General features: G+C 59.4%; 63 protein-coding genes (1 of these 63 only partly in view). 25 read left to right on the top strand and 38 right to left on the bottom strand.

The features are described from left to right. Positions 1-184 precede the first annotated feature (184 nt). Both ACTYOL_RS11625 and ACTYOL_RS11620 read left to right on the top strand, forming a co-directional pair. Positions 185-502: a type II toxin-antitoxin system PrlF family antitoxin gene (locus tag ACTYOL_RS11625; protein ID WP_063544684.1), complete on the top strand. Its 318-nt coding sequence runs from the start codon at positions 185-187 to the stop codon at positions 500-502. After that, complete coding sequence (locus ACTYOL_RS11620; RefSeq protein ID WP_444757962.1) at positions 502-963, top strand: type II toxin-antitoxin system YhaV family toxin; 462 nt, start codon at positions 502-504, stop codon at positions 961-963. The genes ACTYOL_RS11625 and ACTYOL_RS11620 overlap by 1 nt, the downstream gene beginning before the upstream one ends. 195 nt (positions 964-1,158) lie before the next feature. Here the strand turns inward: ACTYOL_RS11620 and ACTYOL_RS11615 are convergent, their stop codons facing one another. The 3 genes from ACTYOL_RS11615 to ACTYOL_RS11605 form a co-directional block, all read right to left on the bottom strand. Continuing rightward, entirely contained in the window at positions 1,159-1,383 is a 225-nt protein-coding gene (locus ACTYOL_RS11615) for a hypothetical protein (protein WP_065863576.1), read from the bottom strand. A 72-nt stretch (positions 1,384-1,455) separates the two neighbouring features. Next, entirely contained in the window at positions 1,456-2,169 is a 714-nt protein-coding gene (locus ACTYOL_RS11610) for a DUF72 domain-containing protein (protein ID WP_444758148.1), read from the bottom strand. 150 nt (positions 2,170-2,319) lie between these two features. Then, positions 2,320-2,538: a hypothetical protein gene (locus ACTYOL_RS11605; protein ID WP_054893733.1), complete on the bottom strand. Its 219-nt coding sequence runs from the start codon at positions 2,536-2,538 to the stop codon at positions 2,320-2,322. A gap of 303 nt (positions 2,539-2,841) precedes the next feature. Between ACTYOL_RS11605 and ACTYOL_RS11600 the strand changes: the two genes are divergently transcribed. Further along, positions 2,842-4,170 carry an SDR family oxidoreductase gene (locus ACTYOL_RS11600; protein WP_444757961.1) on the top strand — a complete coding sequence of 443 codons (1,329 nt, stop codon included), beginning with the start codon at positions 2,842-2,844 and terminating at the stop codon, positions 4,168-4,170. 117 nt (positions 4,171-4,287) lie between these two features. Here ACTYOL_RS11600 and ACTYOL_RS11595 read toward each other — a convergent pair whose 3' ends face one another. Continuing rightward, positions 4,288-4,812: a cupin domain-containing protein gene (locus ACTYOL_RS11595; protein WP_153774681.1), complete on the bottom strand. Its 525-nt coding sequence runs from the start codon at positions 4,810-4,812 to the stop codon at positions 4,288-4,290. A 144-nt stretch (positions 4,813-4,956) separates the two neighbouring features. Between ACTYOL_RS11595 and ACTYOL_RS11590 the strand changes: the two genes are divergently transcribed. Further along, entirely contained in the window at positions 4,957-6,744 is a 1,788-nt protein-coding gene (locus tag ACTYOL_RS11590; RefSeq protein ID WP_197889587.1) for a thiamine pyrophosphate-requiring protein, read from the top strand. 57 nt (positions 6,745-6,801) lie between these two features. On the opposite strand, the gene ACTYOL_RS11585 is transcribed toward ACTYOL_RS11590, so the two are convergent. After that, on the bottom strand, positions 6,802-7,884 hold the full coding sequence (locus ACTYOL_RS11585; RefSeq protein ID WP_444757960.1) for a M28 family peptidase: 1,083 nt from the start codon (positions 7,882-7,884) through the stop codon (positions 6,802-6,804). 301 nt (positions 7,885-8,185) lie between these two features. Between ACTYOL_RS11585 and ACTYOL_RS11580 the strand changes: the two genes are divergently transcribed. Further along, a complete protein-coding gene (locus tag ACTYOL_RS11580; protein ID WP_051096970.1) occupies positions 8,186-8,395 on the top strand; it encodes a general stress protein in 210 nt (69 codons plus the stop codon). A gap of 51 nt (positions 8,396-8,446) precedes the next feature. On the opposite strand, the gene ACTYOL_RS11575 is transcribed toward ACTYOL_RS11580, so the two are convergent. Next, positions 8,447-8,605, bottom strand: coding sequence for a hypothetical protein (locus ACTYOL_RS11575; RefSeq protein WP_172964773.1), 159 nt, complete (start codon positions 8,603-8,605; stop codon positions 8,447-8,449). A 59-nt stretch (positions 8,606-8,664) separates the two neighbouring features. Beyond that, positions 8,665-8,817, bottom strand: a complete 153-nt coding sequence (locus ACTYOL_RS11570; protein WP_197889585.1) for a hypothetical protein — start codon at positions 8,815-8,817, stop codon at positions 8,665-8,667. A gap of 19 nt (positions 8,818-8,836) precedes the next feature. Between ACTYOL_RS11570 and ACTYOL_RS11565 the strand changes: the two genes are divergently transcribed. From ACTYOL_RS11565 to ACTYOL_RS11545, 5 genes are all read left to right on the top strand, one after another. Further along, positions 8,837-9,376 carry a type 1 glutamine amidotransferase domain-containing protein gene (locus ACTYOL_RS11565; RefSeq protein ID WP_444757959.1) on the top strand — a complete coding sequence of 180 codons (540 nt, stop codon included), beginning with the start codon at positions 8,837-8,839 and terminating at the stop codon, positions 9,374-9,376. A gap of 87 nt (positions 9,377-9,463) precedes the next feature. After that, positions 9,464-10,321, top strand: a complete 858-nt coding sequence (locus ACTYOL_RS11560; protein ID WP_444757958.1) for an SDR family oxidoreductase — start codon at positions 9,464-9,466, stop codon at positions 10,319-10,321. A gap of 168 nt (positions 10,322-10,489) precedes the next feature. Beyond that, a complete protein-coding gene (locus tag ACTYOL_RS11555; protein WP_151924518.1) occupies positions 10,490-10,993 on the top strand; it encodes a CinA family protein in 504 nt (167 codons plus the stop codon). Positions 10,994-11,059: 66 nt separating this feature from the next. After that, complete coding sequence (locus tag ACTYOL_RS11550) at positions 11,060-11,512, top strand: hypothetical protein (protein WP_153774686.1); 453 nt, start codon at positions 11,060-11,062, stop codon at positions 11,510-11,512. A 9-nt stretch (positions 11,513-11,521) separates the two neighbouring features. After that, entirely contained in the window at positions 11,522-11,965 is a 444-nt protein-coding gene (locus tag ACTYOL_RS11545; RefSeq protein WP_063544662.1) for a DUF421 domain-containing protein, read from the top strand. Here ACTYOL_RS11545 and ACTYOL_RS11540 read toward each other — a convergent pair. Then, positions 11,962-12,102: a hypothetical protein gene (locus tag ACTYOL_RS11540; RefSeq protein WP_444757957.1), complete on the bottom strand. Its 141-nt coding sequence runs from the start codon at positions 12,100-12,102 to the stop codon at positions 11,962-11,964. The genes ACTYOL_RS11545 and ACTYOL_RS11540 overlap by 4 nt on opposite strands. Positions 12,103-12,478: 376 nt before the next feature. Here ACTYOL_RS11540 and ACTYOL_RS11535 point away from each other — a divergent pair, with 376 nt between their 5' ends. Then, the gene (locus ACTYOL_RS11535) at positions 12,479-12,943 is read left to right on the top strand and encodes a hemerythrin domain-containing protein (RefSeq protein WP_054893723.1); all 465 of its coding nucleotides are present in this window, start codon (positions 12,479-12,481) and stop codon (positions 12,941-12,943) included. 115 nt (positions 12,944-13,058) lie between these two features. Here the strand turns inward: ACTYOL_RS11535 and ACTYOL_RS11530 are convergent, their stop codons facing one another. From ACTYOL_RS11530 to ACTYOL_RS11495, 8 genes are all read right to left on the bottom strand, one after another. After that, positions 13,059-13,454 (bottom strand): hypothetical protein, encoded by a 396-nt coding sequence (locus ACTYOL_RS11530; protein ID WP_153774687.1) that lies wholly within the window; start codon positions 13,452-13,454, stop codon positions 13,059-13,061. Further along, positions 13,451-14,041 (bottom strand): hypothetical protein, encoded by a 591-nt coding sequence (locus tag ACTYOL_RS11525; RefSeq protein ID WP_054893721.1) that lies wholly within the window; start codon positions 14,039-14,041, stop codon positions 13,451-13,453. The genes ACTYOL_RS11530 and ACTYOL_RS11525 overlap by 4 nt, the downstream gene beginning before the upstream one ends. A 337-nt stretch (positions 14,042-14,378) precedes the next feature. Continuing rightward, positions 14,379-15,602, bottom strand: coding sequence for an MFS transporter (locus tag ACTYOL_RS11520; protein ID WP_200602573.1), 1,224 nt, complete (start codon positions 15,600-15,602; stop codon positions 14,379-14,381). Positions 15,603-15,697: 95 nt separating this feature from the next. Then, the gene (locus ACTYOL_RS11515) at positions 15,698-16,555 is read right to left on the bottom strand and encodes a LysR family transcriptional regulator (RefSeq protein WP_200602574.1); all 858 of its coding nucleotides are present in this window, start codon (positions 16,553-16,555) and stop codon (positions 15,698-15,700) included. A gap of 184 nt (positions 16,556-16,739) precedes the next feature. Further along, the gene (locus ACTYOL_RS11510) at positions 16,740-16,955 is read right to left on the bottom strand and encodes an MliC family protein (RefSeq protein ID WP_444758147.1); all 216 of its coding nucleotides are present in this window, start codon (positions 16,953-16,955) and stop codon (positions 16,740-16,742) included. Between the two features lie 238 nt (positions 16,956-17,193). Then, positions 17,194-20,112: a S8 family serine peptidase gene (locus ACTYOL_RS11505; RefSeq protein WP_444757956.1), complete on the bottom strand. Its 2,919-nt coding sequence runs from the start codon at positions 20,110-20,112 to the stop codon at positions 17,194-17,196. A gap of 168 nt (positions 20,113-20,280) precedes the next feature. Beyond that, positions 20,281-20,934, bottom strand: a complete 654-nt coding sequence (locus ACTYOL_RS11500) for a glycosyltransferase family 25 protein (protein WP_200602648.1) — start codon at positions 20,932-20,934, stop codon at positions 20,281-20,283. Positions 20,935-21,183: 249 nt separating this feature from the next. Continuing rightward, entirely contained in the window at positions 21,184-22,377 is a 1,194-nt protein-coding gene (locus tag ACTYOL_RS11495) for a D-alanyl-D-alanine carboxypeptidase family protein (protein ID WP_444757955.1), read from the bottom strand. 284 nt (positions 22,378-22,661) lie between these two features. Here ACTYOL_RS11495 and ACTYOL_RS11490 point away from each other — a divergent pair, with 284 nt between their 5' ends. Both ACTYOL_RS11490 and ACTYOL_RS11485 read left to right on the top strand, forming a co-directional pair. Further along, positions 22,662-23,045 (top strand): DUF4398 domain-containing protein, encoded by a 384-nt coding sequence (locus tag ACTYOL_RS11490; RefSeq protein WP_200602578.1) that lies wholly within the window; start codon positions 22,662-22,664, stop codon positions 23,043-23,045. A gap of 39 nt (positions 23,046-23,084) precedes the next feature. Continuing rightward, positions 23,085-23,873 (top strand): OmpA family protein, encoded by a 789-nt coding sequence (locus ACTYOL_RS11485; RefSeq protein ID WP_444757954.1) that lies wholly within the window; start codon positions 23,085-23,087, stop codon positions 23,871-23,873. A 55-nt stretch (positions 23,874-23,928) separates the two neighbouring features. Here ACTYOL_RS11485 and ACTYOL_RS11480 read toward each other — a convergent pair whose 3' ends face one another. The 12 genes from ACTYOL_RS11480 to ACTYOL_RS11425 form a co-directional block, all read right to left on the bottom strand. Beyond that, on the bottom strand, positions 23,929-24,612 hold the full coding sequence (locus ACTYOL_RS11480; RefSeq protein WP_444757953.1) for a glycosyltransferase family 25 protein: 684 nt from the start codon (positions 24,610-24,612) through the stop codon (positions 23,929-23,931). A 186-nt stretch (positions 24,613-24,798) separates the two neighbouring features. Continuing rightward, the gene (locus ACTYOL_RS11475) at positions 24,799-25,752 is read right to left on the bottom strand and encodes a retropepsin-like aspartic protease (RefSeq protein WP_444757952.1); all 954 of its coding nucleotides are present in this window, start codon (positions 25,750-25,752) and stop codon (positions 24,799-24,801) included. A gap of 33 nt (positions 25,753-25,785) precedes the next feature. Beyond that, on the bottom strand, positions 25,786-27,489 hold the full coding sequence (locus tag ACTYOL_RS11470; protein WP_444757951.1) for a peptidoglycan D,D-transpeptidase FtsI family protein: 1,704 nt from the start codon (positions 27,487-27,489) through the stop codon (positions 25,786-25,788). Next, entirely contained in the window at positions 27,486-27,944 is a 459-nt protein-coding gene (locus ACTYOL_RS11465; RefSeq protein ID WP_444757950.1) for a peptidoglycan-binding domain-containing protein, read from the bottom strand. Before ACTYOL_RS11465 ends, ACTYOL_RS11470 begins: the two co-directional genes overlap by 4 nt. Beyond that, complete coding sequence (locus tag ACTYOL_RS11460; protein ID WP_444757949.1) at positions 27,941-28,429, bottom strand: OmpA family protein; 489 nt, start codon at positions 28,427-28,429, stop codon at positions 27,941-27,943. Before ACTYOL_RS11460 ends, ACTYOL_RS11465 begins: the two co-directional genes overlap by 4 nt. A 49-nt stretch (positions 28,430-28,478) precedes the next feature. Beyond that, on the bottom strand, positions 28,479-29,420 hold the full coding sequence (gene dsdC, locus ACTYOL_RS11455) for a DNA-binding transcriptional regulator DsdC (protein ID WP_200602583.1): 942 nt from the start codon (positions 29,418-29,420) through the stop codon (positions 28,479-28,481). A gap of 234 nt (positions 29,421-29,654) precedes the next feature. Beyond that, positions 29,655-30,845, bottom strand: coding sequence for an aspartyl protease family protein (locus ACTYOL_RS11450; RefSeq protein WP_444757948.1), 1,191 nt, complete (start codon positions 30,843-30,845; stop codon positions 29,655-29,657). Positions 30,846-30,872: 27 nt separating this feature from the next. Further along, a complete protein-coding gene (locus ACTYOL_RS11445; RefSeq protein WP_200602585.1) occupies positions 30,873-31,106 on the bottom strand; it encodes a hypothetical protein in 234 nt (77 codons plus the stop codon). Positions 31,107-31,225: 119 nt separating this feature from the next. Further along, positions 31,226-33,559, bottom strand: a complete 2,334-nt coding sequence (locus ACTYOL_RS11440; RefSeq protein WP_444758146.1) for an ATP-binding protein — start codon at positions 33,557-33,559, stop codon at positions 31,226-31,228. A gap of 23 nt (positions 33,560-33,582) precedes the next feature. After that, positions 33,583-34,275 carry a response regulator transcription factor gene (locus tag ACTYOL_RS11435; protein ID WP_200602587.1) on the bottom strand — a complete coding sequence of 231 codons (693 nt, stop codon included), beginning with the start codon at positions 34,273-34,275 and terminating at the stop codon, positions 33,583-33,585. A gap of 139 nt (positions 34,276-34,414) precedes the next feature. Further along, positions 34,415-35,566: a cationic peptide resistance protein CprA gene (gene cprA / locus ACTYOL_RS11430; protein WP_442797090.1), complete on the bottom strand. Its 1,152-nt coding sequence runs from the start codon at positions 35,564-35,566 to the stop codon at positions 34,415-34,417. A 77-nt stretch (positions 35,567-35,643) separates the two neighbouring features. Continuing rightward, positions 35,644-37,050 (bottom strand): YadA family autotransporter adhesin, encoded by a 1,407-nt coding sequence (locus ACTYOL_RS11425; protein WP_200602589.1) that lies wholly within the window; start codon positions 37,048-37,050, stop codon positions 35,644-35,646. 1,187 nt (positions 37,051-38,237) lie between these two features. Here ACTYOL_RS11425 and ACTYOL_RS11420 point away from each other — a divergent pair. Continuing rightward, positions 38,238-38,729 carry a DUF1543 domain-containing protein gene (locus tag ACTYOL_RS11420; RefSeq protein ID WP_444757947.1) on the top strand — a complete coding sequence of 164 codons (492 nt, stop codon included), beginning with the start codon at positions 38,238-38,240 and terminating at the stop codon, positions 38,727-38,729. Between the two features lie 28 nt (positions 38,730-38,757). Here the strand turns inward: ACTYOL_RS11420 and xth are convergent, their stop codons facing one another. Next, positions 38,758-39,555 (bottom strand): exodeoxyribonuclease III, encoded by a 798-nt coding sequence (gene xth, locus ACTYOL_RS11415; protein WP_444757946.1) that lies wholly within the window; start codon positions 39,553-39,555, stop codon positions 38,758-38,760. Continuing rightward, on the bottom strand, positions 39,552-39,794 hold the full coding sequence (locus ACTYOL_RS11410; RefSeq protein ID WP_054894654.1) for a hypothetical protein: 243 nt from the start codon (positions 39,792-39,794) through the stop codon (positions 39,552-39,554). Before ACTYOL_RS11410 ends, xth begins: the two co-directional genes overlap by 4 nt. 248 nt (positions 39,795-40,042) lie before the next feature. Here ACTYOL_RS11410 and ACTYOL_RS11405 point away from each other — a divergent pair, with 248 nt between their 5' ends. Continuing rightward, positions 40,043-41,245, top strand: a complete 1,203-nt coding sequence (locus tag ACTYOL_RS11405; protein WP_197889578.1) for a zinc-dependent alcohol dehydrogenase — start codon at positions 40,043-40,045, stop codon at positions 41,243-41,245. Between the two features lie 13 nt (positions 41,246-41,258). Beyond that, positions 41,259-41,492 (top strand): PLDc N-terminal domain-containing protein, encoded by a 234-nt coding sequence (locus ACTYOL_RS11400; protein WP_054894652.1) that lies wholly within the window; start codon positions 41,259-41,261, stop codon positions 41,490-41,492. A gap of 90 nt (positions 41,493-41,582) precedes the next feature. Here the strand turns inward: ACTYOL_RS11400 and ACTYOL_RS11395 are convergent, their stop codons facing one another. From ACTYOL_RS11395 to ACTYOL_RS11385, 3 genes are all read right to left on the bottom strand, one after another. Beyond that, a complete protein-coding gene (locus ACTYOL_RS11395; RefSeq protein ID WP_054894651.1) occupies positions 41,583-42,107 on the bottom strand; it encodes a hypothetical protein in 525 nt (174 codons plus the stop codon). Positions 42,108-42,278: 171 nt separating this feature from the next. Further along, the gene (locus tag ACTYOL_RS11390; protein WP_414155357.1) at positions 42,279-42,440 is read right to left on the bottom strand and encodes a hypothetical protein; all 162 of its coding nucleotides are present in this window, start codon (positions 42,438-42,440) and stop codon (positions 42,279-42,281) included. 78 nt (positions 42,441-42,518) lie between these two features. Beyond that, the gene (locus ACTYOL_RS11385) at positions 42,519-43,406 is read right to left on the bottom strand and encodes a MerR family transcriptional regulator (RefSeq protein ID WP_444757945.1); all 888 of its coding nucleotides are present in this window, start codon (positions 43,404-43,406) and stop codon (positions 42,519-42,521) included. 153 nt (positions 43,407-43,559) lie between these two features. Between ACTYOL_RS11385 and ACTYOL_RS11380 the strand changes: the two genes are divergently transcribed. From ACTYOL_RS11380 to ACTYOL_RS11350, 7 genes are all read left to right on the top strand, one after another. Then, positions 43,560-44,006: a PAS domain S-box protein gene (locus tag ACTYOL_RS11380; RefSeq protein ID WP_444757944.1), complete on the top strand. Its 447-nt coding sequence runs from the start codon at positions 43,560-43,562 to the stop codon at positions 44,004-44,006. A gap of 101 nt (positions 44,007-44,107) precedes the next feature. Beyond that, positions 44,108-44,530 carry a nuclear transport factor 2 family protein gene (locus ACTYOL_RS11375; protein ID WP_444757943.1) on the top strand — a complete coding sequence of 141 codons (423 nt, stop codon included), beginning with the start codon at positions 44,108-44,110 and terminating at the stop codon, positions 44,528-44,530. Continuing rightward, positions 44,527-45,282, top strand: coding sequence for an SDR family NAD(P)-dependent oxidoreductase (locus ACTYOL_RS11370; RefSeq protein ID WP_153774692.1), 756 nt, complete (start codon positions 44,527-44,529; stop codon positions 45,280-45,282). The genes ACTYOL_RS11375 and ACTYOL_RS11370 overlap by 4 nt, the downstream gene beginning before the upstream one ends. Before the next feature lie 3 nt (positions 45,283-45,285). Beyond that, a complete protein-coding gene (locus ACTYOL_RS11365; RefSeq protein ID WP_153774693.1) occupies positions 45,286-46,533 on the top strand; it encodes an NAD(P)/FAD-dependent oxidoreductase in 1,248 nt (415 codons plus the stop codon). Further along, positions 46,530-47,339, top strand: coding sequence for a DUF1365 domain-containing protein (locus tag ACTYOL_RS11360; protein ID WP_444757942.1), 810 nt, complete (start codon positions 46,530-46,532; stop codon positions 47,337-47,339). The genes ACTYOL_RS11365 and ACTYOL_RS11360 overlap by 4 nt, the downstream gene beginning before the upstream one ends. Further along, a complete protein-coding gene (locus tag ACTYOL_RS11355) occupies positions 47,314-48,576 on the top strand; it encodes an SAM-dependent methyltransferase (protein WP_200602595.1) in 1,263 nt (420 codons plus the stop codon). The genes ACTYOL_RS11360 and ACTYOL_RS11355 overlap by 26 nt, the downstream gene beginning before the upstream one ends. Continuing rightward, complete coding sequence (locus ACTYOL_RS11350; RefSeq protein WP_153774696.1) at positions 48,576-49,064, top strand: DUF2878 domain-containing protein; 489 nt, start codon at positions 48,576-48,578, stop codon at positions 49,062-49,064. The genes ACTYOL_RS11355 and ACTYOL_RS11350 overlap by 1 nt, the downstream gene beginning before the upstream one ends. Here ACTYOL_RS11350 and ACTYOL_RS11345 read toward each other — a convergent pair. Genes ACTYOL_RS11345 through ACTYOL_RS11325 form a run of 5 tightly spaced genes read right to left on the bottom strand, consistent with a single transcriptional unit; the run spans position 49,002 to position 52,093 of the window. After that, a complete protein-coding gene (locus ACTYOL_RS11345) occupies positions 49,002-49,184 on the bottom strand; it encodes a DUF2256 domain-containing protein (RefSeq protein WP_112898067.1) in 183 nt (60 codons plus the stop codon). The two genes, ACTYOL_RS11350 and ACTYOL_RS11345, sit on opposite strands and share 63 nt — an antisense overlap. Beyond that, positions 49,181-50,707, bottom strand: a complete 1,527-nt coding sequence (locus ACTYOL_RS11340) for a cryptochrome/photolyase family protein (protein ID WP_444757941.1) — start codon at positions 50,705-50,707, stop codon at positions 49,181-49,183. The genes ACTYOL_RS11345 and ACTYOL_RS11340 overlap by 4 nt, the downstream gene beginning before the upstream one ends. A gap of 8 nt (positions 50,708-50,715) precedes the next feature. Further along, positions 50,716-51,021, bottom strand: coding sequence for a DUF6482 family protein (locus ACTYOL_RS11335; RefSeq protein ID WP_063544632.1), 306 nt, complete (start codon positions 51,019-51,021; stop codon positions 50,716-50,718). After that, positions 51,018-51,554 carry a DUF3833 domain-containing protein gene (locus ACTYOL_RS11330; RefSeq protein ID WP_323454140.1) on the bottom strand — a complete coding sequence of 179 codons (537 nt, stop codon included), beginning with the start codon at positions 51,552-51,554 and terminating at the stop codon, positions 51,018-51,020. The genes ACTYOL_RS11335 and ACTYOL_RS11330 overlap by 4 nt, the downstream gene beginning before the upstream one ends. A 2-nt stretch (positions 51,555-51,556) precedes the next feature. Next, positions 51,557-52,093, bottom strand: a complete 537-nt coding sequence (locus ACTYOL_RS11325; RefSeq protein ID WP_153774700.1) for a chalcone isomerase family protein — start codon at positions 52,091-52,093, stop codon at positions 51,557-51,559. Between the two features lie 224 nt (positions 52,094-52,317). Here ACTYOL_RS11325 and ACTYOL_RS11320 point away from each other — a divergent pair, with 224 nt between their 5' ends. Both ACTYOL_RS11320 and ACTYOL_RS11315 read left to right on the top strand, forming a co-directional pair. Then, positions 52,318-52,545: a hypothetical protein gene (locus ACTYOL_RS11320; protein WP_054894638.1), complete on the top strand. Its 228-nt coding sequence runs from the start codon at positions 52,318-52,320 to the stop codon at positions 52,543-52,545. 76 nt (positions 52,546-52,621) lie between these two features. Then, positions 52,622-54,383, top strand: the 5' portion of a protein-coding gene (locus ACTYOL_RS11315) for a CheR family methyltransferase (protein WP_444757940.1). It continues 2,366 nt past the right edge of the window; 1,762 of the gene's 4,128 nt are visible here — the first part of the coding sequence; its start codon is at positions 52,622-52,624; its stop codon lies beyond the right edge, outside the window.

Below are 54,383 nucleotides of genomic sequence, written 5' to 3'. Positions count from 1 at the left end.
CACAACCCTCAAGTCGACACCACTCGCTAGAGGTTGCTCAACCACCTGCGAAATAATGCTACCGGAAGGTAGAGCAATCCTGTTGAGCGACTGCCCCGCTTACGCTTGATGAGCAGAAGACCAAAATTTGACAAGGTAAGGATTATTCCTTACCATTCGCTCAATTAGCCTTGGGAGATCACTCATGCCTGCCATCCACGAAATCGCGACGTTGACCTCAAAGGGTCAGGTCACAGTGCCCAAGTCCGTTCGCCAGCTTCTAGGCCTCGGCACTGGAGACAAGATTGCATTCGACGTACGAGGCGGTGAGGTCGTGGTCAACCGCGTAGAAACCACCCACGAAGATCCTGCCATCAATGCGTTCCTGGGTTTGCTGGAGGCTGATATCCGAGGCGGCCGCAACCTCACCACCCTGCCGGAAGACTTGGCGCAAACCATGCTCGCCAACGCAAAGCACTCCGTAAACCTGGACGAAGATATTGATGGTGAGGTCGCGCTCTGATGCTGCGACATGGCTGGACACTGTTGTTCCATGAAGGTGTGATTTTACAGCTACGCAAATTGCAAGAAGCCGCCGCCCGGGCCGAGCAGAACGACCCGCGAGGTTTTGAAAGCAACGCTAACGTGAAGCTGTTTCGGGCATTGAGCCATCTGATCCTGGAGGCTGTGCCTGCTGACCCAGGCCGCGATGAGTTCCGCCAAGGCAACACGCTCGGCACCGCTTACCGACATTGGCGGCGGGCAAAAATCGGTAGGCGCTTTCGGCTGTTCTTTCGCTACGACTCAAGATCCAAGGTCATCGTCTATGCATGGGTCAACGACGAAAATATCCTACGGTCCGCAGGCAGCAAAACCGATCCCTACGCCGTATTCGAAAAGATGCTGGGCCGCGGCAACCCTCCTGATGACTGGGATGCGCTGACGGCTGCGACGCGTAGCGACTGGGACAAGCCCAAAGCGTAAGCGGCACGCTTTGGCATCGTCCACTCGTAACCACCGCCAAAAAGTGTGTTTCCGGGAGGCGAATGAATTCCTTACTCAGTCCGTGAACAAGCGAATAAGGGCGGCGGCGATGCGCGCAAGAACGATCAACCATTCATATTCAGCGCTGCCGAAAGGACGCGACCGGGCTTAGCGCCCGGTCACCTGGTCGGATATTCAGCGACGGGCTTTCCTGTCGACCTCGGCCAGACGCTTTTCGATCTGGCGCGTCTTTTCCTCCTGTTCCTTGATGGACGTGGGCGTAATGACCTTGTCCACCGCCTCGGTATCCTGGTCCGGGCGCTCAAGCACCGGGCCTGGCACCCGCTCGCCTTGCTGTGCTTCTTCAGAAGAGAGCGGCCGTGGGACTTTGTCGCCGTTCTTGCCATCGTCAGCTTTCATGGACTGTTCCTCGCGGTCTAATGTGTTCTCAGAAGAGCCCTAACGCAGCCAAAAAGTTTGATCCGGTTTGCATCAGCGCAGATACCGCTCAAGCGTCAGCGCGTTACCCAGTGCTGCGCTGGAGGCGGTGTTGTCGAAGATGCACCAGGTATCTGCACCTGCAGCGTGGCTGCGCTGCAGCCGCTCAGCCAGCTGTTGCAGGTACTGTTGGGAATACTCGCTGTGGTAGATCCGCGGCTCGCCGTGCAAGCGCCAGTAGACCAATCCAGGCCAGCCAGCGGGTTGTGCGTCGGCAGCAAAGCGTGAAGGGCTCGCCGCCACCTGGGCAATACGCAAGTCGATCAACATCGATTGCGCCGCTTGCCAACTGGCGTGCCTGGGCTCGACCGCGACCGGCCCGGCATAGTGTTCGCGCAGGACTTCAAAGAAACGCCGGTCGCGCCCGGCATCATGGGCGAGCGACGGCGGCAACTGAACAAGCAGGCAGCCCAGGCGGTCCCCCAATTGCCGGCATTGGCCAAGAAACGCATCAAGCGCAACCTCGCAGCCTTCCAGGCGTAGCTCGTGGGTGATGAGCCTGGGCAGCTTGACGGCGAAGCGAAAATGTTCCGGAACCGAGCAAGCCCAACGGGCATAGGTCGCAGGTAGATGCGCACGGTAGAACGAGCTGTTGATCTCCACGGCATCAAGCCGCGCGGCATAGCGCTGCAGGTGGCTGCCGGGCAGCGGGAACTCGCCGGCGTACTGGCGGGACAAGCTCCAGCCCGCGCACCCCAGATGAATCATCATGGCATTCCAAATGCACTGTGTTGCTGCAATGGAGTCGTCAAGGCAGGTCGTCGTTCAATAAGCGCAAAGCGCCGAGCAAGAGGCGCCAGAGACGAGTCGGCGCTCTGCCTGGCTTATTTCGATTATCGCTTTCATCCCGGCAACCCCTCAGGGTTGCTGGTAGTGTCCTGGCGATGTGCCGGGCTCGTGGTCATGCTCAAGACGCTGAACTTGCACATCGGTGAATGAAGAAGCCTCGTTGCGGTGCAGGCCCTGCAAGTATTCGCGCGCAGCTTCGCGGCTCAGGTCTTCCTGGTCACTACGGAACTCGCAAGTACCGGGCTGGTTGTCGAGGATGTAGCTGATCAAGTACAGGTAGCTGGGCATTTTGAAGGTCCTAGGGCAGGTGGAGTGAGAAGCGAATCTCCCAGGTTGAGCCTGACTCCGTTGCCTCCGTTCACCCCAATTGACGACTGGCGTTGCCATAACGGCTCAATGCGCCATACCGCAGGGGTCCAAGTGCTGCGCCTGTCCCTTCACCATGCTCTCAGGTTGTCGAGGGAAGCAGCTTCGAAGTGCTTGTCACGTCATCCATGCCTGCATCACACCACCACTGAACCAGTTGCTCTGAACTTTGCCAGCCTAACAGCCTTCCCCTGCATACCCCCCACGTTTTAGGGAGCTTGCACCATGATTGATCAAGCGACAGGCATGAAGCCAGGTGAACGGTACAGCGTTGAAAACCTTGAACGCGCCCATCAGTTCCCAGGCTTTTTCCAAGACGGCAAGTATTACCTCAGCCCAGAGCTTCTGACGGCTATCGGATGGCTGGAAGGCGACCGATTCATCTACGACAGTCTCGATGCTGAAGGCGAGCCCATTTTCCCTGGGCGCGTGGCCGGCACCATCAGCGACTTGACCTTGAATCTTGTGGACGGTACCTCCCTCCAGCTCTCGCGCATCGAAGCCAGTGAGACTTTCACGGCGCCGATAAGCGAGCCCATTTCACCCGCCGATGAGCCGCCCCCGTTGACTCGTTCGCCGATCAGAGGCCCGCTGCGCGGCAAGGTGGTGGTGATCACCGGAGCGTCCAGTGGCATAGGCCGCGCCGCAGCCCATGCCTTTGCCTGCAAAGGCGCGCGTCTGGTTCTGGCAGCACGAGATGAGCAGGCGTTGTTCGAAACGCTGGACGAATGCACCGATTGCGGCACCGATGCTGTCGCCATAACGACCGACATGACCCAGAGCGATCAGGTACTCGCCTTGGCGGAACGTGCTGCCGAGTTTGGTCATGGCCGAATAGACATCTGGATAAACAACGCGGGCGTGGGTGCGGTGGGCAGTTTCGAGGAGACGCCGCTCGAAGCCCATGAGCAGGTCATCCAGACCGACTTGGTGGGTTACCTTCGAGGGGCCTATGTAGCGCTCCCCTACTTCAAGAAACAGGGCAGCGGTACGCTGATAAACACCTTGTCGCTAGGGAGCTGGGTTGCACAACCCTATGCCGCAGCCTACTCAGCCAGCAAATTTGGCTTGCGCGGGCTCACTCAGGCACTCAGGGGCGAGCTCACTGAATTCCCCGACATCCACGTCTGTGACATCTACCCAGCCGTAATGGATACCCCAGGCTTGCGCGATGGCGGCAACTACACAGGCCATGCGCTCAAACCGCCAGGGCCCATCTACGATCCAGAGCTCGTGGCAAAGGCGATGGTGGCCTGCGCTATTTCACCTCACGCCAACACCACTGTCGGTGCAAGCGCCCGCCTCGCGCATTTGGCCAGCTATCTGATGCCTGGGTTACCGGCGCTATCGGGATGGCTCACGCGCTGGGGATTGAACCGTAGCCCTGGCGCAGCGAAGTCTTCAGGCAACCTCTTTGAACCGCCGATTGGTCGGCGAAGTATCGAAGGCGGATGGAGAACCCCGAAGGCCAAAACCCCTTTGCTGCTGAGTGCCGCAGTGATCGGGTTCCTCGCCGGGTTCGTCATTACCCATGCCCAACGCCGGCGCCGGTGAACGATCTCGATGAGGCATAGGTTCGGTTGGCGAGCTGATCTCGCCTGGGTTTCTCTCAAGCGGAAATCCAGGCGTTCTTTTGACAATCGGGTTGGCTCTGCAGGCGTTTGCTGCTAATCACTGCCAGAGCCTCATCAGCGCACCATGTGCGCCAGTCACCGGGTCTTGCTCAGGGTGCGGCACTCGGGCAATACGCGCCAGCGCCTGCTGGTGAGCGCCGGTTTCGGGTCGCTGGGTATCGTAATCCTCCTGCCCCTGGGGATAGGCGCCCACGACCAGGAATTCGTCGCTGGACGAGATGCAACGATGGCCTGTCCCTGCCGGCAAAACCAGAACATCACCCGCCTTGACCGTCAGCGCCTGACCCGCTGCGCCGCCCAGCATGATCCGAGCATGGCCGCAGGCAACGCCGAGCACCTCGTGTGCATTGGGGTGGAAATGGTGGTAGTCGAAAATCCCGGCACGCCACAGCGGGGTCCACTGATGAGCGGCGAACAAGGACTCGAACGCGCTGGCGTTGTCATGCGCAGGCGCAAGTTTCAGCTGGTAGAGCAACACGGGGAAACGGTTATTGGGTGTCGCGCCGTCGTCCTCGAATCGCAAGGCCTGGATGGGCTGGGCGCTACTGTCGATGGCAATCATGAGGGCATCCTGATCAGGCTGGTAATGTCCTTGAGAAGCCATACCCGTGCCGAGGTTCCTATGGACTGACCACCTACAACCTGTTGAAACTTTACCCTCCGCGGCCCAGTCCAGACCCTATTGATCACAGATAGGGAGAAGACGATGACAACGACGGTAGGCGACTTCCTGGTCGAGCGCTTGTACCAGTGGGGCGTTCGACGCATCTTCGGCTACCCGGGGGACGGCATCAATGGCGTATTTGGTGCATTGAGCCGAGCCAACGGGAAGATTGAATTCATCCAGGCCCGCCATGAAGAGATGGCCGCATTCATGGCCAGCGCTCACGCCAAGTTCACCGGTGAGCTCGGTGTGTGCATCGCCACTTCCGGACCCGGCGCCTCGCACCTGCTGACCGGCCTCTACGATGCACGAATGGATCACCAGCCGGTACTGGCCATCGTCGGCCAGCAAGCGCGTGCGGCGCTGGGCGGGCATTACCAGCAGGAGCTGGACCTGTTGTCGATGTTCAAGGATGTGGCCGGAGCCTTCGTACAGCAGGCCTCGACCCCGGAGCAAGTGCGGCACCTGCTCGACCGTGCAGTGCGTACCGCCGTCGGCGAACGCCGAGTCACCGCCATCATCCTGCCCAATGACTTACAGGACCTGCCCTATCAAGAGCCGGCAAGGGTACACGGCACGGTGCATTCGGGCATCGGCTACAGCAAGCCCAAGGTCGTGCCGTTCGACGCTGACCTGCAGCGGGCGGCCGAGGTGCTCAATGCCGGAAAAAAGGTGGCGATCCTGGTCGGTGCCGGCGCCTTGCAGGCCACCGAGCAGGTCATCGCCGTCGCCGAAAAGCTCGGTGCCGGCGTGGCCAAGGCACTGCTGGGCAAGGCCGTGCTGCCTGACGATCTGCCCTGGGTCACCGGTGCCATCGGCCTGCTCGGTACGGAACCGAGCTACCAGTTGATGAACGAGTGCGACACCTTGCTGATGATCGGCTCAGGCTTTCCCTATGCCGAGTTCCTGCCCAAGGAAGGTCAGGCCCGTGGCGTGCAGATCGACCTGCAACCGGACATGCTCAGCCTGCGCTATCCAATGGAAGTCAACCTGGTCGGCGATGCCAGCGAAACCCTGCAAGCATTGCTGCCATTGCTGCAGCACAAAAGCGAGCGGCGCTGGCGCGGCAAGGTCGAACGCTGGCGCACACAGTGGGACAAGACCCTGGAAAAGCGCGCGCAGGCCAAGGCCGACCCGATCAACCCGCAACGCGTGGTGTGCGAACTCTCCCCGCGCCTTCCGGACCACGCCATCGTCACCAGCGACTCTGGGTCGTGCGCCAACTGGTTCGCCCGCGACCTGAAGATCCGCCAAGGGATGCAGTGCTCATTATCCGGCGGCCTTGCCAGCATGGGCGCGGCGGTACCTTACGCCATCGCGGCGAAGTTCGCCCACCCTCAGCGCGCGGTGGTGGCGTTGGTGGGTGACGGTGCGATGCAGATGAACAACCTGGCCGAGCTCATCACCGTGGCCAAGTACTGGCGCCAGTGGGACAACCCGCAGTGGATCTGCGCAGTGTTCAACAACGAAGACCTCAACCAGGTGACCTGGGAACAAAGGGTCATGGAAGGTGACCCCAAATTCGAGGCCTCGCAATCGATCCCGGACGTGCCCTATCACCTGTTCGCCATTTCCATTGGCCTGCAAGGCATCTATGTGGAGCGTGAAGAAGACATTGCCAGCGCCTGGGAGCGCGCCCTGGAAGCCGACCGACCGGTGCTGATCGAGTTCAAGACCGACCCGGACGTCCCGCCGTTGCCACCCCACATCAAGCTTGAGCAAGCGAAGAAGTTCGCCAGCGCGTTGCTTCATGGCGATCCGAATCAGGGTGGTGTCATCGTCCAGACTGCCAAGCAAGTATTCAGCTCAGTACTGCCGAGTAAAAAATAGACCCTGCCGAGACCCGCGCTCAGGCGCGGGCTGCGGTTCAGCTATCCGGGGCGGCGCTCATCTTGCGGATGCGGCGTCGGATCGCTTGTCAGGATGCGGATCTATCAGATATTCGACGAGCGTGACGGCACAGGCCGAGATTCCTTCCAGCACGGCCATCTCGAAACCATGGGTATTTTCGGTCGGGATCGCGATGCAGCCAGCCTTGGCATCAATACCTGTACTCAACACCGCGCTGGCATCGGATGCAAAATCTACCAGCAATGCGGTTTGGGGAACGTACCCTGCCCGCCGAGCGGCGGTCATCAGCGCCTGCACCACGGTGCGGCTGTAGTATCCCTTCTGATCGCCGGTATTGATGATCGGGTTGGCCGTGAGCTCAGTTCCATATTCTTCAAGCACCGGCCCGACCTCGACCGCAATGGTGGTCTCTCCCGGTAACCTGGCTGCCGCGTAGAGCGCACCCGCATTGGATTCCTCTTCCAGCGTGGTCAAGACGAACCACACATCCTGGTGCAACTCCTCACGCCTTGCTCGCAGCAAACGGGCGCACTCGATCACCGCAGTGAGCGGTGCACGGTCATCAAGAAAATGGGCAGCCACACAGTCATGGACAGTGAACGGTTTGCGCCAATGCTGACTGAGCACCACGCGGGTGCCGGGGCGCACGCCAGCGTCTTGCAGCTCGCGCTTCGACATGCGCGTGACCACGTATACATCCTTCCACTGAACATTGCCTGCGAGCACATCTCGCCCATTGGAAGTCCGACCGCTGTTGTGCATCGAGCCATAGGACAGAACACCGGGCAGGTTTTGTTCATCGCCAAGGATATCCACCGGGCAGACACCGAAGCTGATCGGCTGAGCACCGCCCAGGGCCAAAACTTCCAGCGTTCCGTTCTCGCGGACGTTCTTGACGATCATTGCAATCTCATCAAGGTGTGCCATGACCCTGATGGCGTCTTCTGGATTACAGGAATGCCCCGCTCGAACGACGCCCACGACATTGCCAGCCCCGTCAATATGCGCATCGTCGCACAAAGAAGCCAATTCTCGCTGACAGATGGCCCGTACCTCATCTTCCTGGCCGCCAGGGCCGCGAGCATTCAGCAGCTCCGTCAATAACGCATGGATTTCCACCGCTCACCCTCCTCACTCCATCGCCAGTTGTTGACCCTGCCCCAGCAGCCCGCGTTCAGCCGATTGGCTGGTATTGCAGGCATTTCTTTGAGCAACCACCTTTGGTGGAAACAATGCCAGAGGACTGATGAGTAGCGCTCCAGGCTACTTGCGGCGCAGGCTCTAGAACACATGAAATAAAGCGCCTAATACTTCATGCGTTTCGTCCGGTGGATGCGAATTTTTGGGAGTGGTTGCCTCCAGGCTAGCGGTCGAAGTTGAACACAGACTTTCCTGTGTGACTGACATGAGGTGAAAGATCATGGCTAACAACCAAACCAATCGCGGGCATCAAGGCGGCACTGCACAGAACAACCCTGGCAATTTTGCCAACGACCGAGAGAAAGCGTCCGAGGCGGGGCGCAAGGGTGGCCAATCCTCGGGCGGCAACTTTGCCAACGACCGTGAACGCGCCTCGGAGGCTGGCCGCAAGGGCGGACAAAACAGCCACGGAGGCGGTCGCAACAGCTAAGGCCGCTGGCCAATGTGAAGGTGCCAGGGCGAGAACTCGCCCTGGCGCTCTTCAGAGAGATTGGCCATCGTCTTCGATGTCTTCCTCAGCCTCTGCAGCACCAGTGGCGTCAGCGTCATTCAAAGGCGGTGAAGTCGGCTTTTCTGGATCGTTGATGAACGGCACACCACTTGGGCCGTGCTCTTCAAGACCTTCGGTTTTTGGTTGCATAGCAAAGCCTCCCGGCAATATTACTCATGTGCCTGTGAGGGACGAAGGACGAGAAAAATTCAAAGGAAACGCCAGGCGGCAAAATACGACGCCACGCCAGCAATCACGCCTGCAATTTTTTTCAATTGCTGCCCATTGGTCAGCTTGACGCGATTCGGAGCATCGTCTTTGAACTTCGCGGGTGATGGAATGGCCTTCCCTTTCAGGTCCATCGTAAACGGAGAAATCACAATGAATGCGCAACTGAGCGGCAAACGCGTGGCTTTCCTGGTCACTGACGGGTTTGAACAGATAGAGCTCACCGGCCCGCGTGAAGCCCTGGAAAAAACTGGCGCCGTGGTCGACATCCTGAGTGACAAGGAGGGAACTGTACGCGGCTGGAACCATGACAAGCCGGCAGACGAGTTTGCCGTGGATGCAACGTTCGACAGTGCCCACCTGGATCTCTATGACGCCATTGTGCTGCCGGGCGGCGTGCAGAATTCCGACACCATCCGACTGATACCCGGCGCCCAGAAACTGGTGAAAAGCCACAATTCTGCAAGCAAGCCATTGGCGGTCATCTGTCATGGCGCCTGGCTGCTGGTGTCGACCGGCCTAGTCCAAGGCAAGCGGATGACCAGCTACAAGACGCTGCAGGACGATATTCGCAATGCAGGCGGTGACTGGGTTGATGAAGAGGTAGTGGTGGATGGCAACCTGATCACCAGCCGCCAGCCGGACGATATCCCGGCATTCAACGAGCAACTGATCAAGATGCTGGTCGGTTGAGCCCTCTCTCAGCACACCGAAAAAGGCAAGGCGCGCTGACACGATCAGCCTTAAAAAATTCGTGGCACAACCGCAGGAGCTTTTACCATGCGAGACTTCCCTACTCCGCCCTTTCCTTCGCAACGGCAAAGCGTCCCCGGCTCACAACGCAAGATGGAGCCCTATCCAGATTGTGGTGAGCACTCCTATACCGGCCACAATCGCCTGGAAGGCAAAATTGCGCTCATCACCGGTGCTGACAGTGGTATCGGGCGGGCAGTCGCCATCGCCTATGCACGCGAGGGTGCTGACGTCGCCATCGCTTACCTCAGCGAGCATGAAGATGCGCAGGACACTGCGCGCTGGGTCGAAGCAGCAGGTCGAAAATGTCTTCTGCTCCCTGGAGACTTGGCGCAGAAACAGCACTGCCATGACATCGTCGAGAAGACCGTCAAACAGTTCGGGCGCATAGACATCCTGGTCAACAACGCCGCCTTCCAGATGGCCCATGAGACCCTGGAGGAGATCAGCGATGACGAATGGGTGAAAACCTTCGATACCAACATCACTGCTATCTTCCGGATCTGCAAAGCAGCATTACCCTCCATGCCCAAGGGCAGCTCGATCATCAACACGAGTTCGGTCAACTCCGACGACCCATCCCCCAGTTTGCTGGCCTACGCCACGACCAAGGGCGCCATTGCCAACTTCACGGCTGGGTTGGCTCAGCTACTAGGGAAGAAAGGGATTCGAGTCAACAGCGTTGCGCCTGGCCCCATCTGGACGCCTTTGATCCCGGCGACCATGCCCGACGAGGCCGTAAAAAACTTCGGCTCCAGCTACCCTATGGGGCGGCCAGGACAGCCGGTGGAGGTCGCTCCAATCTACGTGCTGCTCGGCTCCGACGAGGCGAGCTACATCAGTGGTTCACGGTACGCTGTTACCGGCGGGAAACCGATCCTCTGACGAAAAAGAGGCTCGCCAGAAGGCGAGCCTGCTTCCTGATTTTCGGGATGGAATCAGCGTTGCGCTGCCCCTCCTCACATGCTGTTTTTGCGCCGTGGACACCGATTGCGCTGAACCAATCACCGCTTGATTGCGTCCACCGCACAACAACAAGCGAGTCGATGTCGTATGGCAAGCGAACCCGTATTGACTGCCCTCAGCTATCTCAAAGACAACAAGTTGATCCTGACGACCGCAGAGTCGTGCACGGCAGGTTGCATGGTCGCGCTTCTGGCGGCGGTGCCCGGCACCGGGGAGGTGCTGGAAAGTGGCTATGTGGTCTACTCCCCAAGCGCCAAGAAACGCTTGCTTGGCGTCAGCGACGAAACCATCGAACGCTACGGCCTGACCAGCGAGCCAGTAGCCTGGGAAATGGCGCTGGGAGCATTGAGAGACAGCGACGCCAATGTCGCGATCGCTACCACTGGCGTCGCGGGGCCCGCCCCTGAGTCTGGTGTGCCGCCGGGCACCCTGTGCTTTGCCTGGGCTTTTGCCGGGGAGCCCACAGCCGTATTTACGCGTACCCAACGTTTCTTCGGTGAGCGGTCTGAGGTCATGCGACAGGGAGCGTTGTTCGGGCTGACGCGTCTTGCTCACTATCACCAACGCTGGCTTCGCGGCGAGCGCGCCTGAGGGCAAGGAATCATGCCGGAAGACGAATGGGCGTCCAGACGCAATCCTGTTCAAGAAGACATGTCGATGCAGCAACGCGTCTGGCGCTTCGAGCGCGTTGGCTGGTATGTACTCGTCATCATCGTCCTGCTGGCCTTGGCAGGGCTGTTCGGCAACGGCCCGCTCAGCGATGCTGAGGTGGTCAGCCCGGATGGTCGTGTCAAAGTCGAGTATCAGCGCCTCAGTCGCAGTGGTACGACCGACAACCTCTACATCACTGTTCGAGGCGAGCCTGGGCAGCCGGTGGAGGTAGAGCTCGAGGGCTCTCTACTTCGCGCTGCCAGTATCGAGACGATGCAGCCGGAACCGCAACGTTCGATGTCGCACGGCCCTGCCCTGTTACTGCAACTGGGTACCCGCAAAGACGGCGTGGCCACCTTGTACCTGACGCTTCGAAGTGATCACGTAGGTACCCTGGAGGGCGTCGTCAGGGCTGGCCCCCGAAGCGCTGTCCACTTCTCCACATTCCTCTACCCATAGGAGTGCGTCATGGATTCGATCCTACGCGCAGCTGGGATGTACCTGGCCCTTATGCTGGTATTCCGCGTAGCCGGACGACGCTCTCTGGCCGACCTGACTACCTTCGACTTCGTCTTGCTGCTGATTATTGGAGAGGCGACTCAACAGGCGCTGCTGGGTGAGGATTTTTCGTTCACCAACGCCATGCTGGTGATTGCTACGCTGATCGTCCTCGACGTAGGGCTGTCGTTGGCGAAGCTCAACTCCAAGCCCTTGGCGCGGCTTCTGGATGGGCACGCTACCCTGGTCGTCGAAAACGGGCGCTTTCTGCATCACCGAATGCGCCGCGCACGCCTCACGGAAGACGACATTCTTGAGTCGGCGCGGGATAGCCAGGGTATCGAGAACATCGAGCAGGTGAAATTTGCCATCGTGGAGCGAAACGGCAAGATCTCGATCATTCCAGCCGACTAAAGCACCCATATCGCCTGGGCATGATCGATGCTGGGAACGGGCATCCTGTCGCGATGGGACATCAGCCATTCGCGCATACGCTCGGCATCGAAAATCTGCCCCTCTTCCATCATCATCAGAATGAGTGGATGGGACATCCGGTAACAACCACATCGGGAGCATCGCCGCTCCTCCCAACCGCTGATGCATTCGACGGACTCAGCCTGACCAGCGCAGATTAGACAACTCATGTAAGCCCCCTTTTGTTCTTGTTCAGTTGAGGGTGGGTGAAAGGATCTGGCGCATTCAATGTCTCTCGCATGACATATGATTTCCACGCCACGCCTAAATTCCCTCTACTTGGCAACCCATCACAAGACCTTATCCACCTGGCTGTTAATCGGGCAGCGCTGGTCATCGCTGATCTGTGCCCGGATCGCTGATGCCACCCATCGTGAACGTTGAACCCCGCCGCTTCGCCGTGACTCAACCCCAGGCAAGTTTTGTATTCTCAACCCGTGATGAGGTAACGCCATGAACGCTATCGATTTGCTGATTCAGGATCACAAGCTGGTGAAGAAGCTTCTTGAAGAACTGTCCGCCACCACAGAGCGAGCCGTGAAAAAACGTGCCGAGCTACTGCAGAGAATCGAGCAGGAATTGCAGATTCACACGGCGCTCGAGGAGGAAATCCTCTACCCGGCCATCAAGGAAGCCGGGGGCAAGGAAGAAGCGAAGATGTACTACGAGGCCAAGGAGGAGCACCGCACTGTCGACTCCCTCGTCATCCCTGACCTTCTCGGCACCGACACCGGTACCGTTGAGTTTGCCGGTCGGGTCAAGGTCATGAAAGAGCTGCTGGAGCATCACATCGAGGAAGAAGAAGGCGAGCTCTTCCCGACCGCCAAAAAACTCCTTGGCAAAGACATGCTGGAACAGCTCGGGCAAACCATGGAAACCCAGAAAAAGTTGCTCAAGGGCGAGCAGCGGGCCGCCTGATGGGGCCATTCCCTGCCAGCCTGATGAAGCTGGCAGGGAATTTCTCATCAAGCTTGTTCCAGGAAGCAGTTGAAACGGCTCAGGCAGCAGGTCTGAGCGGCCCGAGCCAGCTTGCTCAGGCGCTGGGGGTGAGCTTGATGCCACCACAGCGACCCCGAGTCAGCAGGTAGTCCACCTGCCTGGCCCGATTGACCGCCACGCGGATTTCACAGCTGGCCGAGTTGACCACATCGCCCCAATACTCGGTATGCACCAGTTGGCCGTTCTGCGGACCGGTGTAGGTACCCAGCGCTTCACGCGACACATAAGAGGTGTCGCGGCGATAGATCAGCACCACCCAGTCCTTCTCCGGTGCCAGCGCGATCTCGCTGGGTGTACCGAAGTGATCGACTGCCTGGGCCACCGGGCGGTTCTTCCAGTAACTGCGGGCCTGGGCTTCGGGCAGGGTCGGAATGGCAGAGCAGCCGCCGAGCAGCAGTGCGGTGATCATCAGCGAGAGCAGTGTTTTCATCGCACCACCTCCTTGGCAGGTGCATTCCGGGCGGGCATCTGGTCGAAGGCCTGATCGACCATCTTCAGGATGAGGTCCCTGCCATGCTCTCGGTTACGCAACTGGAACAGGCCTGGAGCGGTCGCCACCATCTGGGTGGGCAGCATCTTGCCCATCGGAATCATGAACTTGGCCTGGCGCTGGCTTGGCTGGCAAAGAAAGTCACGGCTCTGCGCCAACCACGTCTCGGGCTTCTTCTGCCACTGAGTGGAGACCTTCACCGGCCGGATATCGTTGTAGAACTTGTCGACGTTCTGCGCACCCTTGAGGCGCACACGATTTTTGGCGCAATCGACCTCGACGTCATAGGCGGTCATGGTCGGCTTGGCGCCCTCTTCGTAAAGCCTGAATACCCCAAGCGAACGGATACCGCCCGGGCGCTGGAAGATATTGGCAGGCTCGCCATCGACGACGAAGGCTTCGTTCTTGTACATGCCGCCTTGCTGGTGGATGAGCCAGTAGTCGCCGACCGAGGAAGGTTCGGCTTGTGCAGTAACTGCACCGCAGCAGAGCAATGCCGCAAGCCCGTGCTTGAGGGAAATGGTCATGACGCAACAGTCCTTGTCAGTGTTATCGCCCAGACGCAGCGCATCGGAGGAAGTAGGCATGGAAAGCTAGTTGCCTGACAGGGTTACGTCAAATCAAGTGTCGACGACTGTGAGAGGGAGCACACATGGCTGCGGCGTCAGCATGCCGCTAGCATCACCTCAAGAAGCCACGCAACCAAAGGCACAGAACCCCCACGCCCGGCTCAGCCATCCGCCCTCGGGTACGGCATGCTGCCCGTAAGTACTGCAAGCGTGACCGGGGTCTGCAACCCAATTTCCACGCGACTGGTCATATCCTTCCAGACCTTGATGGAATCCAAATATCTCGACGCTTGCTCTACTTGCCACGACATTTATTAGGCTCTATCTCAAGCTGCCCGGTGCTAGTGTGGCTTCGCCAGTGGACATGGATAAGGGCCAAGCATCCCAAGGATCCGATGATGGCTACCAATGTCGTGATACCCGTGGACAATCCGAAGAAGTCGATCAAGTAGCCGGTGACCACTGGAATTGTTCCAGCTGGAATGTACCCACCCATATTGAAAATCGCATTGGCTTCAGCCCTCCGCTCGCTGCGGACATTGTCTGCGATAAGTGTGAGGCCACCCAATTGGCCTAGCCCTTGTCCTGCTCCGGCGAAGAGGGCTGAAGCAATCAGCCAGGACACAGAGTTCATTTCCATGGCGATCCAGACGCTACTCATCGACGCAATCGTGGCCGCCCCGCTAATGATGAAGATCGTGCGATGGCCAAATCGTTTGGCTGCGAACTGGACACCTACCGCGACAATGAACATGAAGAATGCCATGCAGCCGGTAATCAACGGACTGCTCATTCCCATGAACGTGGCGATCAGCTTCGGGCCCAAGGAAAGGATGAACGAAGTAGATGTGAGGCCGGGCCCAAAGAAAGCGATGCCCAGCAGCACGATACCTACGCTCTCTTTCGGAACGGTTGGTAAGCGCAGCTTGAACGAACCAACCCCCAGCTTGCGGTTTTTTTGGCCTAAAAGAGCAAAAAACGCCAGGCAAAGAAGAGCGATCTCAATCTCAAAGACCGTGTGAATGGGAGTGGCGAAATACTGCGCGACGATGCCAGCCAGTAACGGCCCTGCACCTGCACCGGTAACCATCGCCACAGACGCCATCAACGAAGCAAAGTGCTTTCGGTGCGGTTGAGCGTGCTCAACGACGTTGGCCATACCTCCGGATACCACCAATCCAACAGATATACCGGTGAGGAAGCGAGCCGCCATGAGGGCACCAATGCTTTCCGCCTGGTGGAACAGGATAGCGCCGATGATTGCCAAGCCGATGCAGGGCAGCAGCAGAGCTTTGCGTCCGTAGTGGTCGGATAGCTGTCCTGCCACCGTCAGAGTGAACAGCAGTCCGATGATGTAGCAGGCGAAAATCACGGCCAGGGTTCCAGACGTAAAGCCTAAGGTCTGCTGCCAGATGCTGTAGAGCGGAGTAGCGGCGTTGGAGAGGATAAAAATCGCGGTGACGATCCATGCTGTTCGATACACAGCGAGTGTCCCCTGTTGGGGTGTTGTGCTGTTCATGAGCGAGGTCTCTCTGGTAACTGGTTGCGGGCCAGATTAATCAGAGGACTGATGGACGCCCATTCGCTGGAGGCGCAAACGGGGTGTGAAAAAATTCACATTGATGTGGTTTTTGCCAAGCCTTCAATGAGGAAGTCGAGTACCACTCTGATCTTCACTGAGTTTCGCAAGTCCTCGTGAAAAGCGAGCCAAATTGGAAGCTCAAGGGCAGGGATATCCTTGTCAGCTCTCACAAGCCCATACTCGGCAGCCAAGAAGTGCGGCAGGTAAACCACTCCCGCTCCCCCAACTGCTGCGAGTGCCTGGATCCGCAAGTCGTTGCTGGTCACCGAAAGCTCCCGACCATCGAGATGATCCATAAGCCATCTCTGCTGTGTTGACTCCACCATGCTTTGGTCATAGCCAATGAACTCGAAGTATTCAGGAGATCGCTTCGCCAAGTAGGCCTCGCTTGCACAAGGGTAAAAGCACAATGTTCCCAGGTTTTTGGCAACAACACTTCGCTCTTCAGGTCGATTGAAAGTGATCGCGATATCCGTTTCTTTTCTCGCCAAGGACGCAGTCGATTTTGCTCCCACCAACCTGATCTGAAGTCGAGGATGACGCTCACGTAGCTCCCCCAATCTGCGAGCGACCAGAGTGCCTAGGTAGGCAGGAGGCGCTGACAAAACGACCTCACCTTCCACTCGACACTCCTCGCCATCGACAAAGCGTTCCAGCGCGAACGATGCCGACTCCATCAGCGCTGCATACTCGCCCACTCGGAGGCCGTCCTCGGTGAGTGCGTACATGCGCGCTCTCCGGTCGACAAGCTTCATGTTCAATGCGGTTTCGAGGGCAGAGATCCTTCTTGCAACCGTGGCATGCTCGACACCTAAAGACCGAGCTGCTGCTGCCAATGATCCTTCTCGAACGAAAGCGATAAAATATCGGAGGCTTTCCCAATCAAACATAGCGACTCAATAGATAGTTGATCAACAGTCATGAATGTATCAGCACCCACTCAACTAGGGCAATGTCAAGACTTGCAAAGCACAGGGTTGGCGATTTTCTAGGAAAACTCCGAACACGTTGCCCATCAGCCGGAAATGGGTGGCTTAGGGATGCCGAAAAGGTGCTGACTTGATCGGAGAACCCCTAAAGTACAGCAGTGCATTTACGAACTCCTTGCCCACTCAATTTCAGTAACGCTTCAACTTCGCCCTCCGTCCATAAACTGTTCCCTTTTCCGTCGGAATATTTGGCCCCTGAAGCTGTGCGCTCTTCTTCCAGAGTGAAAAGTTTGCCACCGACGAAAACGTTTGCAGCGTCCTCTCCAATGAAGGTTACATCCACCTCCATGCCTTCACACATGTAAGCGGCCTTATCTTGAGCCGCCAATGACGCACTAATGTCTTTTCGTTCATTGCCACTATCATTACAGGCAGATAGGGCCAAGCAGGCCATACTCGCACCGATCACTAAAGGAAGTTGTTTTAGTCACATACTACAGCACCCCCGATAACCGAGAGCACATCATCAATATGTATATCATGCCCTCCAAAAGCCGCACGAGCAGTTGAAGCGCACGTCAAGAACGATATATCTTGCATCAGAACTCGTAACTTAATTTAAGCGTAGCTCCAGCACTGTTTCCGATCTTTTCTCCGAGGGTTTCTTTGAGCGCCAAACTCGCGTGTACACTTCCGTGACGCGCACGCACGGCCAAGCCTGCACTTAAAAGGTCGCGAGACTGTTCGGCCGAGTTCTGTTTCACCTCAATGCCTTCAAGGGTAGCGGTGCTGCTTGCCCCTCGTGAACTCAAAGAACGGTGGTAGCCAAGGTTAAGCTCAGGCTCGACTGACCAACTGCCCATGGGTATGCCGCGCCCAATACTCAGTTCAACGGTAGCGAAGGTAGCATCCTTACTCGCTTTGTTCACGCCCAGCGCCAGCTCGCTGTTCTTTTCTCGCCTATCGCTCCATTGTGTATGTGTTGCCACCAACCCGACCCTGGGCTCGATACGCCAGTCTGCATACCGCTGCTGGTACCCAACGTTGATGCTCGCATGATAGAGCTGGCCATTGCTGTCCCCTTTTGCACTCGTGAACCCGGTCAGATCCCTTTTACTCTTAGCATCAAAATAACCGGCCCCGAGGATACCGCTCAGGTAGGGGCCTTGCTGCAGGCTGTCGAAAGCATGAATGAAACCGACAGAAAGCTGAGTGATATCAAATTCAACTTTTCCACCAGCGCTGCTCACGCGCCCTTTGGTCTGGGCTAACGTAGCCCCACCTTGATTTCGCTCATCGAATTTTTGGATGATGCCAATTGCGACGCCGTCGCTTCGCTCCCTGCTGTTACTGGCACTCGAGCCACCCTCATTGCGCTGTCCAGAGGTGAGGCCTTGCATCCACAATCGAGTCGTCTGGCCAGGAGAGACATTGGAAAGTTCGGAAGACATTGCATTGCTTACTGCGATAGGTTGCCGACTCAAGTACGCTAAACTGTCGGCATAGACCTGACCCCCCGCGTTGCGAGGCAGGTCGTCGAGATAGCCTCTCGATAAAGTGCTTTGAAGCCATTCGTTATAATCCCCCGCACGCAGCGCGATAGGTCGATCTCGTAACGCGTTTAGCGCACTTGCAGTTCTCGCCGTATTTCCTCTCAAGTCTTTTTGGCCGGGCAGCTCTGTCGATGCCAAAATCAAATCGACAGCGTGCTGGCGGAATCTCAGGTCATATCGCATGCCTCGCTCGGCGAGTCCCGGGGCTTGTTGCAAGCTATCGAAGCCTGCGCCGTAACCTGCACCTTGGCTCGCAACGATGAGCGGTTGTACGGTTCCAACGCTATGGGTAGGCCCAGCGGTGAGCTGAATTCGACCGCCGAGATTAGCGAATGCCGCTGGCCCTTCAAGGCGGATTGCCGCATTTTGACTGTCCGTGGTCCTGAGGGTACTGGTAGTCGACAGTTCCAGCGAGCGAGTGAAGGATAGTGCGCTGACCTCTCGTTCCACTACGAGCGTACCCTCCAATCTGGTAGGTGCATTCACCTGGCCCCTGCCGCGCAATTCACCACTTTCAGCGACCGTCAGTCCTGGGCCCGTCAACGCCCCATTCACGACCAGCCGCCCACTGCGAACATGACTGGTTGTAGAGAACTGGTTGGTACCGTCAAGCGCCAACTCGCCCTGCTCTACAGCTACACCAGAAAAACGGTTGTTGCCTGCAAGGGTCAAAGCACCTGCACCGCTTTTGGTAAGCGTGCCACCAGACGTTATGTCGTTACTCCAGACATCACGATTACTCCAGCGAAGCGCGCTAGGGTTCATCGTCACGGTTTGATCGGCAAAAAGCATCGCGGGCCCCTTGATTGCTTTTCCCAGGTTTAAAAGCCCCCAACCGAATTCGTTGTCTACACCAGGACTGCCAAGATCCGACGCCGTCGTCAGCAACGTCATTCTTACCTGCGCCATACTCAGATAAGGAAACCGCTCAGCAATCAATGCTGCACCTGAACTCACCAGCGGAGTTGAAAAAGAGGTTCCACTACTCGGCTCATAAACATACTCGACATCACGCTCGCCGCTCACGCTCGCGCCCACCACATACAGGTCGCCTGGAGCTGCCAAGCACCAGCCTCTTGAAACACCGCACTCATTTGAATAGTCCGTCAACCTTCCGTCTGCCCCAACTGCAACCACGCTCAGAAAGCCACTCTCCAGCTCTGGCCTATATCGAGGCAATGTCGCGAGCAACCCAGGTTGAACGTTACTTTCGTTACCTGCAGCGAATGTGAATAGGCGCCCACTTTTCACGCCACTGACGAGTTCGTCAATGAAGGGGTGCTTAGCGGCGGGGTCTATTCTTGAGTACGCCAGATCGACCGATTCGGGCGTCTCGCCAATAGTGTCATCATTATAACTATTGCTGATTATTCTAATCGAGGGTGCCTTCTGCTGAAGTGTGGACAGTGCGCCGTAAAAGTATTCCTCTTTTCCGGGCGTCAGCAAGGAGGATGGGGGTTCTTCTGCATTGTCATCCGACTCATCCTCGTCTTCATCCACTTCTCCCACCTCTGTTTGGAATAGTCGAGACTCAGGCGCAACGCCACCTACAAATGTGAACTCACCAAGGCTTTCTGTGCGCGATGCGATAATTCCACTAACACTCGCCCCATGACTTTCAATCGTGGGCAGTCCGGTTTTCTTGTCTGTACCAAACTTCGGAATTGAGAGATCCGAGTCAAACGCCATGTCATTGATGATGGTACGGTTGATCAGTGGTCGAATATCCAGCCCGAAAAAAGCAGGGTGCTGCGGAAGAAACCCGCGATCAATGACACCTACGTCGACTCCGCGGCCGAAAAGCTTTAGGTCGCGAGCAGCAGGTACGCCAACATAATCCTGCTCCCACCCACTATAGTTATTCGCTGCATTTGCGTGGCTCGGTAATGCGGCCAGCAGGGGGGCCAAGGCGAACTGCGTTAACGATTTTGTGTTGAGGGTGCATCTTCTCAGGGACGGCTTCATTGTACGTTCTCACGAAAGTATAGAAAATCAAGTCAAGAGTGGCGCCAGCATTACTTCCGAAAATGCCCATGTCTGGCCAGGTAGTCATGACCCTGCCAAGTTGAATACGGTGCCAGCGAGATTTCCGAAATACCGCCGCTTGTCGACATCCACGCAACGTCACCCGACTTAAAAGTCAAGCCGCAATAGTGTGCGCCAGAAGTTTTTAATGGGCGAACGCCAGTGCTTTCGCCAATTGTTTTCCCACCATTCGTCTTCGTTTTTGATCACGCCCTCGATGTCACTGCTCGCCTGGGTAGCGGAATGCTGACGGAACATCATCGGAAATACGCAGTGTTGCCGGATCCGCTGTTTGAACATCACGTCCACAGGGACACCGTCATAGGGAGTTTTTGCCAAAATCTCACAGCCCGCTCGCGAAAGCACATAGGCATGAAGAGCGACTACGCGCCCTCTCGCGATGAAGGGGCACCACGTCAGCCACGTTCGACCCATGCTGTAACCCAGGTGCAAGGATTCGAAGCGTCGCGTGCGCATGAAACGATTTATCCACGCGACACGACCCGCCTTGAAGTCGTAGGATTTCGCGTCATCCTCAAAGATGAGAATCCTGTCGAGACCTTCATCGAGCGCTTGTTGGGCAAGTCTCTGATGAGACAAATAACAGCCGCGCTGTGGGTTGCTGTCCTTTTGCGCGATGTGGAAGATCACTTGCTGGCCGAGTCGCTCACCGATCCCGCGCCTGAATAACTCTCGCCTGTCGCTTCGCACGTCGAGCGAAATGCAATAAACAGCGTCAACATCAAATTTAATTTTACTCAGCATTCCAACCACCCGACTCAACTGGCTGGAAATATTGGAGCTGCACCCACCCTCCAATATATAGGAGGATTCTTATATCGCCCCTCGCTCAAGCTAGCGCCGTCCGTATAGCCGAGGCCGCCAGGTCGAAAACATGAGTATTAGCTGCGAAACACCAACGAGTTGCCTTACAGCATTGGGGCAGATCACGCCTCGCCTACGGTGACCCGTCGCGTACACGACCCCGGCATTAACAACATTCCACGAGCCTCACTCCAACAAGCCGCGCAACCAAAGGCACAGGCTCCCCCAAGTCCGGCTCAACCATCCGCCCTCGGGTACGGCATGCTGCGCGATGATCGGCTCGGCTCTGATCAGGCCGCCCAGCAGACTCCAACGCACCACACCTACCTGCTGACCCTGCTCGACCGGCGCGATGATCGGCTCGAAATACTCCACCTCGCTCCTCAGGCCCGCCTGCTGTCCGGTAGGTACTGAAAGCGTGACCGGCGCCTGCAATCCAATTTCCACGTGACTGGTCATGCCCTTCCAAACCTTGATGGGATCGAAAGATGTCACGGCTTGCTCTGCCTGCACCTGCTCGAAGGCGCGATAGCCCCAACTGATCAGGCCCGCCGCTTCTTCGGCCCTGCGCTTTTCATTCTCGGCCCCCAGCAGCACCAGCAGCATGCCGCGCTCATGCGTGGCATCGACTCGCCGCTGTGCAGTCGCCACCAGACAGTAACCTGCTGCCGCTGTGTAGCCCGTCTTCATGCCCGTCACGCTCGGATCGCTGAACAGCAATGGATTACGATTCTTGCGATTGGCCGTCGGCGTTCCGGGATAGTGATATTCCTTGATCGCGAAATAGTGCGCATATTCAGGAAATCCGTTCACCAACGTCAGCGCCAAGGCACCCAGGTCGACGGCGCTGCTGAGGTGGCCCTCTTCAGGCAGGCCAGCAGGGTTCATGAAATGGGTATCGAGCATACCCAGGCGTTGCGCCTCGGCATTCATCATGATCACGAACTGATCGACAGTACCGCCCACCACCTCAGCCAATACATAGGCCGCGTCGTTGCCTGATTGCACCAGAAGGCCTTTGATCAGATCGTCCAAGGTGACCTCCATGCCGGCGTGAAGGTACATGGTCGTGCCCGATTGTTTCCAGGCAGAACCACTGATGAACACCTTTTGCTGCAGGTCGATGTGCTGGGCACGCAACGCCTTGAATACCAGCAGCGCCGTCATCAATTTGGTGGTGGAGGCGGGTTCGAATCGCCGATTCCCGTCTTTTTGCGCGAGCACCTGTTTCGCATCGGGGTCAATCAATACATAAGCCTTTGCAGACACATTAGCGCCGCCGGCAAGTACCGCCTGACTCAGGATCAACAGCGTGGCGCTGCAGGCGGCCATACTCAGGTGGTTGCGAAAACGCGCCGTGGGTGTCACGCAAGACTTCATCAGGTCTCCAGATTATCGAACAGGGCATGGATGCACCCGATAAAAACCCAAACAACAGTAATTTGCCAAATGATCGCTCATCATCGATAGCGTGATGCCTGCGCATCCGACAATGCCTTAACCACCATCACGCCAAGCATGAGCAAATATCACGTATTTACCCGCTAACACGCAGTACTTATAGTTTTTGCGCAAGATGAACTTCAGCAATCCCGAACAACTACAACTTACGGCACGCATGATTCCTCTGCACACATTGAACTCTCGTAAAGGAATAATTCGCCATGATAAAGCCCTATGTACTTATCGGCAGGCAGCGCACATTGATATTGGCATTGGGATATTGCGCCCTGCTCACAGGTTGCGCCAGCGACTCACCGAGCGCCCAGTACGCTGTCGCCCAGTCCCAGGTGGACGCCGCCGTCGGCGCAGGGGGTACCGAGTTTGCCGCCATCGAGATGCGCGCGGCCCAGGACAAGCTCAAGCAGGCCGCAATCGCCATGCACGCTGCTGACAACAGCGAGGCCCGCAGGCTTGCCGAGCAAGCTGAATGGGACGCCAGGGTAGCAGAGCGCAAAGCCCAGGCCGCCAAGGCTGTGAAGGCGGCAAGCGACGCCAAGCGCGGTGCCCAGGACGTCCTCGGCGAGGCCATGCGCAGCGCCCGTTAAACAGCGCCCTATCTATTGTGTTTGAAAGGAACTGCATTCATGCAAAAGACCATCTTGATCCCCGCCCTGCTGACACTGGGCGCTATCGCTGGCTGCTCGCACGCGCCCAACGCTCAATTGGAGCAGGCACGTGTGAACCTCGCCACGCTGCAGAGCGATCCGCAGGCAAGCCAGGTCGCCGCCGTCGAGACCAAGGAGGCCGAGCAAGCTCTGGACCAGGCTGACCTGGCCTACCTCGATGGAGAAGACGAACAGAAAGTCAGTCACCTGGCCTATCTGGGTAACCAGCGGGTAGAGGTTGCAAGGCAGACAGTGACACTGCGTGTTGCTGAAGCAGACCTGAGGAATGCCAGCGCCCTGCGTGCTCAGGCCAAACTCGAAGCCCGCGAGGTGCAGATTCGAAAGCTGCGCGAAAGTCTCAATGCCAAGCAGACAAGACGCGGCACCGTGGTCACCTTCGGTGATGTGCTGTTCGCCTTTGATAAGGCTTCGCTCAGGACCAGTGCCCACGCCAACATCGAGCGTCTCGCGCAGTACCTGAATGAAAATCCCGAGCGCAAGGTGATCGTTGAAGGCTTCACCGACAGCAAAGGCCCTGCGCCTTACAACCTGAAGCTCTCCGATCGCCGGGCCACCAGCGTCCAGGCAGCCTTGGTGCGCGCAGGGGTCGACCCACGGCGCATTGTGGTCAGGGGTTACGGTGAGGATTTCCCGGTAGCGGACAACGCCGATAGCACTGGCCGTGCGCAAAACCGTCGCGTGGAAGTCACCATTTCCAATGACGACCAACCAGTCAAGGCTCGTCACCTCTCACCTACACACTTCTGAAAGCCAGCCCGATAATGGTCCAGGCGCTGTCGTCGACAGCGCCTGGGCCATTGGCCTACATATCCCGATACAGCATCGTCTTGCCGATATTCTTAAGCACCTGAATGTATTGCCTTCGCCAGTTGGCTTTCCAGAAGGCGTCATCGGGATAGGTTCCATCCAGTGAGCGAGAGGTGACGATGTCGCTGGGGGCCAGGTTTTCCGACTGCTGCTGACTTAACATCGGGAACGCCATGAACGCCTTGAATCGCTTCGAGAAAACCTTGTCAATCGCCTCCCCCGCATAGGGGGCATGACTCACCAGGCGTTCACAACCCGCGCGGGACAAGATGTATGCATGCGTACCCTTGGCACGGACCCGTGCGATTCCCCGACACCAGGTAAGCCAGACCTTGCCAAGGTTGGCGCCCAAGTAGAAAAGCTCTGGCTCATGGCGGCTCAGAAACGCGTTTATTTGGGACACCTGAGTCAACTTGAACGGCACCAGCGTCGCATCGTCTTCCAGAATAAGCACTCGCTGGTAACCCCGCTTCAACGCTAACTGGGCGCAGGCTGCATGAGAAGTAAAACAGCCTCGTTCCGGGCATTCACTGTCACGTTCTACCAGCAGGAATTCGATCGGTAATTGGCTGCAGGCAAACTCGCTGTTGAAGAGCGACCGACGATCTGAACGCTCCCGGATACTGATACAGAAAACCCCATCGACTTCCAAGTTGCCGAGGTCCGTAGTTTTGAACATAGCGCTTACTTCCTGATATCGCGCACATCATGAATAAACGGCGACGCGCTGAACGCCGAATCTGGGTTCGTCGATTTTCTGAAACATCAAGGCATCCTGTATTTAGGATGCCTCCGAAAAGAGCGTGAATAATCAGGGCGCAATGCGCGCAGAGCATGCACCGTGGATAGGCTGCTCTATCGATATCTACAACCGTCGAGCGGTGGCGCGTGTGTTGAAGCAGAACAGCATGTCGGACGGCAGCAAGGCATAGCGATCGAACCGCGCCAGAAAGTCCATGCCGACCCCCTGTTCGTCATCGGTAGAGGTGGCGAAGAGCACCTCACCCACGGGCCAGTCGTCCATCTCCAGCCCGTCCACCCGAAAGTCCGCCCAGAGTTTGGCATTCAGAGGTACGGTCATCCCGCCTTCGATGGCTAGATCCGTCACCCGGCCACCCAGGCTCCTGAGCTTTTCAGCCGCTTGCTCCGGCAGCGAGTTTTCCTCGAGAAGCGTGTTCAATTGCAGCGGTACAGGTTGTCCTGAATAGTTGAACCAGAGCGTCGGGGAGTTGCCGTGACTGTCGCTGTAGCCGCTGCAGTGGTCATAGTCGGAGAGCGACGGCGTGCCTTGGGCGATGAGCAACGTCTGCTCGAGGTTGTCGACGATCCAGTTGAAACGCCTGAAGGTATCCATCCCCAGAAGACCATCGATTCGCACGCCCATGATCGGCTCATAGGCAGAAAGATCCAAGGTCAGCCACGGATCACTTCCAATGACCGTCTGCGTACCAATCTGCAATGGCAAGGGATGAGCGACGCCAAGCCGGTCGCTACCGAGAGTGGCTCTGATGGTCGTTACGCCCTCACGGTAGATTTCCGGTATCTCGCTCGGGGCCATAGCCAAGACCACGTCATCTGCAAGCCGCTGGTCGAGGATGGTGAAATTCGAACCCGTCGCCAGCAGGAATCTGTAACGTTGACCGCCGATGGTCACTGGCACGACCAGTCCGTTCCGGGTCTCGACCTTCAACACAGGCTTGAGCGCCAGATCTACCCGATCACGCGAGTCGCCGGGCTGGTTGCAGCCTGTCGCCATGAATGCGAGCAGAGCAAGCAGGAAGTTGGTCTTGACGCTGCCGCCAGGGGCGATCGTCGGCATGGTTACCTCCGTTGAGTACATGATTGGGCTTCATTACTGCACCGCTGGCCGCAAGCCATCGCCAGGGACATTGTTCAACCGCAGCGCCGCGGCCATGATCCGGCTGAATACGGGAGCCGCCACCAGGCCACCGTAATAGCCACGCTTGCTGGGTTCGTCGATGACCACGACCACCACGAAGCGAGGTGCACTTGCCGGAGCGAATCCGGCGAAGATGCCTTGGTAGGCATTGGCTCGATAGCCACGAGCATCGGCGGCGGTCTTCCGGGCGGTGCCGCTCTTTCCGGCTACCTGATAGCCAGGGACTCGCGCGCGAAAGGTGCCACCATTGGCCTCCACCACACGCGTCAGCATCTGGGTGATCGCTTTGGCCACATCGGCAGGTAACACCTGCGCACTGCCCTGCGATGGCTGCCGGGCCACAAGCGTCGGTTCCACCAACTGCCCTTCGTTGGCCAGCGTTGCGTATGCCCTCGCCAGCTGGACCGCGGTGACCGACAGGCCATAGCCATAAGACAGCGTGGCGGTTTCTGCAGGGTTCCAGACCCGATACGCAGGCAGGACTCCGGCCCGTTCGCCCGGAAAACCCAATTGCGTATCGACGCCAAAGCCGACCCTGCTCAGCAAGGAATGGACCCGCTCTCCACCGATATCGAAGGCGATCTTGCTCATGCCGACGTTGCTCGAGCGCAACAAGACATCGCTCAAGCCCAGGACCCTGCCCTGCCTTCTTGATACATCGCGCACGGTATAACGGCCGATCTTGAGCGTACCGTCACCTACGTCCACGGTATCCGTAGGCTTCCAGCGGCCACTTTCGAGCGCTGCCGCCATGGCGAATGGCTTTACCGACGACGCCGGCTCGAAGACATCGGTCAGTGCACGATTGCGCATGGCCTCACGGGGCAACGATGCGCGATTGTTCGGGTTGTAGGTCGGCAAGCTCACCAGCGCCAGCAACTCACCGGAGCGGATGTCCATTACCACAGCGGAGCCGGCCATTGCGGCCTCTTGTTCGATTCCACGCTTGAGTTCGCGAAAGGCCCAATACTGCAGACGCATGTCGATCGATAGCTTCAGCGTCTGGCCAGGCCGCGCGGGACGTACGGTACCAAGATCGCTACTGAGATTGCCCTTGCGGTTCTTGATCACCTGGCGGATGCCTGGCACGCCTTGAAGCGCGCTATCGAATGCCAGCTCGACACCTTCGATGCCCTGATCGTTATCATCGGTGAAGCCGGTGATGTGCGCGGCTGTCGCGCCGGCCGGATAGAAGCGCTGGGACTCTTCCAGCCCGGCGACACCCTGAATGCCCGCGTTCTTCAGGCTGTCCAGTAGTCGCTGGGCCTCATCAGGAGGCAGGCGTCTGCGCAAGTAGACGAACGCCTTTTTTGCATTGTCGTCCAACTGCCGGTTCAGCTTCGCCGGGTCCATGTCCAACAGCCTGGCGAGTTCCGGCCAGCGTGTACGCTGCGATTGCAGCATCCGCGGGTCCGCCCAGAGCGTGGTGACCTGCGTGCTGACCGCTAGCGGCTGGTCCCTGCGATCGGTGATCACGCCTCTGGACGCCGGCAACTGGAGATGCCGCAGGCTTCTGGAGTCGCCCTGCTGGATCAGGAAGGCGCTGCCCGAGACCTGTAACTGGAACAGCCTGACGCACAAGACTGCCGACAGCAGCACCACCAACGCGACCGCAACGCGGAACCGCCAGGGGCTCGAAGCTTGCGCAGGTCTCATGGCGTTGTCGAGCTGCTGCTGAGCGACTGAGCGCTATCCGGCGTGGCGGGCGCTTCCTTGTGGTGCAACAACCACGCAGGTACCGGGATCCCCAGATGAGTCAGGGTAGGTGCATTGATTGCACCCGTGGCGGCCAAACCGTTGTCACGCTGATAGCGGTAGAGCGCTTGTTGCGTTGCACTGCCGACACACCCATCGAGCGGCTGCCGATAGTAGACTTGCTCGGCGAGCATACGTTGCAGATCGCGCGTCACCCGTGTACCCAACGCTGCAAAGGCATGCCCGTCCAGGCGCTCGCAGACCTCGCTCAACGCAGGGGCCTGCTCTTTCAGCCCGGGACCGGCAGCGTCCTGCTCTGGCATGACGGCCTGACGCAGCGACACGACCACGGTGTACATGAGTACAAGGATCAACAGCCCGGTGCACGCCGACCCCGCAGTGACAACCGGTCTCATTGGCATGCCACTCCCCGGCCCGGTTCGGACCACATCACGCCCACACGTCTGTTTACCTGCTGGTGACGCTCATCTGGCCGGGTTTCGATAGGCAGGCGATTACCGACCGCCCGTGTGACGATCTGCTGAGCCTGCACCCCCTGCTTGAGCAAGACATACCTGACCATCTGCACCCTGGCACGCGATATCGCCACGCTGGGCTCGTACTGCTCGAACTGATCGGCGTGGCCTCTGATGCACACCCGCTGACCTGGGTTTTGCGCCAGTTGCCAACCCAAGGCTTGCAGGTCGTACAGATCGTCCTGGCTCAAAGTGGCCTGGTCGGACTCGAAGTACAGAAAGTGATCTCCCCCTTCCACCACGTCGGTAGCTGCACGAGGCTTGTCACCTGCATGAAGTGCGGAGGACTTGGGCGCAGATTGCCCGGACATGACCGAAAGGCTCGCCACGACCAGCGCAAGTGCCAGGATATTTTCTGAAGCCATGGGTCTACCTCCGTCTGGATCGAATTCGAGGAAAGGTTCGGCTGGCCACTCACGCAAAGGCATGCTGCTTCAACCAGTCGACCAGCACTTCCATGCGCCTTGGCAGCGGATCCAAGGGTGGATGCACCAAGTAGTAGGCGTAATCGTTGGCCGGCTGGAAACTGCCCCAGGGCGCTATCAGTTCACCGCGGGACAAAGCGGCCTTGACCAACTGTTCGCGGCCTACCGCTACACCCGCGTGATTGATTGCCGCGAGCATGCACAGGTCGGAACGGTCGAAAGTCAGGAACCGCGAGCTCAACGGGGCCTCGCTGCCCACCGCCTTGAGCCACAGTTGCCACTCGGCGTCGAAAGACGAGTTGTGCCAGGCGGCGCAGTCATGGATCAGGGTGCAGCGCTGCAGTTCGTCCATCCGCCCATCCAGGCCATGACGTCGGGCATATTCGGGGCTGCAGACCGGCGCAATGCGCTCGGCCATGATTCGGCTGCTCACAAGCCCTGGGTAATCACCGTCGGAGTAACACAGCACGAGATCGACGCTTCGGGTGCGATAGTCGACCCGCTCGTTACCCACGCGGATATCCAGCTGCACATCAGGGTATTGCTCTACGAAGCCCGCGAGCCTTGGGATCAGCCAGCACTGCACGATGGAAGGACGCACATACAGGCTCAGTTGCCCACGCACCTGTTCATCGGCGCGTGACTGCATGGCCTGGTCTAGCGCATCCATGGTGTTCTGCATGATCTGGTAGAACCGCTCGCCGTCGGCCGTCAGGCTTACCTGGCGGGGCAACCGATGAAACAGCTTCAGCTTCAGCCCTTCTTCCAGTCGGGCAATCCGATGGCTTACAGCGCTTGCGGTCAGGAACAATTCATCGGCTGCCTTGGAAAAACTCAGGTGCCGGGCGGCAATCAGAAAGGTATGCAGATTGGCCAGGTGTGCACCCTGTACCCTTGGTAAACCAGTATCTTTTCGAATCAGGTAATTCATTAACCGCTCACGACTCATTGACTGTTGCGCGACACTGCGCTGGTAATAACTCACCGACGTTATTATCGGTGCCGCACCTGGGGTTACTGTCTCCTCGGGGCGGGCTGCGTCACCTGGATCGGGATTGCACACGCCCCACGATAAGCACTCACGTATTACATGGGCAAATGATCCGTGGTCAGGTAACTGTTAAAAAATTTTCAGTTGTCCTGCCAATGCCCACACGCCCAGGGGTTATAAGTCGACCTGCACAACCTGATGATTACGAAGAATGTGCAACTTGAGTTTCCCGGGCGGGGTCGTCTTCAATAGAGTTCTCACCGCCTCTATTTGACGTGGCGGATAAGCATGACCATTGATCTGCTTGATCACATCACCGTTGAGCAGTCCCGACTCCCTCAACTGCTCAAGCGTGTTGTAATCAAGCGTAATCTGTCCCTCTCGGGCTTTTATCCGCACATCACGGTAGACCAGGGGCAAGGGATCAACCGGCTTAAGCCCGCTGTAGCAAAACATCATCTTCGAAGGAATGAAGGCATAACGACTGAATCGACTCAATACATCCATACCGGCGCCGTATCGCTCTGGCGTTTCGTGCACCTCCATCATGCCCAGCGGCTGGTTTTTGAGGGTGACGGCATTGACCACATAACGCGACACTTCTGCGACACCGTCGGCGTTGACGACAACGTCCATACCCGGGTTTACCTGGAGAGCGCCCTTCTCGGTGCTCAGGTGATCGATAAGTTCCTTGGCGATATAGCTCGTCGACGCGCCGGTATCGAAAGGCATGAAGACCTGCTGCTCGCCCATACCCAACAGAATTCCTGGCTGAGAACCGAACTGGTCGGAGTAGCCGATGCACTCATCGAACGCAGCCACTTCAAGCGGACGCTGAGTAATCTGGATGACCTTTTTTTCGTTGGATACCTCCCAACTGAACTGCCTGAACGTGTCTACACCCAGTAGCCCGCTGACCTGCACGCCAATCGCCTCACTGAGCGAGGATAGGTCCGTAGCCACCCAGACATCCTGGCCTACCAGCGAGAATGGCCCTAGTTTCAGAGCGACAGGCTCGACAAGATCGAACCGGGCAGGATCCACCGAGCCGCGGGTACCCTGAAGCTTGGGGAGGTCCTGATACACGGTCTTGTCGACAAGTTTACGGGTGTCCAATGGCACTGTAACTTGACGAGCCAACTGCCTATCCAGGAGCACCACCGAGGCGCCGCTGTCGAGGAGAAAGTTGTAATACTTGCCGGCAATCTGCACGCTGACCAGGGGCGCAGTCTCGAATGGCTGATCGTAACTATCGCTTGATGACGGCACGCCTTGATCAGGGTGCGAGAAGTGCAACCATTCCGTGCAGAGCAGCAAGAAGATCAGTGCACTTGTAAACAGAAAGAGTTTTTTATACCAGATCACGTTGCGTTGCCCCGACAAATGGTTGGATTAGTTTGAGTGCTTGCGGCGTTTCTTGGCGTTCTCCGCATCCCGTACCGAACGGTCGAACCGTTCACCGGCATGTTCGCGCTCACTGCGCATGTCATCACGCTCGGCTTGATAACAAACATCCCGGCTTACACCGTGGGCCTGGCATTCATCCAATCGTTGATCCAGTGTTTTACAACCACTGCACAATGCCACGAGTGCAATCGCCATCCCCTTGGAAACTGTGATCTTCATCAATGACCTCTTTTCGTACACTCAGTTAATCAAATTGCGCGCGCACGCGCTCGCCCGGCCAATAATGGCCAGCGTCAAATCCGCGATGGGTTGGAACGGTGTATTGTTTTTTGAAAGTGTCAGCGGGCGATCTTTTCCGCCAGTACCTTGCGAAGCTGCATCACGTCATTGCCGGCCTGCTCGAAACGCTCTACTTGCACATGAGACTGAAGATCTTTAAGACAAAGAATCATCCTGGGGTAACCGAGTACCGCACAGGCACCAAGCAATCGATGAGCGCGATAAAGCGCTGCTTCCTTGTCGTGGCCCTCGATCGCCGCATCCAGTGCGTCCACGTCGATCTGCAGCGAATCGGCTGCTGCCTGCAGAGTACCGGCCGACAGAGCGTCCTCGAACGCTTCGGCGATGTGCATGTCAGCCCATAGCGCGAGCGTGTCCCTGAGCTTGCCCAGCCTTATCGGCTTGCCCAGCACGCCATTCATCCCCGCGTCGAAACAGGCGATGGTATGTGCCGCGTCGTTCTGCGCCGACACTGCGACGATAGGTGTTGGCGTCGCGCCGTTCACCACCTCTGCCTGTCGCCAGCGACGAGCTACCTCGTAGCCGGTGATGTCCGGCAGTTGGCAATCGAGCAGCACGATATCGAAGCGGTTCTGCTCAAGTGCCAGCAACGCATCGCCCCCGGTTTGTGCAAGCATCGAGTGACAACCCAGAACCTCCAGCTGTGCTTGCAACACGATCTGGTTGGCGGGCGTGTCCTCCACCAGCAGAACTTGCAAAGCCTGCTCGACTTGACGCATTTCGAATGCGCCTGCTTCGGGAACTGTTTGTGCAGCATGATGCGTTGCGGGCTCATGAAGCTCACAGGGGATCACCACCGTGGCCACTGTGCCCTTGCCAGGCTCGCTCGACAGCCCGATCGACCCGCCCATCAGCTCGCACAGTTGGCGGCAGATCAACAGACCCAGTCCGGTACCCCCAGAGCGGTGGCTGGCGGAACCCGAGGCTTGTGTGTAGGGTTCGAACAGTTTTTCCAGACTATGGGAATCGATGCCGATACCCGTATCGATGACCTGGATCCGCAACTCGCCCATCCTCGGTGATGAAGCCTCGGTATTCAGCCCGACCGTCACCTTCACGCCACCGGCCGCCGTGAATTTGATCGCATTACTGATCAGGTTCTGCAGAATCTGCTCCATGCGTACCTTGTCCAGCATCAGCCACTGCTGGATGTCAGATGCCTGTACCAACTCCAGCGTCAGCCCTTGCTCACGCGCCTTTACAGCGAGCAAGTCGACCACCGAACCTATCAGGCGCATGACGTCCACCGGCGCAGGGTCAAGCTGCAGGCGCCCAGCTTCCAGCTTTGAAACGTCAAGCACATCATTGAGCAGATACAGCAAGTTTTCCGACCCGCTTCTGGCCAGGTCCAGCAGACGGCGCGATTCGGCTGAAAGCTCTTCGCCGCGCCCCAGCAACTCGATGGACGCAATGATGGCGTTCATCGGTGTACGTATTTCATGCGTCAGTACTGCAATGAACATCTTTTTCTCACTTTCACTGCGGATCGCCTCGCGCCGTTCCTTACGGGCATGCAAGGCGAAGAAGAGGATCAGCAGAAGGCTGACGACAAGCATTCCCAGGATTGGCCCGTAATAGCTGAACATCACCCTGAGCGTCGGCGCACCGTAGGTAGCGTAATCGAAGCTGCGCTCCTGCATTTCATAGGCGCGCTCGGCACTGACCGAAGCGAGCGCCTTGTCGATGATCCCGTGAAGAATCACCAGGTCGCGACGGACCCCCATCGTCAGCTCTATCGGAAGGCTGGCGATACCGCCTGATACCTGCAGCAACCCACCGTACTTCCTGCGCAGGTAAGGCAGCATCGTCTGCCCCACGCCCATGGCCGCATCGGCCCGTCCCTCTATCACTGCGATCAGGGCGTCTTCGGGGGTGCGGGTCGCCAGTATGGTTATTCCCGGATATAGCGCGCGGACCCTGGCCTCGTATTCACCACCGCCCTTGACCGCGACCACTCGCCCTTCGAGTTGCTTGACATCGAAGACCATCGAATTGTCTTCGAGCGCGACAATGAAGGTAATGCCGATGTAGTACGTACGAGTTTCGCTGACCAGTGCGGCAAAAGCCGGCTGGGCAAAATCACGCACTAGCGACGACACCAAATCCACTTCACGCCGTTCGAGCAGGCCGGCCACGGTGGACCAGTCACCACTTGGTACCGGGACGAAGTGCAGCCCCGTGTTCTGTTCGATGAAGGCGAGCAACTCTCCCGCCAACCCCTTGATTTCCCCATCTTCCATGTACTCGATCGGCATCCAGTGGCGGTCGGCTGCAACCCTGACTACTGGGTTGGCCTGAATCCAGGCCCGCTCCTCCTCACTCAGCCTGAATTTCTGCGCGGCCACTGGCGGTGCCAAGCTCGCCAGAATCACCAAGCTGAGCAGCGCCAGACACCTCAAAAGGCACCCGACTGATGCTTGAGGTTGAACAGCTCGGCATCCGAAGTCACCCCCAGCTTGCGGAAGGCCGACCATTTCTGGGTGCTGATGGTCTTTTCACTGCGTTGGAACTTGCGGGCGATCTCACTGACCGTAAGGCCTGCAAGAAAACACCGAATGACCTCGCTTTCCTTGGCTGACAGCCGCACCCCCTCGACTCGCACCGCACTGCATTCCACCGCGGGCGTCGGTGCTCGCTGCAGGGCCGAATTGACGCTGACCTCCACCAAGCGGTAGGCCATATCCGGGTCGATGTAGGTTTTGCCTCTGGCGACGGTGCGGATGCCGCTGATCATATGCGCCATGTCCTGGGTTTTGCCGACGAACCCGCAGGCGCCCACACGCATGGCCAGGCTTACGATCGCAGGCTCATAGTGCGAAGAGAAGATCAGTACCGCACTAGCGGGAAACCTGGCCATGAGGGCGCGGATCAGTGAAACGCCATCGAGCTCGTTCGGGCTGAGAGTGTAATCGACCAGCAACACATCCGCAGGCGCAGTGCGCAAGCCGGTAATCATCTCCAGGCTGGAGGCGTAGCTGCCCACGACTTGGATATCCGGCTCCTCGCCGATGCGCGCGACCACCCCACAGCGCACCACGGCGTGATCATCGAGCACGGCAACACGTATGACGGTGGAATCAGCGCTCATGTCAGCTCCATCTATGATTGGCACCTGTTTGCATCCCGATGCTTGGGCACCACACCTGAGCGAGCGCCAGGCAAGCGCTCAGCCATTGCCAGGCAATCCTGACTGAAATACTGGCCATACGCCAATACTGCGCAGTTCTTCACTTGAAGTCCCACTGCATCTGCTGCGTGATCGCGACGCCTCTGGACGTTCGAACACAGGCTTCAAGATAGTCGGTAAAACGCGGCGGCGGTGAGATGCCTTCATCCAGCAAACGGCTGTTGTCGAACACGTAGTTGAGATTGGCGAAACCACTGTACAGGCGCAAAGCGCGCATGATCAGACGGGGGTTGCCTGGCCCGATGCGAGACTCGAAGTCGGCCGCCAGCGCCGGCAGATCCTCGACACCCACTTTCTGGTAGCGCTCGCTCACCGGCTGCGTCGTGCAGGCAGCAGCATAGGCCTTGTCTATATCGGAAAACGTGCAGGCAGCGTCCCGGCCTGCGGAGATATGATAGAGGTCATGCCGCAGATGGCGCTTGAGTGCAAGATTGATCAGCGCATCGGCGCAGTAGTCGACCGGGATCACATCGATCTTCTCTTCCAGATCACAGGTGAAGCTTTCCAGGGCCAGCCCCATGCGGAACATCCAGAAGATGCTGCCCGACGGCTGGCATCCCAGGGTGCGGTGCCCGACCACGATCGAAGGCCTGGCCACGACCAGGGGTAGATCAGGCAACTCCTGGCGCATGCGTCGCTCGATTTCGGCCTTCGAAGCGGTATAGGGCACCAGTTGTGCCTCGGCCTGCGGAAAACGCCAGGATTCGCTGACCAGCGAATCGCGATCAGGGCCGCAGCTCATCGCCGTGCCGACATGCACGAAGCGCTTCAGGCGCGGCATGCGACTCATCGCCTTGGCAAAGGCAAAGGTGCCTTCCACGTTCACCGGCCAGATGTTCGGATTATTCGAAAAAGATGCCACGGCCGCGCAGTTGATGACCCGATCGATCGTCATCAACCTTGCTGACTCAGGCTCGAGCCAGGAGGTATCCAGCAGGTCTCCACAAATGACCTGATTGGCGTTGAGCGACATCCGCCCGACTTCACCTACACCGTGCAAGCTCAGATTGGTACGCACACGCTCCAATCCCTGCTCCGGGCTACTTGCCCGAACCAGGAAGCACAATTGGCTGACGTAGCCGTATGCGATCAGCTGAGCGGCCAGCGAACCACCGAGAAATCCGGTTGCACCTGTGATCAACAGGCGTTCACTGATGGCAGCCCGCGTTTTCGCTATAGCATCGATCTGCATGTTCATACACTCCTAACCATCGGCGAGGCAGGCGATTACACACGCCCACCTCGCGGTTCTACGTTGATCGAAACGAATTACCACTGATAACCGACGCCCACTGCAGCACCAGCGTCGTTACGGGTGTTGGTGGACCCGCTGAAGTTCGTCGACCAACGACCGCTGGGCGAGACGTACGAGACACCCACCGCCAGGGCCGACTCGCCCCGGTAGTTGCCCGCCGCCACGGAGGTCATGCTGCCGCCGGCGACCATCGACCGTGGCAGGTTGGCCATCGCCATGGCGCCGGCAATACCCGCACTGAGTGTGCTGTCCTGCTGCTTGAGGTCGCGGTGCAGTTGCGCGTAACGCTGGTCGGTATAGACATTCGCCTGCTCGGTGGCAGCAGCCGTGGCGCGAGTCAACTGGGCGATGTTGGCGGCATCCGTGCCACTGCTGCCCGCAGCGACATGGGTAATCTGCCGCTCGGCACCGGCGTGCCCCACAGAGACCGTGTTGCTGCGATCGGCAACCGAGTTGGCGCCAAGGGCAACGCTGTTGCTGGCAGTGGCCTTGGCATCACTCCCCACCGCAGTGGTGCCACTGCCTTCGGCACGTGCTCGGGCGCCCATCGCCACGCTGTTGTCACCCGCAGCCTGAGCAGCGCCGCCACCGGCCACGGCGTCTTTCCCCGAAGCCTGGGGCTGACGCAGGTTGCTGCGGGCGCTGGTCTGGAAAGCACCGCCCACGCCTTTCTGCAGGTTGGCCACCTCAGCGCTGACTTTGCTCATCGATTGCGCGGTCTGAGTCGCAACGCCCTGCACCGCCTCGATGGATTGGCGCACCGTGACGACGTTGGCATCGGTGTAGGCCTTGGCCGCAGCAATGTCATTGCCGGTACGTGTGGCCAGTTCGCCAACCTGGGTGCCAAGCTGACCGATACGTTCGTTCGAGGACGACAACTGGCTGCCATTGACCGCATCGGTGCTGGTGGCGGTCAGTGCGCCGGCCTGGACGTTGGACAGGCGCGCCGCCTGACCACCAGGATTGAGGGTCAACTGCGCCTTGTTACTGGCGTCGTCATATTTGACAGCTGCTTGCGCGGTCTGGGTCGCTACGTCCTGGATCGCCTCGATGGACTGGCGCACCGTGACGACGTTGGCGTCGGTGTAGGCCTTGGCCGCAGCGATGTCATTGCCGGTACGTGTGGCCAGTTCGTCAACCTGGGTGCCGAGCTGACCGATACGTTCGTTCGAGGACGACAACTGGCTGCCGTTGACTGCATCGGTACTGCTGGCAGTCAGCGCGCCGGCCTGGACGTTGGACAGGCGCGCGGCCTGACCACCCGGATTGAGGGTCAGTTGAGCCTTGTTACTGGCGTCGTCGTATTTGACGGCAGCGTTGGCAGTGTTCTTCACGCTTTCGCCGACAGCAACCAGTGCATCGGCTACGTTATTGCTGGTCGAGACTGAAGTTTGGGCATTACCGTTTGCATCGACATCCACGGTAGTAAAGACCGGAGCACTGCGAGCGTCCTGCGTCTTGACCGAAGGAATCTTTGCACCACCACCCAGCGAGTCGGCAATTAACTTGTTATTAGCATCGGTCTTTTCATAGAACTTCTCAAAACCGTCAGCTAACCTCTCAACACCGTCAGTGAACCCCTTGATTCCCCTCTCAACACCGTCAGCCAAGCCCTCAACTCCGAGATAGTCGGCCACCTTACTCGCGTCTTGTACGCGACGTTCAAACAGATTGCGCGTCGTAACGAATGTGCCATCGCCTTTATCTAACGAGCCGACCATAGCTGTAAAAGCACCAGGCTCACTGCCAGGCAGCGGAAAGACCTTGCGAATCTCTGCGTTAATCTTTTCCCATTTTTCGGTCACTACCTTGATATTGGCATCAAGGCGTGCATCATCCACAGCCGTCGGCGCTGGCCCCTTTACATCGGCAACTTGTACAGCCCATGCCACTGGCGAGCCTCCCATTCCCAACACACACGAGACCAACACACCACCCATCCACCGCTGCCTGCCCGGCGCAAACTTGATATTCATTTTCGACTTCATGACCAACCGCCAACCCCTTCAATCCAATAATCAATCGAGATCATCACCTCGACCTGCTTGTGATAGGGAGCCGCTCTTCGCGCACAGGCATCCAATCCAGTGACGAAAAATCGCCTGGAAGCTCAAAATGCAATATCAGCGCCCGGATGAACTACCCGCACTTCAGCGGCCGAAAAAAACGAATGCATCGAGATACCTTCAAGTCGCGCGAGCAACTCGAACAGTGACTGTGTACCGATGGGCGAAATTAAAGGCTTTCATAAAGAAAATGCCCATCCCTGGGCATTAATGCACCCAGCACCCGCATCCATCAGGCGCTTTCTTCAAAGAGCGAGCCCTTCCGAGCTGACGCAAGTCCTTGGCATGTCCATAAGTTTCGTCACACGCTCAGTGCGCACTTATAGAACCCAGAAGCACCCACCCCCTGAACACGAGCGCTATCTTCCAGTAAATACCCGGGCGGAAATATCGGAGGATTCCTAAAAACTAAGAAAAAGCCTATTTAACTATCAGACAAACCCTCGTGCGCATGAGCAGCGGCACAATGCCGACACGCCGCCGAGCACTCAACCACACGCTATGCCACCATATGCCCCCTGACCCTCACCACAGGCTCACCCATGCTCTACGTAGTCATGCTCGGAGGAAGACATCCTCGAGCCAGCATCGAAGTCCACGACGTGGTCTTCGCCCACGCCGACACGCTCGACCAGACCTACCCGCAGCTTCGCAGCGCCTGGTTCGGCAGCCGCAAAGGCCTGCATATCGATTCCTGGCTGGAAGTCCACGGTGTGGATGGCTATCGCGTCGAGCTCGGCCACGCCGCACCACCGCCCGGCGCCATGCGCTTGTTCTTGCTGAACCTGGGAGGCTACGCACCTGGCGTGTTTGGCGAGGATCACCGCTACTTGCTGGTAACGGCTACCGACAAGGCTGCCGCCAAGCTAATTGGCAAGCAACGCATGGCAACCGGTTGGCTGAAGCCGCACACCGACACAGTGGTGGATGTCGACGACTGCCTGCCGGTGGACCTGGTCGACGGTCGTTACGTGCACCTGGTCGAGGGCGAACATCGAGGCACGCTGCAGCGCAGCGACTACATCGTCATCTGAGCGACGGTATCGACCGAAACGCTGACCGCTAACGTTGCTGGCGGCGCCTGCCCAGTTCGATCCAGACCGGCGCATGATCGCTGGCCTTGGCCTCGTTGCGTACCCAGGCATCCACACCCGCCCGCTTCAGATAGGGGGCGAGGTCGGGATTGAGCAGCAAGTGGTCGATCCGCAGTCCGGCATTGCGTGCCCAGTGATTGCGAAAATAATCCCAGAACGTGTAGATGCGCTGCTCTGGGTACAGGTGGCGAACAGCATCGACCCAGCCCTGCGCCAGCAACTGCTCGAAACACGCCCGTGACTCAGGTTGCAGCAGCGCGTCCTTGAGCCACGAACGTGGGTTGTAGATATCCAGATCAGTCGGCACGACATTGAAATCGCCCGCCAGCACCGTGGGATGGCTGCTGCCATGCAGTGCCTGGGCATGCTTGATCAGGCACTCGAACCAGCGCAATTTGTACTCGAACTTCGGGCCGGGTTGCGGGTTGCCATTGGGCAGATACAGACAGCCCACCAGCACGCCCTGCACCGCAGCTTCGAGATAGCGGCTCTGCTGATCGTCCTCCATGCCGGGCAGCCCACGACGGACCTCCAGTGGTTCGCTATCGCGCGCCAGGATTGCAACACCGTTCCAAGAGGGTTGCCCTTGGTAAAGGCAGCCATAACCCGCCGCTTCAAGCACCTCGCGAGGAAACTGTTGGTCGGCCGCCTTCAATTCCTGCAGGCAGACGATGTCCGGTTGCTCCCGCGCCAGCCAGGCCAACAACGCGGGCAGGCGGCTGCGGATGCCATTGATATTGAAGGTGGCAATCTTCAGCCCTTTCATGCGTCAGGGTCGTTCACGTGGGCCTGGACGGCGTCTTCCAGTGCCCGGACATGGGCCTGATCGGCCAACGCCTTCAGCGCCAGCCAGTCATCCCAGTCGATGGCACCATCGTCACGCAGCGCCTCGGCGGTGCGAACCAGTTCATGGTGGTAGGCATCCGGCGACTCGCGACGGTAACTGACGTCGTCGTACTGTGCGTACCAGGCTTCAAGTTCAGGAATGCTGCGTTCGATGCTCATGATGACGGCCTCGTTATACCCCTGTTCGTGAGAGCCCGCCCTGCGCGCAACGTTCCAATGAGCATTGGATCAGGACCGCTGGTGCTGGCCGGATGCAGCCTGTTCCCGCTTACCCCGATCGAACAGAGGCCGCTATTTAGCGAGTCAGTATTTAGTACCACCGGACTTACTCACCTGAACTTTGCTGACCGTCATGGCTTCCCCTGCATACCTACCACGCAAACATGCACTTGCAGGAGCAGACACTCATGAGAGCACTGACCTACCACGGAGCACACGACGTCAGGGTCGATAACGTCCCTGATCCCTTCATCCAGGAACAAGACGACATCATCCTCAAGGTGACCGCCACCGCCATCTGCGGCTCCGATCTGCACCTCTATCGAGGCAAAATTCCGCAAACCGAAGCGGGCGATATTTTCGGGCACGAGTTCATGGGTATCGTCGAGGACACCGGCAGTGCCGTTACCAATCTGAAGATCGGCGATCGCGTCGTGATCCCCTTCGTGATCGCCTGCGGCAGTTGCTTCTTCTGTCAGCACGATCTGTTCGCGGCTTGCGAGACTACCAACACCGGGCGCGGCGCGATCATCAACAAAAAAAGCATTCCCCCAGGAGCTGCCTTGTTCGGATACAGCCATCTGTATGGCGGTATCCCTGGCGGCCAAGCCGACTATGTCAGGGTGCCCAAAGGTAATGTCGGCCCGTTCAAGGTGCCCACGGACCTTGCCGATGACAAGGTGCTGTTTCTCTCCGACATTCTGCCGACCGCCTGGCAGGCGGTGATCAATGCCGACATCGGCCAGGGTTCGTCAGTGGCCATCTACGGGGCCGGGCCAGTGGGCTTGTTGAGTGCTGCCTGCGCGCGGATGCTCGGCGCCCAGACCATTTTCATGGTCGACGACAACGGTTACCGCCTGGCGTATGCCCAGGAGGCCTACGGAGTCATACCCATCAACTTCGAGCAGGACGACGACCCTGCAGACAGCATCATCCGTCAGACACCTGGCATGCGCGGCGTGGATGCCGTGATCGACGCAGTCGGCTTCGAGGCCAAGGGCAGCACTGCAGAAACGGTGATGACAGCGCTGAAAATCGAAGGCAGCAGTGGCAAGGCGCTACGCCAGAGCATTGCCGCGGTTCGCCGTGGCGGGGTTGTCAGCGTCCCCGGTGTGTATGCCGGTTTCATCCACGCCTTCATGTTCGGCGATGCCTTCGACAAGGGCCTCACCTTCAAGATGGGTCAGACCCATGTCCAGAAATACCTGCCAGAGCTGCTGCAGCACATCGAAGCCGGACGCCTGCAACCGGAACTGATCGTCACCCACCGCCTGGCGCTCGAGGAGGCAGCGATGGGATACAAGATATTCGATCAGAAGCAGGACAACTGCCGCAAGGTCATCCTCGTGCCAGGCGCTGCGGCGGGCACCCTGGGCCCTGACTACGTGTAGAGGAGGCAAGGTCATGAACGGTTTAGCCAGTTACTTCTGGATTGCCGTGGCGGCAATTCTGCTACTCATCGACCTGTGGGCCATCGTCAGCGTGTTCAGGAGCGACAAGACGGATGCCGTCAAAGCGGCCTGGGCCTTGCTGATCCTGGCGCTGCCGCTCGTGGGTCTGGGTATCTGGGGCGTTGCTGGCCCACGAGGCATCAAGCGAGGCACCGGGCCCACGTCTGACGAGCACAGCAAAGGCTGACGTTACTGAGGTTGGCGCTACGGCACACCTCGCCCGCTGAGCCCGCGTCGAGCCCTGGATGCTCGAACCGAACGTCCAGGATCGACGCGCTCAGGCCAGTTGGATGTAGACCGAGTAGCTACCCAGCAGCACCCAGAAGACCAGAAAGATCCACGGCGTGCGTAACGAAAACAGCAGTGATTTTCGATGCCCTGCACGAGAGGTCTCTGCCTCGGAGAACAGCGGCGACTCGTCGTAGGCCAACCCCATCAACGGCTCGCTGCGCAGCAGGTGGCTTTGCTTGAGCTGCCAGTGATCGATGATGTTGTACGCAGCCCGGATGCCAGGCCAGGCGTTGAGCGAGCTCAATACCCCGAGCAAGGCAAGGAACGCCGGCACGATCAGGGTGAACATTTCGCCCCACCCTTGATTGAGGTTGCCCATGGAAGAAACGAACGCGATGACCAGGAAAGATTGCGCCGCCAGGTAGGCATCCGTGCGATTGGCCAGGATGCTGGTTTCGTACTGGATCTCGCGGCGGTAGAAGTCCAGGCGCTCCTTGGGAGAGCCGAACATCCTCGCATTGTGCTCGTTGATCTCGTGTTCAGGGGTGGTTGGGGTAATGATTCGAGGCATTCGCTGCTCCGGAAAGTGGGGTCCGAGCTACGAGGTGAGCCAGGAGCTGAGTCCGGTAGAACAGGCGATGGGACCGAGAATTCCATTCAATTGACGTCTCACCTGCGATTTCCCTGCCCCGCCCCAGAGGCTCGCCAAAGTAGCGAGCCTCAACCCTGTCGGGTGGCAATTTCAGCGTTTGTGCTGACCATGATCACGGGCCGTTTTTTGCGCCGTCGAGTCATGTGACGTACCGGTAGATCCGTCCGGACGATGGGCGTCGTTGTCTCGCTCCTCCTCCCCCTGGGTCCCGGTCTGCGCCCCCGGCTTTTGAGTCTGGGTCTCTTTTTTCATGCTGCTCTCCTCAGCTTGGCCTTTGAACAAGGGAAGCCAATCCGTGGGGCAAAGTTCCATGTTTGAAGTCCAGACCCGCTAAAGGTCAAGCGCGCCACGGTGCAACGCACTCAGCCTGCGCGCAGCGTCAACGCCTCCCTCGTCCAGCAGGCATAACGGGATTCCACTCAACGCGTGCAACGAATCAGCCAACCGCTCGCCAACCAAGGCCAGCGGGCAGGCAATGTCCATCTGCAAGGTACGCAAGCGCCTGGCCAAGGCGGGGCTCACCGGCGCCTGGACTTTTATCACCAGCGCCGCAGGCTGCATGGCGGTGCAGAGCAACGGCAACTCTTCCAACGACTGTCCGCAGCCCAGTACGTCGATGCGCTGTTGCTCGCTGCTCAACATCAGCCCAGCGCACAGCACCTCGAATTCAGCCAGCCCCTCGGTGCTCGCCAGCAGCACCCGCGGCGCGGGGATCTGAGTCAAGTGCAGGCGCGCCAGCAAGCGGGCACGCAGGAACGTATCGAGAAACAGCCATTGGCTACGCCGGCCTGGAGCAGCCCCTGAAGCCAACTCATACCAAACCGGCATCAGCACCTCGCGCAGCACGGAGGTCTTGGGGAACAGGGTGAACAACTGGCCATGAATCCCTTCCAACGCCTGCGCATCGAATGCCTCGGATGCGCGCACCACAGCGTCTCGCCATTCGTCGAAGGCCGAGGGCTGCTGCACTGGCGCCTCAGGCCGGCCGGCGAGCCTGTCGCCGACCTTGCTGATAGACAGGCCGTTGGCGGTCCAGCGCAGGATGTCGCGTATGCGTTGCACATCCCGGGCGGTGTACAAGCGATGGCCGCCCTCGGTGCGCTGCGGGCGTATCAACCCATGGCGCCGCTCCCAGGCGCGCAACGTGACCGGATTGATGCCGGTCAAGCTGACCACATCGCGCATGGGTAGCAAATCGGGTGGGGTGGTGTCAGTCATAATCAGAGAATATCCGGGAGATCGAGCATTCTAAACTCATATGGACTTTCTGCGGCGAGCCTCCATGGTCCATCATGCAACCAACGGCGCCGAGGTCTTCCACACAGAAGCAATCTGCGCATCTCGCATATAAAACGCCTGTAGGTGGGCCCTATGATCACCGCGAAACTCCTTCAACTGATGGTCGAGCATTCGAACGATGGCATCGTCGTTGCCGAGCAAGAGGGCAACGACAGCATCCTCATCTACGTCAACCCCGCTTTCGAGCGCCTGACCGGCTATTACGCCGACGACATCCTCTATCAGGATTGCCGTTTTCTGCAGGGCGAGAATCATGACCAGGAAGGCCTCGCAAGCATTCGCGATGCGATCCGTGAAGGCCGCCCCTGCCGCCAGGTGCTACGCAACTATCGCAAGGATGGAAGCCTGTTCTGGAACGAATTATCCATCTCGCCCGTGTACAACGAGGCAGACCAGCTGACCTACTACATCGGCATCCAGCGCGATGTCACAGCGCAGGTTTGCGCCGAAGAAAAGGTGCGCGAGCTCGAGGCCGAAGTGGCCCGCTTGCGCCGCCAGCTCGGCCAGGACCAGCGCTAAAAAAAAGCTATACACAACCCTCAATCTGTATAGATTAATCCCGGAGCTTCAGCTATACCTGTACAACAAATATATTTTGTACAGGATTTCCTGGAGCCCACATGTCAGCATACCTACAGCAATTCGCCGAGCGCTTCGCCAGCCTCGATGGGGCTAACCTCGGCACGCTGGAAAACCTGTACAGCGAAGACATCACTTTTCGCGACCCCCTGCACCACATACAGGGCCTGCCGGCGCTGCGAGCCTATTTCGAACAGCTGTACGCCAACGCCACCGATATCCGCTATGCCTTTCTCAGCGCCGACGAGGTAGGCCCCGGACAGGGTTACCTGCGCTGGACCCTGCAGTTCCGCCACCCTCGCCTGGCCAGCGGGCAGCAGATCTCGTTGCAAGGTTGCAGTTGCCTGCACTGGCGCGACCGTGTGCATTTTCACCAGGACTATTTCGTCGCCGGCGCCCTCATTTATGAACACCTTCCCATCATGGGCGGCGCCATTCGCTGGCTCAAAGGCAGGCTGGCATGAGCCGCTGCTGGTTGACCGGCGCCAGCAGCGGTATCGGTGCCGAGCTCGCTCGCATCCTGCTGGAGCAAGGCCATCAAGTGGCCCTGGGCGCACGCCAGGCCGATCGCCTTGCGCCCCTGGCCGAACAGTTTCCGGGGCAGGTACTGCTGGCCATCGGCGATCTTGGCAACCCTGAGGATATCGCCGCGATCGCCGCACGGATCGAGCAGGCCTGGGGCGGGCTGGACATGGCCATTTTCAACGCCGGCACCTGCGAATACCTGGAGCCGGGGCAGTTCGATCCGGCGCTGGTCGAGCGCGTGATGCGCACCAACCTGCTCAGTGTCGCCTATTGCCTGGCATCGGCACTGCCCCTGCTTCGCAAGGGCCAGCGCCCTCACCTGGTGGTGATGGGCAGTTCGGTGACCTGGCTGGCTTTGCCCCGCGCCGGTGCCTACGGCGCCTCCAAGGCCGCGGTGCGCTACTTGATGGAGTCACAGCGGATCGACCTGGCTCGCGAAGGTATCGCAGTCACTTTGGTCAGCCCTGGCTTTGTCGACACACCTTTGACACGCCGCAACGATTTCCCCATGCCGCAGCTGTGGAGTGCGCAGCGCGCCGCCCGACACATCGCCAGGCGCTTGCCCCACCGCCCCGTGGAAATCAACTTCCCCGGTCTTTTCACCTGTGTATTGCGCCTGCTCGGTGCGCTACCGGCGCGCCTGCGTCTGGCCCTGGGGCAACGCCTCGCCCGTCATGAACAGGAAGGTTGATTCATGCGTATAGCAATCATCGGCAGCGGCATCGCCGGGCTGACCTGCGCCCATCTGCTGTCGCGCAACCACCAGGTCACGGTTTTCGAGGCCGAGCGCTGGATCGGTGGTCACACCCACACCCTCGATGTGCTCTGGAAGGGCCAGCGCCATGCAATAGACACCGGCTTCATCGTGTTCAACGACTGGACCTACCCCAACTTCATTCGGCTGCTCGACCAGCTCAAGGTCACCTCACAGCCCACCGAAATGAGTTTTTCCGTGCATGACCCGGCCACGGGCCTTGAGTACAACGGCCACGACCTGAACACACTGTTCGCACAACGCCGCAACCTGATCTCCCCAGGCTTCTGGGGAATGCTGCGGGATATTCTGCGCTTTAACCGCCAGGCACTGACCGACCTGGACAGCCAGCGCATCGATGCCAACACCACGCTGGGTAGCTACCTTCAGGCACAGGGCTATGGGCAGCGCTTCATCGACCACTATATCGTGCCGATGGGATCGGCCATCTGGTCGATGTCCCGCGCCGACATGCTTCACTTCCCCCTCGCGTTCTTCGTCCGCTTCTGTCGCAACCACGGCTTGCTGTCGGTCAACCACCGTCCACAGTGGCGGGTCATCAGCGGTGGTTCGAGCAGCTACATCGCGCCACTGTGCCGCCCCTTCGCTGACCATATCCGCCTTGACTGCAAGGTTCACCGGGTCAGCCGCGACGAAGGTGGGGTAACGGTGGTGAGCGCGGCCGGCACCGAACGCTTCGACAATGTAGTGTTCGCCTGCCATAGCGACCAGGCCCTGGCAATGCTGGAAAGCCCCAGCGCACAGGAGCGTGCCGTGCTCGGGGCCATCGGCTATGCCAGTAACGACGTCGTACTGCACACCGACACCCGCCTGCTGCCGCGCCGCAAGCGCGCCTGGGCGAGCTGGAACTACCGCCTGGGAGGCCCACAGGAGGCTCCCGCCGCGCTGACCTACAACATGAATATCCTGCAAGGTATTCAGGCACCGACCACCTTCTGCGTGAGCCTCAACCAGACCGCATTGATAGACCCTGCCCAGGTGATTGCCCGCTTTCAGTACGCCCATCCTCAATACAGCCTCGCGGCGTCCGCGGCGCAGGCTCGGCAGTCAGAGCTGCAAGGTCAGCAGCACAGCTACTTCTGTGGTGCCTACTGGGGAAATGGCTTTCACGAGGACGGTGTGGTCAGTGCGCTGAAGGTGGCCGCGCATTTCGGGGTGCAACTGTGAACAGCAGCCTTTGCCTGGGCTGGATCAGCCACCATCGCCTGACGCCGCGCGCCCACGCGTTCCGCTATCGAACAGGCATGTTCTACCTGGATCTGGACGAGCAAACCTGGCTGATGAGCCTGTCACGCTGGCTAGGGCGCTGGCGCCTGGCACCGCTCAGCTTTCGCCAGACCGACTACCTGCCAGCGCTGACCCAGCAGGGACACACGCTGGCACAGGCCGCGCGCTTGATCGTCCACCAAGCCACCGGGCATATGCCCGAAGGCCCGGTCCACCTGCTCACGCAACTGCGCTGCTGGGGGCTGTCGTTCAACCCGGTGAGTTTCTATTTCTGCCATGACCGCGACGCGAACCTGGCGGCGATCCTGCTGGAAGTACGAAACACCCCCTGGCGTGAACGCTTCCACTACGTGCTGCCGGTCCACGACAACCTGGGCACACCCTTCACGGTATCCAAGGCCTTCCATGTGTCGCCGTTCATGCCACTGGACATGGACTATCGCTTTCGCTTCTCCCTGGATGCGCAACATATACGTATCCACATGGAGAACCACCAACACGAGCGCACGGTGTTCAAGGCAGACCTCGCCTTGCAGCGCCAGCCTTTGGACCGCGCCAGTCTGCATCGATACATCCTGGCCTTCCCGTGGATGAGCCTGCGCACCCTCTCGGCTATCTACTGGCAAGCACTGCGCCTGCTGTTCAAACGCACCCCCATCCATGACCACACTGCCCGCCAGAATCACTTGGCGCTCGGCCACTCCTGCGAGGACACGAATGATGTCGAATCACACCCTGAGCGTTAGCAAGTTCGCCGGCCTTGCGCCGTTGCTCGGCGGTCTGGCACGAAGCGCCGTGCTCGCCCGGATGGGCAAGCTGCGCCACGGTCACTTGCGCCTGCTGTGCCACGGCCAGCAGTGGAGTTTTGGCGATACCGAGAGCCCGTTGCAGGCCGAAGTGGAGGTGCTCGATGACGCCACCTGGAGCCTGATCGCCGGCAATGGCTCGATCGGTGCCGGCGAAGCCTACATTCACGGCTATTGGCGCAGCCCGGACCTTGCACGGGTGACGCGCCTGTTCGTCGCCAACCTTGAAGTGCTCGACGCGCTCGAGGGCGGCCTGGCGCGCCTCGGCCGCCCTGCCCTGCGGCTGCTGCACCAGCTCAACCGCAATAGCAGACGCGGTTCCCGGCGTAACATTCTGGCGCACTACGACCTCGGCAACGCCCTGTTCGAGCGACTACTGGACCCCACCATGATGTATTCGGCAGCCCAGTTCGAGCATCCCGGGCAGACACTGGAACACGCTCAGTTGAACAAGCTGGAGCGCATCTGCCAGAAACTTGAGCTATGCCCTGACGATCACCTGCTGGAAATTGGCTGCGGTTGGGGCTCCCTGGCGATTCACGCCGCCACCCGATACGGCTGCAGGGTCACCACCACCACCCTTTCCGAAGCGCAGTACAGCCATACCCTGGAGCGCGTTCGGGCGCTGGGCCTGGAGCAGCGCATAACAGTACTTCGCGAGGACTACCGCGACCTGGAAGGCCGTTTCGACAAACTGGTTTCGATCGAGATGATCGAAGCGGTCGGCCATCGCTACCTGCCGGTGTACTTCCGCCAGTGCGCCGCGCTGCTCAAGCCCGATGGCCTGATGCTGCTGCAAGCCATCACCATTCGCGACCAGCGCTATGACCAAGCACGGCGCTCGGTGGACTTCATCCAGCGCTACATTTTCCCCGGAGGCGCCCTGCCTTCGCTGAGCGTGATGCTCGATACCGCCAGCCGGCACACCGCGCTGAACCTTGTACATATGGAAGATTTCGGCCAGGACTACGCCCTCACCCTGCAGCATTGGCGGGAAAACCTGCGTCAGGCACGCACGGCGCTGGCCGACCTGGGCTACGACGACACGTTCCAGCGCCTGTGGGAATTCTACTTGTGCTACTGCCAAGGCGGCTTCGAGGAGCGCGCCATCGGCGTTGCCCACCTGCTGTTGGCTGCGCCCCAGGCACGTCGTGCGCCCTTGCCAGGCCATGCCTGATGCACGGCGGCAGGCTGGTCGCCAATGCCCTTTGGTTGCAGGTCGGCTGGTGGGCCTGCGTACTGGGTGCCGAACGGCCCTGGCTCTTGCTGCTGGTGATCCTCGGCCTGGGCGTGCATCTGCGCCTGAGCAGGGACGTCAGCGCCGAGTTCAAGGCGCTGTGGCGCGTTACCTTGGCCGGCTGCCTGCTCGATACGGTGCTGGGAGCGCTGGGGGTATTCGCGTTCGATGCCTGGCCGCTGCCACTGTGGCTGGCGCTGCTGTGGCTGGTGCTGGCCAGTGGCATGCGCCACAGCCTGGCATGGATCGCCAGGGACTGGCGGCTCGGTGCACTGCTAGGCGCAATCGGCGGCCCCCTGGCTTACCTGGCGGGCGCCAGGCTGGCCGGGGTGGGATTGCCTTTGGGCACGCTGGAAACCGGCCTGCTACTGGCGCCCATCTGGGCCTTCACCTTGCCCCTGCTCTTGCGCCTGGCGGCGTGGCGCTGACCTGCGGCATCGCTCGGAGCAATAGCGCACCGCTTCCCAGCAGCGCGCCCAGCGCTTGCGCCAGTTGAACGGCCGGCCGCACACCACACAGACTTTGCTGGGCAACAGGCTCTTCTTCATATTGCCTGCCCGGCATCCAGTCGCGCCAACAACGACTGGCCGCGTTGCCATACGGCATCGCGACGGCTGGCCGACATGCCATCGAGCCCACGATAGGCCAGAGCCAGCCGCGGGTTAGCCGACAGCAAGGTGCGATGGCGAATCAGAAAATGCCAGTACAGAGCATTGAACGGGCAAGCATCCTCCTCGGTTACCTGACCAACCCTGTAACTGCAAGACGCGCAATGGTCGGACATGCGCTGGATGTACCGACCACTCGCACAATAGGGCTTGGAGCCCAGGTAGCCACCGTCGGCATGCATCACCATGCCAAGCGTGTTGGGCAGCTGGACCCAGTCGAAAGCGTCCATGTAGACCGCCAGGTACCACTCACAAATCGCCGTTGGCACGATACCGGCCAGCAAGGCGAAGTTGCCGGTGATCATCAGCCGTTGGATATGGTGTGCGTAGCCCAGCCGCAAGGTCTGCCCGATGGCTTGCGCCATGCAGCGCATACGGGTTTGCCCGGTCCAGTAGAATTCCGGCAACGCGCGCTCGTTGCCCAGGTGATTGAGCCCGGCATATTCCGGCATGCGCAGCCAGTAGATCCCGCGCACGTACTCGCGCCAGCCTATCAACTGGCGGATGAACCCCTCGGCTGCATTGAGCGGCACTCGCCGCTCGCGCCACGCCCTGTCGACGTCTTCACACAGGCAACGCACATCCAGTAGCCCGATGTTGAGCGCCGCACTGATGCGTGCATGAAACAGGTAAGGTTCGCCCTCGGCCATCGCATCCTGGTAGTCCCCGAAAGCCGCCAGGCCAAACTCCAGAAAGTGTTGCCAGAGCTGCTGGGCCTGGGCATGGGTTACTGGATAGTCGAAGCCGTCGGTGGCTCCGTAGTGATCGCTGAAGCGCTGAACTACCAGCGCCTGTACCGCTGCTGTGATCTCGTCCTGCGCAAAATGCGCAGCGAATGGACCACGTAGCTGACGCGGCAACGGCTTGCGATTGTCGACATCGAAATTCCAGGCCCCACCTGCCGGACTGCCATCGAGCTCCATCAGCAGGCCGGTGCGCTTGCGCATGCCACGGTAGAAGTGCTCCATGCGCAGTTGGCGCCGCTCACCGGCCCAGCGCGCAAAGGCTTCGCGCGAGCACAGAAAACGCCGGTCACGGTGCCACACCAGCGGCAACCCGGCATCACGCAATGCCTGCTCCAGACGCCACTCGCCGCACTCGGTCAGGTGGATCTGCGTAGCGCCCAAGGCCTGTTGCCAGCGACACAACTCGCCAACGATGCTGCCGCTGTTGCCTGCCGCATCGAGCTCGACATAGTGCACTTGCCAACCCCGCTCGCGCAGGCACCGAGCGAAGTGCCGCATGGCGCTGAAAATCAGAACGATCTTCAATGGATGGTGCGGCACGTACCGGGCCTCACCCTCCACCTCCGCCATCAAGATAGCGTCACGGGCAGGATCGAGAGCGCTCAGGCTCGCCAGGTCGAACGACAGCTGGTCACCCAGCACCAGGCCCAGGCGCATCGTTTCGCCTACCACTGGCTGGCCAGCGTTATCGGGACGCGCAGTGGTTCGATGGGGCCGTCACGTTGCCCGCACATCTCATCATGTACCACGTGCTGCACCAGCGTGCAGGGCACGGCTGGCAGGCCCGTCAGCAACTGGCGTAGTTCTGTGGTGGAGCGCACGCGCAGAGGCTGCCCGTGGGCATCGTTCAGAGTCACGGGGCCAGCGTCGGTCAAGGCACGCAGGAGGTAGAAGCCGCCCTCCAGCGACAGCAGTTCCAGCGCCTTCGCTTCGCCGGTCGAGACCCATTGAAACAGCGTGACCAGGTTCACGGCGTACCCTCCGGGAGGCGGCGGAAGAACAGGGTGATCTGGCCGATTTCCACGCCCAGCTTGCTCATACTCGAGCGATTGATCAGCGTGTCGTCATCCATCAGGTACATCCAGTCGTCCAGGTCCACTTGCCAGTTACGCCCGTCGACAGGCAGGTCAAGCTGATAACGCCAGCGCAACGCGTTACCCGCCACTTCCCCCCTGGCCTCGCCAATCACGTCCCCCGCCGTTCCGCGCCAGCGGCCAGGGCCGTCGGGCACCAACCGCCAGGTGCGTTCCTGACGGGTGCCATCGCTGTAGAGAAAATGTTCTTCGAGGATCAGATGCTCACCTTCACGACGGCTATCGATGCGCACATGAAAGCGCTTGACCACCTCACCGGAGCGCTTCTGGAACATCCCCCAGGCCTGTACCGGCCGCGAGAAGAACGCCACCAGGTCGAGCTTCGGCTGCTCCTGGGCATAGCGTTCGACCCCGACATTGCCACAGCTGCCCAGCAGCAGACACAACGCCAGCAACAGTGCTTTGTACATGTTCAGCGTCCTCGTTCACTGTCAGTCAGCCCAAGCAGGCGCTGACGCAGTTGTGGGTCCCTGGCACGTGGATCGAGCCAGATGGCAAAGAATGCCCGGGCAAAGGCCGGGTCGGTGATTTCGCGGCTCAATTCACCCTCGACGTAAAAGCGGCACCCCTGCCCCGGCAGGTACAAGCCTGTAATTCGCATCCCGGGGCGCACGTCCACGAATGCCGCTTCGAGCGCCTGGGTCCAAGCCGAGCGTTGCTGTGGCGCAATGCCGCCAGCGTTGAGACGATGCATTTCCTCGAGGCTGGCCTGTACCAGCGTGTCCTTGGACAACGACCGGTGATAGAGAAGCTCGAGGGCGAACGGCTGATTCCAGTCCAGCGCCGGCCCCAGCGTCCATAACTGGGCGGTGTAAAGACGCAGGCCGAACCAAGTGAACTCACCCGCACCCAACCGCTGCGCTCCGGGCAACTGCGAGCGCCAGTCCGCCGTCGCCGAAAACGCAACGATCAGCAGGCAAAGGCACGTCCAACGAGCACGGTGAACCATATTGACCTCGAGCGCGGCCCAATACTGTACAAAGATAGCACGATGTACAGATATTCCATCTTCATGTACAGATTTTCCATTCGCTTCCAGGCCACGGGCACAGTCGGTGGTCGCAGCTGAAATCAAAAAGAGCTGCCCGTTGAGCCATCCGGTCAAAACGTTCGCACTTATTTGCCTGCGCGCTAGTCATAGGTCTGAATACCACCTCGCCTACCGGAGCTCCCATGCCCACGACCCGCGCCTGCCAACAGCTCGCTCTGGAGCAGAATCGCCGGCTGTTCGCCAGCGCCTATGAACTCGACCACGCAGCCTTTGCCCTGCTCGAAGGCGTCGGGCTCGACGCCTTTGACTTCGACCATTACCAAAGGCTGCGGCGCAAGGCAGCCGAGCGTTATCAGGAGGCCATCGAGCATCTGGCCCTCCTCGAGGGCAACCGCTCATCGCCAAAGTGAGCGCCAACCTATAATCTGCGCCCAGTGCCCGGCGATTCGCACCAGGCCATTTCCCAGTCCGTACAAGGCTGATGCCATGAAGTCGTCCAGCAAAACGTCCCTCGCCTCGCCGCACAACTCGGCGCTCAGCCCCAGCCACCTGGATTTCCCCGTGGTCGGCATCGGCGCCTCAGCCGGCGGCTTGGAGGCGATCCGTCGTTTCTTCCAGCACGCCCCGGACGACTCCGGCATGGCCTTCGTCGTCGTTCTTCACCTCTCCCCGGACCACCAGAGCCAGGCCGACCGGATCATCCAGGCTGTCACCCGCATGCCGGTACGCCAGGTCAGCGAGCCGGTGCCGATCGAACGCAACCATGTCTACGTGATCTCGCCGGCCAATCGCCTGTCCACCAACGACGGCTACCTGCGGGTAACCCCGGCCAAGCGCAGCCGCGGCGATCATGTGGCCATCGACCTGTTCTTTCGCGATCTGGCCGACGTGCACAAGGACCATGCGTTCTGCGTCGTGCTCTCGGGAACCGGTAGCGACGGCGCCGTAGGCCTGACACGCATCAAGGAGCAAGGTGGCGTGACCCTGGTGCAGGCGCCCGATGATGCCGAGCACCCCGACATGCCCCGTGCGGCGCTGGCCACCGGCATGGTCGACCTGCTGCTGCCGGTGGCTGAAATGCCTGGGCGCCTGGTCGAGTTGTGGCGCACGGCGCGCCAGGTGAAACTGCCGGAAATCGAAGACGACAGCCTGCCGCCGCCACTGGGAGAGCGTGAAGGCGACCCGGCGGCAAGTGACCCGTTGCTGGATGAGATCCTGCTGACGCTGCAAGGCGATACCGGACACGATTTCAGCCATTACAAGCGCGCCACCGTACTGCGCCGTCTGGAACGCCGCCTGCATGTCACCGGCCAGACAGAGCTGGCCGGCTACCTCGACTTCCTGCAACGCCATCCGGAGGAGTCGCGGGCACTGCTGGCCGACATGCTGATCGGAGTGACCAATTTCTTCCGCGACCGCGAAGCGTTCGAAGCGTTGCAGCGCCATGTCATGCCCGGCCTGGTCAACAAGGATGCCAGCGAAGAGTCCGCGCACGAGGTACGCCTCTGGTCAGCGGGCTGCTCCACCGGCGAGGAGGCCTACAGCCTGGCGATGTTGGTGACCGAACAGTTGGCGGTGGAACAGCGCAGTGCCCAGGTGCAGGTATTCGCCACCGACCTCGACGAACGCGCCATCGCTATCGGTCGCGCCGGCCGGTATCCAGACGCCATCGCCACCGACGTGTCGGCGGCGCGCCTGCGCCAGTTCTTCATCAAGGAAGAACAGCACTTGCGGGTACGCAAGGAAATCAGGGAAAAGGTCCTGTTCGCCCGTCACAACCTGCTATCCGACCCGCCGTTCTCCCAGCTTGACCTGATCGTCTGCCGCAACCTGCTGATCTACCTGGACCGCGAGGTGCAGCGCGATATCCTGCGTCTGTTCCATTTCGCCCTGCGTCCAGGCGGCCATCTGTTCCTCGGTAGCTCCGAATCGACTGACCTTGCGGCCGACCTGTTCGTCGCCGTGGACAAACGCAACCGTATCTTCCGCGCCCGAGAAGTGCCGACCACCAGCCATCCGCCGCGCCTGCAGGCTCCGGAGCCTGCGCTCACGCCACCGGCCCGCGCGCGTAGCACTCGCCGATTGTCCTACGCCGAGATCCACCACCGCGCACTCGCCCGCTGCACGCCGCCCAGCCTGGTGGTCGATAGCGAGGGCAATATCCTGCACATGAGTGAAGGTGTCGGGCGCTTCCTGCGCCATGCGGGTGGCGAGCTCAGCCACAACCTGCTCAGCCTGATCATCGCGC

The sequence above is a fragment of the Pseudomonas sp. A014 genome (assembly GCF_052378495.1).
Classification (GTDB): Bacteria; Pseudomonadota; Gammaproteobacteria; order Pseudomonadales; family Pseudomonadaceae; genus Aquipseudomonas; species Aquipseudomonas machongensis.
Note: the sequence above shows the minus strand (reverse complement) of the source record. Positions and strands in the feature narration are given on the sequence as shown.

Coding starts and splice junctions, on each gene's coding strand:
- ACTYOL_RS11625 (WP_063544684.1), top strand. CDS start 185: ATGCCTGCCATCCACGAAATCGCGACGTTGACCTCAAAGGGTCAGGTC.
- ACTYOL_RS11620 (WP_444757962.1), top strand. CDS start 502: ATGCTGCGACATGGCTGGACACTGTTGTTCCATGAAGGTGTGATTTTA.
- ACTYOL_RS11615 (WP_065863576.1), bottom strand. CDS start 1,383: ATGAAAGCTGACGATGGCAAGAACGGCGACAAAGTCCCACGGCCGCTC.
- ACTYOL_RS11610 (WP_444758148.1), bottom strand. CDS start 2,169: ATGATTCATCTGGGGTGCGCGGGCTGGAGCTTGTCCCGCCAGTACGCC.
- ACTYOL_RS11605 (WP_054893733.1), bottom strand. CDS start 2,538: ATGCCCAGCTACCTGTACTTGATCAGCTACATCCTCGACAACCAGCCC.
- ACTYOL_RS11600 (WP_444757961.1), top strand. CDS start 2,842: ATGATTGATCAAGCGACAGGCATGAAGCCAGGTGAACGGTACAGCGTT.
- ACTYOL_RS11595 (WP_153774681.1), bottom strand. CDS start 4,812: ATGATTGCCATCGACAGTAGCGCCCAGCCCATCCAGGCCTTGCGATTC.
- ACTYOL_RS11590 (WP_197889587.1), top strand. CDS start 4,957: ATGACAACGACGGTAGGCGACTTCCTGGTCGAGCGCTTGTACCAGTGG.
- ACTYOL_RS11580 (WP_051096970.1), top strand. CDS start 8,186: ATGGCTAACAACCAAACCAATCGCGGGCATCAAGGCGGCACTGCACAG.
- ACTYOL_RS11575 (WP_172964773.1), bottom strand. CDS start 8,605: ATGCAACCAAAAACCGAAGGTCTTGAAGAGCACGGCCCAAGTGGTGTG.
- ACTYOL_RS11570 (WP_197889585.1), bottom strand. CDS start 8,817: ATGGACCTGAAAGGGAAGGCCATTCCATCACCCGCGAAGTTCAAAGAC.
- ACTYOL_RS11565 (WP_444757959.1), top strand. CDS start 8,837: ATGAATGCGCAACTGAGCGGCAAACGCGTGGCTTTCCTGGTCACTGAC.
- ACTYOL_RS11560 (WP_444757958.1), top strand. CDS start 9,464: ATGCGAGACTTCCCTACTCCGCCCTTTCCTTCGCAACGGCAAAGCGTC.
- ACTYOL_RS11555 (WP_151924518.1), top strand. CDS start 10,490: ATGGCAAGCGAACCCGTATTGACTGCCCTCAGCTATCTCAAAGACAAC.
- ACTYOL_RS11550 (WP_153774686.1), top strand. CDS start 11,060: ATGCAGCAACGCGTCTGGCGCTTCGAGCGCGTTGGCTGGTATGTACTC.
- ACTYOL_RS11545 (WP_063544662.1), top strand. CDS start 11,522: ATGGATTCGATCCTACGCGCAGCTGGGATGTACCTGGCCCTTATGCTG.
- ACTYOL_RS11540 (WP_444757957.1), bottom strand. CDS start 12,102: ATGTCCCATCCACTCATTCTGATGATGATGGAAGAGGGGCAGATTTTC.
- ACTYOL_RS11535 (WP_054893723.1), top strand. CDS start 12,479: ATGAACGCTATCGATTTGCTGATTCAGGATCACAAGCTGGTGAAGAAG.
- ACTYOL_RS11530 (WP_153774687.1), bottom strand. CDS start 13,454: ATGAAAACACTGCTCTCGCTGATGATCACCGCACTGCTGCTCGGCGGC.
- ACTYOL_RS11525 (WP_054893721.1), bottom strand. CDS start 14,041: ATGACCATTTCCCTCAAGCACGGGCTTGCGGCATTGCTCTGCTGCGGT.
- ACTYOL_RS11520 (WP_200602573.1), bottom strand. CDS start 15,602: ATGAACAGCACAACACCCCAACAGGGGACACTCGCTGTGTATCGAACA.
- ACTYOL_RS11515 (WP_200602574.1), bottom strand. CDS start 16,555: ATGTTTGATTGGGAAAGCCTCCGATATTTTATCGCTTTCGTTCGAGAA.
- ACTYOL_RS11510 (WP_444758147.1), bottom strand. CDS start 16,955: ATGTGTGAAGGCATGGAGGTGGATGTAACCTTCATTGGAGAGGACGCT.
- ACTYOL_RS11505 (WP_444757956.1), bottom strand. CDS start 20,112: ATGAAGCCGTCCCTGAGAAGATGCACCCTCAACACAAAATCGTTAACG.
- ACTYOL_RS11495 (WP_444757955.1), bottom strand. CDS start 22,377: ATGAAGTCTTGCGTGACACCCACGGCGCGTTTTCGCAACCACCTGAGT.
- ACTYOL_RS11490 (WP_200602578.1), top strand. CDS start 22,662: ATGATAAAGCCCTATGTACTTATCGGCAGGCAGCGCACATTGATATTG.
- ACTYOL_RS11485 (WP_444757954.1), top strand. CDS start 23,085: ATGCAAAAGACCATCTTGATCCCCGCCCTGCTGACACTGGGCGCTATC.
- ACTYOL_RS11480 (WP_444757953.1), bottom strand. CDS start 24,612: ATGTTCAAAACTACGGACCTCGGCAACTTGGAAGTCGATGGGGTTTTC.
- ACTYOL_RS11475 (WP_444757952.1), bottom strand. CDS start 25,752: ATGCCGACGATCGCCCCTGGCGGCAGCGTCAAGACCAACTTCCTGCTT.
- ACTYOL_RS11470 (WP_444757951.1), bottom strand. CDS start 27,489: ATGAGACCTGCGCAAGCTTCGAGCCCCTGGCGGTTCCGCGTTGCGGTC.
- ACTYOL_RS11465 (WP_444757950.1), bottom strand. CDS start 27,944: ATGAGACCGGTTGTCACTGCGGGGTCGGCGTGCACCGGGCTGTTGATC.
- ACTYOL_RS11460 (WP_444757949.1), bottom strand. CDS start 28,429: ATGGCTTCAGAAAATATCCTGGCACTTGCGCTGGTCGTGGCGAGCCTT.
- dsdC (WP_200602583.1), bottom strand. CDS start 29,420: ATGAATTACCTGATTCGAAAAGATACTGGTTTACCAAGGGTACAGGGT.
- ACTYOL_RS11445 (WP_200602585.1), bottom strand. CDS start 31,106: ATGAAGATCACAGTTTCCAAGGGGATGGCGATTGCACTCGTGGCATTG.
- ACTYOL_RS11435 (WP_200602587.1), bottom strand. CDS start 34,275: ATGAGCGCTGATTCCACCGTCATACGTGTTGCCGTGCTCGATGATCAC.
- cprA (WP_442797090.1), bottom strand. CDS start 35,566: ATGCAGATCGATGCTATAGCGAAAACGCGGGCTGCCATCAGTGAACGC.
- ACTYOL_RS11420 (WP_444757947.1), top strand. CDS start 38,238: ATGCTCTACGTAGTCATGCTCGGAGGAAGACATCCTCGAGCCAGCATC.
- xth (WP_444757946.1), bottom strand. CDS start 39,555: ATGAAAGGGCTGAAGATTGCCACCTTCAATATCAATGGCATCCGCAGC.
- ACTYOL_RS11410 (WP_054894654.1), bottom strand. CDS start 39,794: ATGAGCATCGAACGCAGCATTCCTGAACTTGAAGCCTGGTACGCACAG.
- ACTYOL_RS11405 (WP_197889578.1), top strand. CDS start 40,043: ATGAGAGCACTGACCTACCACGGAGCACACGACGTCAGGGTCGATAAC.
- ACTYOL_RS11400 (WP_054894652.1), top strand. CDS start 41,259: ATGAACGGTTTAGCCAGTTACTTCTGGATTGCCGTGGCGGCAATTCTG.
- ACTYOL_RS11395 (WP_054894651.1), bottom strand. CDS start 42,107: ATGCCTCGAATCATTACCCCAACCACCCCTGAACACGAGATCAACGAG.
- ACTYOL_RS11390 (WP_414155357.1), bottom strand. CDS start 42,440: ATGAAAAAAGAGACCCAGACTCAAAAGCCGGGGGCGCAGACCGGGACC.
- ACTYOL_RS11385 (WP_444757945.1), bottom strand. CDS start 43,406: ATGACTGACACCACCCCACCCGATTTGCTACCCATGCGCGATGTGGTC.
- ACTYOL_RS11380 (WP_444757944.1), top strand. CDS start 43,560: ATGATCACCGCGAAACTCCTTCAACTGATGGTCGAGCATTCGAACGAT.
- ACTYOL_RS11375 (WP_444757943.1), top strand. CDS start 44,108: ATGTCAGCATACCTACAGCAATTCGCCGAGCGCTTCGCCAGCCTCGAT.
- ACTYOL_RS11370 (WP_153774692.1), top strand. CDS start 44,527: ATGAGCCGCTGCTGGTTGACCGGCGCCAGCAGCGGTATCGGTGCCGAG.
- ACTYOL_RS11365 (WP_153774693.1), top strand. CDS start 45,286: ATGCGTATAGCAATCATCGGCAGCGGCATCGCCGGGCTGACCTGCGCC.
- ACTYOL_RS11355 (WP_200602595.1), top strand. CDS start 47,314: ATGTCGAATCACACCCTGAGCGTTAGCAAGTTCGCCGGCCTTGCGCCG.
- ACTYOL_RS11350 (WP_153774696.1), top strand. CDS start 48,576: ATGCACGGCGGCAGGCTGGTCGCCAATGCCCTTTGGTTGCAGGTCGGC.
- ACTYOL_RS11345 (WP_112898067.1), bottom strand. CDS start 49,184: ATGAAGAAGAGCCTGTTGCCCAGCAAAGTCTGTGTGGTGTGCGGCCGG.
- ACTYOL_RS11340 (WP_444757941.1), bottom strand. CDS start 50,707: ATGCGCCTGGGCCTGGTGCTGGGTGACCAGCTGTCGTTCGACCTGGCG.
- ACTYOL_RS11330 (WP_323454140.1), bottom strand. CDS start 51,554: ATGTACAAAGCACTGTTGCTGGCGTTGTGTCTGCTGCTGGGCAGCTGT.
- ACTYOL_RS11325 (WP_153774700.1), bottom strand. CDS start 52,093: ATGGTTCACCGTGCTCGTTGGACGTGCCTTTGCCTGCTGATCGTTGCG.
- ACTYOL_RS11320 (WP_054894638.1), top strand. CDS start 52,318: ATGCCCACGACCCGCGCCTGCCAACAGCTCGCTCTGGAGCAGAATCGC.